Genomic DNA, 55,038 nt, shown 5'->3' with positions numbered 1-55,038 from the left:
TTCCAAGGCGCAGCAGGAACATATCGACAGCGTCTCTCGCCGCGAATATCGCCATATCCAGCTAATCCCCGAAGGAGAGCGAGAAGAAGTGCGCCAGATTTTCCGTGCAAAAGGCTTTGAAGGGGAATTGCTGGAGAGAGTTGTGGAGACCCTGACAGAAAATCACGATATCTGGGTGGATACCATGCTCAAGGAGGAGCATTCCCTGCAGCCGGTCGGATTGAACCCCCTGCGCGCTGCACTGACGACCTTCTTCGCCTTTATCATCGTAGGCGCCATGCCCCTGCTACCCTATGCGCTGCCGGGTCTGGATGCTGGCGCACAATTCCTGGCCAGCCTGCTTATCGCTGGTTCGATGTTCTTCGGCATCGGCATGCTCAAGAGTCTGGTCTATCATCGCCCGTTGCTGCGCTCCGGCTTGCGTACCCTGTTGATGGGGGGTGCTGCCGCCGGCCTTGCCTTCCTCAGCGGGCATCTGGCCCATGCGCTGTTCGGCCTGAGCTAGTTCACCTAGGCCAATAAGATCGCTAGTCTCGCGCCCTACCTCTCCATCTTTCCCAGCAGCTCCAGCTCGGCACCGTGCAGCGAAACGAGCAGGGGCTCGCCGCGCTCGTTCACGCGGAACTGGCCGTAGCGGGCAGGCTCGTAGCGTTCGGCATGTCCTTCCTGGAAGAAGAAGGCGTCGGTGGCGAAGCGCACCTGGCCGTTGCGCAGGCGGTAGCGCAGAGGCATCTCATCGTCACCCAGCGCTTCCTCTGCGGAGCCCAGCCGCTGGAAGTGAGCAATGCCTCGGTCGTCGAGGCGCACCACCACGTGCCCATTGGCAGCCTGCCGTTCGCCACTCTCGAGCCGCGCTGAGTAAAGGGCGTCTCGGATACGGTTGCCGACCTCGAAGTTGAGCGCCATGTAGTCGCCCTGCATCAGCGAGCGAGGGTCCACCGGTGCCAGCTCGAGATAGACCGCCTGGCCCTCAGCAAGGTGGCGCTCCTTGCCCCATATGGCCATGTTGACCAAGGCCAGGATCAGCGCCGTGGCGGCTACGACGACGAGCATGTTCAGCTTGGCAGTCGTTTTCATTGGTCGACCCCCGTGCCCGCTTCGGCAGTCGCACCGACTCGCCACCAGCGCCGCAGCAACCAGCGTGCCGCCAGAAGCGCGATACCGAGGCCAAATAGCGTCAAGGCCTTGGCCAGCAGCGTGACATCCAGCCAATAGTAGTAGTTGATAATGGAGAGCATTAGCAGCAGCCCACCGAACCCGATAATGGCACGATTGCCGATGGCGAAGCCTAGCGCGAGCACCACAAGACCATGACTCAGACCATGGGCGTGAAGGGAGAGCAGCGCCAGCACGAGCACGGCGACATAGGCCGCCACCCGCATGCCTGGAACGACAGCGCTGGCATGGCGCCGCAAGACATGCCGGATGAGCAATACCAGCGCCAGTATGCCGAGGACATCCCCAGCCCAGGGTTCCAGCCAATCCAGGCCGGTTCCCATGAAGTAGCGCCCCAACAGCAGCGACTGGCCGAAGTAGCCGAGCGCATGGATGGCTACCAGTCCCAACAGCAGGCCGTAGCCCAGCGCCTGCGATTGGCGTATGCGAGCCGGCCAGCGAAACTCATGGAGCCACAGCGCTGTGAGTGCCAGCAGCACCAGGCCACCTGACAGCGAAGGTGCGGAAGCGCCTTCCGTCAGCGCCAGATAGAACGCCATGCTCGCGGCAAAAGCCGAAAAGGTACGGTGGGTGAGGCTCGGCATGACAAGGGCGAGAGTGCACTGCAGCACCGTCAGCGCCCACCACACTCCGGCATTCACCCCCTCCAGGGCAGAGGCCAGCGCCCATGCCACCAGCAACTGCCCCGCCAGGCTGGCAGCCAGTGCCAGGTGCTCGATGAAGTCTCCTCGCGTCTTCCACAGCAACGCATAAGCGCCGCCCATCAACACTAGCCCCAGCGTGGCGGCTGCCGCACTGCTGTCGAGCACGAACACAGCAGCCATGCCTATGAATCCCAGCAGGAACAGGGCAGCAAGCCAGCCCGAAAACGCCTGGAGGGCACGCACGAACCAGGGCGCTTCGATTGGCGGCGCGCCATCGGCCGGAGCCACGCTCACGCCGCCACGAGCGAGCCTTTCCTCGAGCGAACGGGTCATGCCGACATCTCCAGATGAAGCCGCTTGAGCCAGAACACCGCCATGGCACCCAAGGCCAGCACCGTCATGGACAAGAACAGGAAGCTGCCCGCTCCGCCCTGCCAAAGCAGATGCCGGCCAAGAAACAGCGTAACCACGACAATGATCGAGAGGCAGCCACCCGCCAGCATGAACAGATCGGCTCGCCAGTGGCGATAGACGACGTAGAGCGCCATCAGCCACAGGAGGTACACCAGCAGCGACGTTGAAAAGGCCACCCGCTCATCGACGAGTCGCGTCATCACCAGCAGGGTGAGCGGTATGCCGCTGCCCAGCGCCAGCAGCCGCGTGGGCCAGCCCAGCGACAGCCAACGCCAGCGCCTTGCACCCAGCTCCCATACCGCAAGCGCCGCCGTGTTGAGAATGAAAAGCCCCCACAGGGCACCCGTATCGCCGACGAACAGGCCGAAAACACCGCCCCATGCATGAAAATAAAGCGACAGTGAGAGGTTGAGCAGGCCCAGCCACAGGACCCAAAGAAGATCGAAGCGCGCCACCAGGGTCCACGGCAGCATCAGGACCGCCCAGTAGAAGAACAGCTGCCAAGGGTCGGCGCCGGTCTGGTAGACCTGGCCGTACAGCGCGAGCAGCACGCCCAACAGCAGCGAAGCCGCCATCAAGGCGGCTCTTGCCACCACACCTCGCCCCTTGACCGATCCGTAAACGACGATGGCCGCCACCAGCGCCGCCTGAACGAGCCCGAAACGCAGCCAGCGACCCATCTCGGCCCAGTTGTAGGCCACCAGGAACAGCACGCCGAAGACCAGTGCCAGTGCACCCAGCCACAGCAGCAGCCGGTCCAGGAACACCCCCCAGGCCCGCCCGGAAGGGTGCAGCCCCGAAAGCGCAACTGCCCTAACCACCTGCTCACGCGGTATCGCGCCGCGCTCGATCAACGCCACCAGCTCACGGCGAATGGAGGCCATATGGTTTTGCCCTATGCTGCCAACCAGTAGCTCGACAATGTCTCAGCTTGCTTCAATACCAGCTCAACGGCCTCTGGCGCCTTGTCGGGCGGGTACTTGTATCGCTGCAGGGTGCGGCGTACCAAAATACGCAATCGAGCTCGAACACTCTCGCGCACTTGCCAGTCGACGGTAGTGGACTTACGCAACTTCTCGGTGACCTCGACCGCCAGCTTTTTCAGTGTTTCGTCCCCTAGCTCGCGAACGGCACTCTCGTTAGTGGCCAAAGCGTCGTAGAAAGCGACCTCATCCGGACTTAGCCCAAGATCCTGTTCGCGAGACATCTCGACCTTAAATTGCTTGGCCATCGCAATCAGCTCTTCGATTACCTGAGCGGTCTCAATCCCGCGGTTGTGGTATTTACGGAGCGTCTCCTGGAGACGATCGGAATATTTCTTCTCCTGCACCACATTGCTGCGGGTCTTAGCCTTGATATCGTCCTTGAGCAGCTTTTCCAGCAGCTCCACCGCCAGGTTGCGATAGGGCATCTGGCGCACATCCTCGAGAAACTCGTCGGAGAGCAGCCCAATGTTAGGCTTGTCGAGCCCACACAGGCCGAACACGTCGGTCACACCCTCCGCCACCAAGGCGTTGTCCAGGATCTGCTTGAGCGCCGAGTTCTTCTCTTCCTGACTCAGCTTGCGGTCTACGCTGGTCACCTTGGTGATGGCCGCCTTTATCGCGGAAAGGAAGGCAATCTCTTTGTGCAAGGCACGGGCCTCATCCAGGGTGCCGCATAAGGAGTAGGCCTTGTTCATCGCCAACACTGTATTCAGGAAGCGCTTCTTGCCATCCTCTAGACCGAGAATGTAGTTGGCGGCAGGTACCAGCAGCTTCTGCGGGGCTTCCTGAAAACCACTGTAATCGAAGCCTTCGCCCCCGGGCCCCTTGGCGAACATGCCATGGATCACATCGAGCCGCTCCAGCAATACCGCGTAGGCCTCCTCGGCGCTGTGGGTTGGCGCCCCCCGGCCCTGAGCCTCGGTATAGGTCTTCAGCGCCTGCTTCAGCTCGTTGGCGATCCCGATGTAATCCACCACCAGGCCGCCCGGCTTGTCCTTGAACACTCGGTTCACCCGCGCGATGGCCTGCATCAGGTTATGGCCCTTCATCGGCTTATCGACATACATGGTATGACAACAGGGTGCATCGAAGCCGGTCAGCCACATGTCTCGCACTATCACCAGCTTGAGAGGATCGTCGGGATTCTTGAAACGTGCCTCCAGGCGTTTCTTGGTCTTCTTGTTATAGATATGCGGCTGTAATAGTGCCTTGTCGGCAGCGGAGCCGGTCATCACGATCTTGATCACGCCCTTTTCCGGATCGGGATCATGCCACTCCGGGCGCAGAGCGGTAATCTCGTTGTAGAGGTGAGCGCAAATCTCGCGGCTCATCGCTACGATCATTGCCTTACCAGTGATGGTGGCATTGCGCGTCTCGAAATGCTCGATCAAATCGGCGGCCACCTGCTTGAGACGTGGCTTGGAGCCAACCAGCTTTTCCAGGCGACTCCACTCCCCCTTGGTGCGCTCGCGGTGGCCAATGTCTTCCTCGTCCTCGATGACCTCCTCGACCTGATCGGATAACTGTTCGATCTCGGCCTGGTTGATCTCGAGCTTGGCCAGCCGCGATTCATAGTAGATCGGAACCGTGGCGCCGTCCTCCACCGCATCCTGAATGTCGTAGATGGAAACGTAATCGCCGAAGACAGCGCGGGTATTCTTATCTTCACTATCAATCGGCGTGCCGGTGAAGCCAATGAAACACGCGTTGGGGAGCGCATCGCGCATATGCTTGGCGTAGCCGAAGGTGTAGCGGCCACTTTGTTTGAGGTTGGCCTTCAAGCCATATTGGCTACGGTGGGCTTCGTCTGAGATCACCACAAGATTATGGCGATCATTGAGTACCGGGTGTTTTGACTCCCCTTCCAGCAGGGTGAACTTCTGAACCGTGGTAAAGATGATCCCGCCCGCCTCGCGTTCGGCAAGCAGGCCGCGCAGGGTATCGCGGTCGTCGGCCTGCATCGGCTCCTGACGCAGTAGCTCGCGAGCAGCGCTGAAGGTAGCGAAGAGCTGGCCATCCAGGTCGTTGCGATCGGTCACCACGATCAGCGTCGGGTTATTCATCTCCGGCTGCTGGAGCAGCATACCCGCATAGCAGCACATGGAGATGCTCTTTCCTGAGCCCTGGGTGTGCCACACCACGCCGGCCTTTTTGCTGCCTGGCACTATCCTGTCGCCATAATTGGCACGGCGCTCCGCCACTTGCCGGGAATCGTCCGGTCTGGCGGCGATCACCGTGGCCCTCACCGCTTCGCGCACCGCATGAAATTGATGATAACCAGCGATCTTCTTTACCAGCTTCTCGGCGTCGCTCTCGAACAGCACGAAGTAGCGGATGAAGTCGAGTAGCAGCTCACGGTTGAAGAATCCCCTTACCAGGGTCTCGAGCTGCCACTCCAGCAGCGGCTTGTCGTCCTCGTGCTTGATGGTGCGCCAGGGCATGAAGCGCTCTTGACTCGCTGTCAGCGAACCCAGCCGCGCGTTGTAGCCATCACTGACCACAAGGGCTTCGTTGGTAACGAACAGCTCGGGCACTTCTTCCTTGTATGTCTGCACCTGGTGGAAGGCGTCCCAGATATCGACCTTCTCGTCGGTGGGACTTTTCAGCTCCAGCACTGCCAACGGCAGGCCATTGATGAAGGCGAGCAAATCAGGCCGGCGAAGTTGCTTGCCTCCAGCGATGGTGAACTGATTGATGATACGAAAGCGGTTGGCATCGACCTGGGCAAAGTCGATCAGGAAGGCGTGGTCATGTACTTGCCGGTCATCGCACTTGTAGGTAACCGGCACACCCACCAGCAGCAGACGCTGGAAGGCGCGGTTATTCACCACCAGATCAAGGCTCCCAGGATGTGCCACCTGGGCCAGCACCTGCTCCACGGCATCCTCCGGTAGCTGTGGATTCAGGCGTCGGACCGCCGCATCGAGATCGCCCAGCAGCAGCACCTGGCGGTAATCCTGGCGCTCCGGCGCATCGCCATCAGGAGCGATGTCCGGGCCATGGGAGATCTCCCAGCCATTGTCGGCGAACCACCCCAGGCAAAGCTGTTCCAGTTGGCTCTCACTGATCATCGCCTGGCTCCTCGGCCACATAGGCCTGGCTGGGGTGATTGGGCTTGGTGGGATAGAGCAGCTTGAGCCGCCGCGCCCTGACCAAGGGTTGCAGATAGTGCTTGCGCAACGACTCCGCCGAGCGATTCAGCAAGCGCGTCAGCTCATCCAGTCGTAATGGACGCCGCGAGCAGAGTGCCAGAATCACCCCTTCCACCTTGGCCTTCGGCGCCTTGCCCTTCGTGGCAACTGGCTCTGCCAGTACCCGCAGCTCCTCCCAAGGTCCGGAGCTAGGCCCCAAAGGTCCGGAGCTGGCACCCAAAGGTCCAGAGCTCGGCGCCAAAGGTCCGGAGCTTACGTCCAAAGGTTCAGAGCTGCTCTTGAAAGGTTCAGAGTTGGCATCCGCCTCCCCTTCCGACATCTCCAGTTCCGTGAAGATATCCTCCAGGTGCGCATTGGGAAGGAAGTACACCGTGCCCCGCCCGGTGCCATTCCTCAGCATCAGCTTCTTATCCACCAGACCCGCAAATAGCTGGCTAAGATCGCGAGGATGGATATCCAGAATGGACATCATGCGGCCATGGTCCACCGTCTTCTCGATAGCGGCCGTCACCAGGATCAGGCGCTCCTTGTCGGTCAGTCTGGAGAAAACCTGCTCCCCCAGAGAGTCGCGCAGCTCGGCTAGCACCGACTCCGGCACCAGGCTGAGCATGTGAAGCTCCAGCAAGGTCTGGTCGGAAGGCGAGTGAGCTTCGCGAAGAACCGGCTTGCGCCAGTGCTGGCTCGACCAACCCTGGAAGATCTTGGGCAGCCCCGAGCCTGCATTCTCACCCAGACCGATAAAGCGGAACATGTTCTGTAGCAAACGATTGCGGCAATCGCTGTTTCCCCCGGCCATTGCCTGATCCACCGGTACGCGCATCAGGCCAGGATTGCGAAAGCCGAACATGTCCGGTCGCTTGACCACCAGAATCGAGGCTCGCCCAGTGTAGTCGGCGTGCACCAGGGTATTGACCAGGGCTTCACGCAACGCCTTGTGCACCAGGGTATCGTCCTGGCGCTGGTCTCCCTCCAGGGTGAAAGGCACCTTGAGATCGGCAGTCAGCTTGCGAATCACCCGGCGATAGAAATCGAATACGTTACCCGACCAGCTACCATCCAAGGTCAACCGGTCGACCCAGCGCAGCTCGGCTTTGGGCTCGGGGCGCTCCTGGTAATCCAGCATGTAGTTGGGGAATGCTTCGATGATGGCGACCTGCTGTCCGAACATAAGCAGCCCGGCGCGGGTCAGTCCCGAGCGCTCGGTTTCACGGTCCTTGCGCCATCCACCGATCTGGTACAGGAACGCCTGGGCATCCAGTTGGTTCCAGGGGTGATCGGGCTGCAGGTTGGCATAGAGCTGGCGATACTGGTTGAAGCTGTCGAAGTCCAGATCGTCCAGGCCGAAGCCACGCAGGATCTCGTTGTCGCGGCTATCCTCGACCTGCTCGGCCAACATGCGCCGCACCTGCTCCTCATCCAGCAGATGGTCGGTGCTGTTGAAGCGCCGGTAGGTTCCGGTCAGGGGATTACCACGCAGATAAACCGGCCGTTGCTTGCGAGTCGCCGCCGGCACATGAATATGTACGACGGCCTTGCCCTCGATCTCCAGAACACGCACCCAGCGATCGCGTAGCAAGTTGGCACTGACCTTCTGGGTGTTATTGAGCCCAGTCCAAAGTTCATCGAGCACCTTCTGAGGATCGGCTACGCCCGCCAGCTCGAAACGGCCACCCGACTTCTCGCGCACCCCCAGGAAGATATTACCGCCTTGGGTATTGGCGAAGGCGCTATAGGTCGGCCAGAACTCCTTGGGCAGCGCCCCCTTGCCATCGCGCCCCTGGGCCAGCTTGCACTCCACATCCACGCTCTCGCGCAGGGCCGCGATATCCGCCAGGGAGTCGATTTCAAGCATCGGCTACCTCGGCCACTTGTTCCTCTGCTTCGGAAATCGTCAGCTCGCCTGATAGGAGCTTGGGGAGTAGAGTGTCGCGGAGTTGTGAGAGATTCTGCGCCTCCCGAACCTTTGACTCTATCAAACCATAGAGAGACTTAGCGCACTTCGAATAGGCCGCCACAAGACCTCGCGACGGTACAACCACGGGTATCAGCTTAAAACTTCTCTTGCTAATTTCTGCAAATGTCGTACCACTAGCACGCCCCTTAATTTCATCCATTTTGGCCTCACACCACTGGATAACAAACTCAGGCGAGAGCGCTTTTTCGCACTTCATGGCAATGTACCCCTGATTGACGGCAACAGGTACCTTTGCCAGAGCGAGGTAACCCACAGGGGCACGCGAAGACATTAAAACGGTATCAACGGGAAGAAGATCTGAGCTGATCTTGGCAAGTCCAGCAGCGGTGATCTTTCGCTCTGTCGCAACTAGCACCTTATCAGAAAGTCCCGAAAGATCCCTTGGTGTTGTCCAAGGAATATTTCCCCCATCCCAAAATTTTAATTCCTTTGTCGACGGTGTTCCACCACCGACGACACTTACCTCATTGCCAATTTGGCTGACATCCCACCCTTCCGGTATCTCACCCAGCTCACTCTCCTGCATGGCAGAGGGAAACAGTTCGGCAGTAACCTCAAGCTCGACATACTGCTCGGGGCTTTCGGCCTTTAGGCGATCCAATTGCTCATCACTCTTGCCAGAAATAGCCCTCATGGCAGCGAGCAGCGCGTCTTCTTCGCTGCCACCGGCGCTCAGTGCCGCCACCTTGGCCTTGACCGGATCGAAGTCGACAAACCAGCTTTTAAAGATGGCCTGCGCCATTTGTTCGAGAGTCCTGTTAACTTTACTATTGAATCTACACCTCCCATCCAGGCCGTCAAGCACAGAAGCTATATTTCTCTGAACTTCAAGAGGTGGGAGTTTTATCCTATGCCTTTTCAGCTGCCCTAGATTGAATCCTGGCACCGCTGCGCCAATACCATTAGCCAAGATCTCAGACTGCTTGCCCGGGCTGGAAAACACATAATAAATAAACTTAGGATCAGCCTTGGCCGGATCAACTGTCAACTTCATCTGCTTATTTGATATAACATATTCACCCCAGCGAGACCACTCATCTATCAAACCAACTTGATTAATAGTCCCCCAGCAAGTAAAAACAACATCTCCCTTACGAGCAATTGATCGAGAAAACTCTCTCGCTTTCTCATGACTTACAAATACCACCTCTTCGTCATTCAGCCTGACGCCAATATCAGCGCTTAGATTAGACCCTCTTATTACAGGAACCCCTTCCTTCAAAAAAAACCTGGAGCTGATTGCAGATCCAAAAGGTCCGGTTGCAAGAGCGTTCGACTGATTACTGGCAATCGCCGCCACGCTTACCTCAGGCCATTCAGAGCTCATACCCCAGCCTCCCAAGATTACGCTTGATCTCCGCCTCCAATCGGTCACTCTCCTCGAACTGAGCCTTGAGCTGCGTAGTTAGCCGCGCCATCTTCTCGTCGAAGGGTTCGCCATCGTCCTCCTGCTCCGGGGCGCCGACATAGCGGCCGGGAGTGAGCACGAAGTCGTGCTTTTTAATCTCCTCCAGGGTGGCGGCCTTACAGAAGCCGGGCAAGTCCTCGTAGGCAGTACCGAAGTCCTCCTCGCCGCGCTGCCAGGCGTGGAAGGTATCGGCGATCTTGCGGATATCCTCGGTGGTAAAGTCCCGCAGCACCCGGTCCTTCATATAGCCGAGCTGGCGGGCGTCAATAAACAGCACTTCCTTGCGGCGTGCACGCTTCTTCACCTTATTGGGCGAGAGGCCGCCGCTCTTGTCCTTGGTAAGCAGCCAGATACAGGCGGGGATCTGGGTGTTGGTGAACAGCTGTCCCGGCAGGGCCACCATACATTCCACCAAATCCTCCTCGACCAGCCGGCGGCGAATATCCCCCTCGCCGCTAGTGTTGGAGCTCATGGAACCGTTGGCCAGCAGCAGCGCCATGCTGCCGGCCGGTGCCAGGTGGTGCAGCATATGCTGCAACCAAGCGAAGTTGGCATTGCTCTGGGGCGGGGTACCGTACTTCCAGCGCGCGTCCTCGGCCAGTGACTCATGCCACCAGTCCTTGAAGTTGAAGGGCGGGTTGGCCATCACGAAGTCGGCACGCAGGTCCGGGTGCTGGTCATCGAGGAAGGTGTCGGCGTTCTTCTTGCCAAAGTTGAAGTCGATGCCCCGGATAGCCAGGTTCATCGCCGCCAGCTTCCAGGTGGTGGGGTTCGATTCCTGACCGTAGACGGAAATATGCTTCTTCTGCTCCACGGGGTCGTAATGTTGCTCGCTGGCGTGTTCTTCGATGAAGCGGTCACTGGAGACGAAGAAACCACCCGAACCCATCGCCGGGTCATAGACACGGCCCCGATAGGGCTCCAGCATCTCCACGATCAGGGTAACGATGCTCTTGGGGGTGTAGTACTGGCCGCCCTGCTTGCCTTCCGCCAGCGCGAACTGGCCGAGGAAATACTCGTAAACGTGGCCCAGGATATCCTTGCTGCGCAGATCGAGCTTCTGGCCCTGGTAGACCGGCTTAGAGAAGGTGGTATCAGAGAAAGAGTTGATCAACCCGATCAGCTTGTCGTTGTCGAGCTGGTATTGCCCGATGCGGTTGAGGATACCCTTGAGTTTCTCGTTGCTCTTCTCGATTTCGTCCAAGGCATTGTCGATCAGCCAGGAGACCGAGCGCAGCTTTACGTCCTTTCCTTGCGCGTCCTGCCACAGCACGGCGCCGATCGGCAGGGCCGCCTTCTCCTTGAGAGTGCTCCAGCGGGCGGCACGCGGCACCCAGAAGACGTTGGACTCACGATAGTAGTCCAGAACTTCCAGCTCCTCCTGTAGCGCTGCCTGGTACTCGGCATCGCTGTCGTAGTCATGACGGGGCAGGTAGTAGAGCTCATCGCTTTCGGTCTGGAACAGCTCACGCAGCTCATCCTGACGCGCCTCGAAGGCATCCGATACATACTTGAGGAAGATCAGCCCCAGCACAATGTGCTTGTAGTTGGCGGCATCCAGGTTGGAGCGTAGCTTGTCGGCGGCCTTCCAGAGCTTGTCGTCCAGCTCCTTGAGAAACTGCTGTTCCGTGGTATTCATCCAATCCCCCGCTACCGACCCCGGACTATCCGGATTCAGTGTTCAAATATGCCGCATTGTATCAGTGCCCGCCCCCGCCTGGCCGCACGATGGCTAACTCTGTTTCACGTCTAACTGAGCCTAGGGCCTGCTGCGCATCATCCAGCTAAACCCTAGTCTCGACCGAGATAGCGCGGCTTGGCGATCCCTTCCAGCTCCGCCAGGGGAATGCTCAGTTCCGGCTGGCCAAGGGCGTAGGGAGTGATCTCATAGACGTTGTATCTCACCACCCAGGCGGTTTCGAGCGGCGCCACGTTCTGGCTTGGGTAAAATGGCCAGCCGGCGGCGAATTCCTCGTCCAGTTCCTGATCTCTCAGCCAACGCTCATGGGCCCGGGCGAGAGCCTCCTGGAAGGCCGGAGCCAGGCCGTCGAGCAGCATGTCGTCGAGCGTTATCTCTCGCCCCAAACGCTCGTCGATGACCATGAACTCGGTTAGCGGCATGCCGTGGGCCTGCCCGGCGTGGTAGACATAGCTGCCGAGTTCGATGACCAGCAGATCGTGATGCCGGGCCAGCACCTTCGCTTCGAGCGAGGCCTGACTGGAAGCGTGTGGCGGAGCATAGCGGCGCTCCTCTCCGGCCAGCGCGAAGAAAGCCTCGGCATAGGCTTCCCATGAGTCCCGCGGCCACTCGGTCTCGCCATCGGTAATGCCCTGCCCCATCGCCAGCAGCCGTGTGCGCAGCGTTTCACTCAGCTCAGGCGAATCGGGAAAGTACAGTGCCCTCACCTCGACCTCGGCGCACTGCGCCGCCGGGCAGTCACGCTCCACGAAATGCGCCTCGACGGGTTCATACGTCATCCCGGCCATATCGGCCGGCTCCTGCTGTGCCTGACAACCGGCCAGGAGAGACAGGGGCAGGGCCATTACCCACACATTGCGACACGACATCCTGCTCCCTCCCTGAGAGACGACAGCTTGCTGCCTTGAACCAGCAACTCTCTGCTTACTTTAGCGGAAGCCAAAGACGAAAAAACCCGCCGTCAGGCGGGTTGGGAACAGTCGCTCATCATGTGGCTAAGCAGGAAAGTGCCGCTTCAGTTCAGCCACCTGCTCCTCATTGAGGGCGCGAGGATTTTCCCCGCGCAGCAGCAGGAAGAGCTTGGCGGTCTCCTCCAGCTCCTCGGTGGCGTACACCGCCGCTTCCAGGTCCTTGCCCGCCACCACCGGCCCATGATTGGCCAGCAGCACGGCGCTGTGCTGGCCCGCCAGGCCACGCACGGCATCGCCCAGCCTGGGGTCACCCGGTACGTGATAAGGCACCAGCGGCAGCTTGCCGACCCGCATCACGTAGTAGGCGGTGAGCGGCGGGATGCAGTCGCAGTGGTCGATCCCCGGAAGGCATGACACCGCCACCGAATGGGTGGAGTGCAGATGCACGATGGCGCCGGACTGGGAGCGCTCGGCGTACATCGCCATGTGCAGGAACTGCTCCTTGGTCGGCATATCGCCGTCGAGCCATTGGCCTTGGCCATCGAGCCGCGAGATACGCGCAGGGTCGAGACGCCCCAGACAGGCGTTGGTTGGCGTCATCAGCCAGCCGCCATCGTCCAGGCGCACGCTGATGTTGCCGCTGGAGCCCATGGTCAGGCCACGGTCGAACAACGACTTTCCCAAGGTGGATATCTGCTCGCGCAGCCTGTTTTCCTCTTGAGCGCTCATGGCAGCACCTCGAAGGCACGCGTGAAGAAGTCCACACCACCGAAGTTGCCCGACTTCAGCGCCAGCGACAGAGGGGCTTCGCGACTCTCGAGATGGGCCTGGGTCCAAGGCACGCCGGGGTCGATCTGCTCACCGATGCGCAGAGTCGTGAGGTTGAGTGCCGACACCACTGCCCCCGAGGTCTCGCCGCCGGCGACCACCAGCCGCCCCACGCCCTCATCGACCAGCTTGGCCGCCAGTTGCCCCAGCGCCCGCTCGACGAGCTGCCCCGCATGCTCGACACCGAGCCTGGCCTGGGCAGCTTTGACTTTCTCCGGATCGGCAGAGGCATAGAGCAATACCGGCCCGCCGCTCTCCAGGGCCTCGCGGGCGAAATCGAGCGCCGCTTCCATCTGCGCGTCCCCCTCGGCCAGTGCCAACGGGTCGAGAGCGAAGCCGGGGTGTCGCTCCAAGAAGTGCGCCACCTGAGCGAGTGTCGCTCTGGAACAGCTGCCGGAGAGCACCAAGGCACTGCCGCTGGCCGGCTGCAACCGGCCTGGCTCGGCGATCTCGTCCAGCCAGCCCAGGCGGCGATAACGGTCAGGCAGTGCCTGGCCCAGGCCCGAACCGCCGGTCACCAGCGGCATCGCCTCGCAGGCCTCTGCCAGCACGTCCAGGTCATGCTCGTCGAGGGTGTCACAGATCACGTGGCGCACGCCCTGCTCAGCCAATGTCGTCAGGTGCTGCCGGGTCGTCTCGGCCCCATGGTCGAGCACCGAGCGCGGCGCCAGTCCAACCGGATGGGGGGTCTGGGAAGCGAGTACACGCACCAGGTCGGCGTCCGTCATGGGTGTGAGCGGATGGTGCTGCATGCCGCTGTCGTTGAGCAGTCGGTCGCCGACGAACAGATGCCCCTGATAGACGGTGCGGCCATTAACCGGGAATGCCGGCACCATGACCGTCTGCGTCACCCCCAAGCGCTCCATCAGCGCATCGGCCACCGGACCGATATTGCCACGCGCGGTGGAGTCGAAGGTGGAGCAGTACTTGAAGAAAAACTGCCGGGCACCTTGTGCCTGCAGCCACGCCAGTGCCGCCAGCGAATCTGCCACGGCCTCGTCGGCCGGGCAGGAGCGCGACTTCAGTGCCACCACCACGGCATCGACCTCGCTCACATCGAGTTCCGGGCCGGGTACACCGATCACTTGCAGGCAGCGCATGCCGCTGCGCACCAGATTATTGGCAAGGTCCGTGGCACCGGTGAAGTCGTCGGCGATGGCGCCGAGTACGATGGTCATGAATGTCTCCGCTGTTCAGGTGACGAGTTGGAAGCGGCCCGGTTGCGCAGGCGCTTCATCAAGGGGGCGACGATGGCCATGGCAAGCAGCAGGAAGGCGATGGCCAGCAGCGTGGCGCTGATCGGCCGCGTAAAGAGAATCGACAGGTCGCCCTGGGACATGGAGAGCGTGCGGCGCAGTTCGCTCTCGGCAATGGGCCCGAGCACCAGGCCCAGAATGATCGACACCAGCGGAAAGCGGAGTTTTTCCAACAGATAGCCGAGCACACCGAAGCCGAGCATCAACCACACATCGAACATCGAGTTGCGCACCGAATAGGTTCCCACGATGCAGCACATGACGATCAGCGGGCCCAGCGCCGAATAGGGCACGTTGAGCAGCTTGGTAAACAGCGCGATGAACGGCTTGGAGAACAGCAGGATCATGAAGTTGACGATGAACAGCCCTGCAAATACGGCATAGATCAGGTCGCTGCTGGTGATCATGAACATCGGGCCGGGTTGCAACCCATGCATGATGAAGGCGCCGAGGATCACCGCCGTGGTGCCGCTGCCCGGAATGCCAAGGGCGAACAATGGCACCAGCGCTCCCATAGCGGCGGCATTGTTGGCCGACTCCGGCGCGGCCACCCCTTCAGGCGCCCCCTTGCCGAACTTCTCCGGGTGCTTGGACCAGCGCACCGCCTCGCTGTAACTGACCATGGCCGCGGTGCTGGCCCCGATACCGGGCAGAATGCCGGTGATCACGCCGATGAACGAAGAACGCGTCAGCGTACCGCCGATCTGGCGCAGAATGGGCAGATCGAAGATCTTCACCTTGACCTTCTTCAGCGGCTGATGGCTGTCCTGATCGAGGGCACGCTTCATTACCTCGGAGATGGCGAACAGCCCCACGATCATCGGGATCAGGCCGACACCCTCGGCAAGATTGAGATTGCCGAAGGTATAGCGGCTGGTACCGGTGAGCGGATCGGTGCCTACCGTGGCGATCAATAGGCCGAGAGTCGCCCCGATGAGTCCGTAGATCAGCCGGCCGCCCAGTGAGGCCACCACCGTCAGGCCGAGGATGGCGAGGGCAAAGTACTCCGGTGACGAGAAGCGCAGCGCCATGGTGGCCAGAATCGGCGTGAACACGATCAATGCCACGGTACCGGCGAGACCGCCGATGGCAGAGCTCAGCACGCCGATACCCAGCGCCTTGCCGGCCTGCCCCTGCTGGGTCATCGGATAGCCGTCGAAGGCGGTCATCACCGATTCCGGCGTACCGGGCGCACGGTACAGGATCGCCGTGATCAGCCCCGAGAACACCGTAGCGCCATAGATAGCGGTCAACAGCATGAAGGCCGTGGTGGGCTCCATGCCATAGGTGACCGGCAGCAGGATAACAACCAGGATCACGCCACTGATGCCCGGCAGCGCACCGCCGATGAAGCCGATGAATACCGCAGAGGTCAGCAATAGCAGGTTGAGTGGCTGCAGCACCACGGCCAACCCGCCGAGAAAATGTTCCATCGTCAACTCCCGGAGCAAGTCGATAGAGGTGTCATCGGGACGGACTCACGGCAGGGGGATGCCGAGCAGGGTCACGAAGACTCCCTGCATGAGCGCCACCGCCACCACCACGGTGATGCCGATGGCCAGCCACGAGCGCGCGCCCAGTAGCAGCGTGCATAACAAGGTGAAGATCGCACTGGCGGCGACGAAGCCGATGACTGACATCAGCAGGGTGTAACCCACGGTGGCCGCCATCAGCCACCAGTGCCGCGTGGCCGCGAGCGAGAGCGTCCACGCCGGTGCAGGGGCTTCCGCCGTATCGCTCACGCTTGACCCGGGCTGAGGGTCATCTGCCGAAACGGCGTACTGAGCGTTACCGTCCTGAAGCGGCTGCTGCGCTCGGCGGCGCCCATCGCGCCAGGTCATGACCAACAAGGCGCCACCAAAGAGCAGCAGCAGAACGGTAAGAAGAAGCGGCCAGACTCGCGGCCCGATAAAGGTAGAGACCTGCGCCGAGCTGGGGAACTGAAGCGTGAGCGGCAGGCTGGCCAGGGCGAGCAGAATGACCGCCACCGCAAAAATATAGATCCTGGCTTGCATAATGGCCCCCGCAGGGAACGTCGCGTGACCGGCCTAGGCTTTGTACGAAAAGTCGGCGAGCGCAGACAGTTTTCGTATAGAGCCTAAGACTGGCCCAAGCGGTGAATGAAAGTGGGAGCGGGTCACGCCCCCACTGGTGCCTTTTGGGAACGTATCAGTTGCCGTTCTGCAGCAGGCGCGAATAGAGCTCGTAGTTGTTCTCGAGCCGCTGGCGGTACTCTTCGCCGCCCATCCAACCCTCACGATAATCGAGGTTCACACGCTCGGCATAAGCCTGGTATTCCTCTGAAGCGAAGATCTCCTGGAACACACCTTCGAGGTGCTGGACGAGCTCAGCCGGGGTGGCTGCATGGACGAAAACCGCCCGGTCGTTGCCATCGGTCAGGTCCCAGCCGTGTTCCACGGTGGTGGGTACGTCCGGGTAGTGGTCCAGTCGCTCCTCGCTGAAGATCAGAATCGGCATCATCTGGCCCGCCTCGATATAACTCAGCAGCGGGCTGAGCGAGGTGGTGGTGGCGTCGATGTTACCGCCCAGCACGTTGGCCGTGGCGTTGCCGGTGCTGTCATAGGGAATGAAGTTCATGTCCAGGCCGGATGCGTCACGCAGCGACAGGAAAGCCACATGATCCGGGCTGGCCGTGTGCGTGCCACCGACCGTCACCTTGCCCGGGTTCTCTTAGGCGTACTCCAGGAACGACTCGAAATCGGGATAGCGCTCCGGATTGACGAACAGCGCCATGACATCCGACTGCATGCGTGCGACGGGCGTGAGCTGATCCAGGCCGATCGGATTCTGCCTGGCCGCCAGAGAGGTCACGTAGGTGGTCGAAGCGAAGTCCAGGGTGTGACCGTCCGGTGCCCCGTTGGCAGTCCGCTGGTGAGCCAGGGCTCCCGAGGCCGAGGGCAGGTTGACGACGGTGATGCGGGCCCCGCCTACCGCCTCCTCGAACATCGGCCGTACTACGCGTGCGAAGTTGTCGACGCCACCGCCGGCGCCGGCCGCCACCAGGAACTGGATCGGTTTGCTGGGATAGTCGGCCACTTCATTGGCGCTGGCGCCCATGGCTACGCCAACCAGGGCCAGGCCCAGAGTAGCGGTTTTCAGTGTTTTCTTGGTGAGCATGTCGTTCTCCTTTACATAATTGTTATGCGTGCGGTTCCGGTCGGATGAGCGAGTTCAGTCAAGCGTGCTGTCGACGCTTTCACGCAGCGTTGAGGTGGCATCCTGCCCATGGAACAACCGATCCTGCTCCTGACGCAGTTGGTGGAGTCGCGTATCGGGCAAGGCGATGTCCGCCAGCGTGATCGGCTGGTTGGGGGCGATGTCGCGAATGACCTCCGCCCCCGGAAGCAGATAGAAAGGCACCTTGGCCTCGGGCAAGAGCGGCGCGGCTGGATGAATCTCGGGTCGCAGGCCCTCGATATGGCGATGATGGCCGCGCATCTCCAACCGCTGACCGGCACGGATCGCATGGGTAGTGCGAGCGGTCAGATCGAACTTCGGGGTGGTCGCCTGGCCGCCGCCGGAGGTTCTGCCGTTGAGCACCGCATCGAGGAGCGAGATCGGCGCTTCCAGGCCAAGCAAATGGCGCGGCAGGTAGATCATCGCGCAGTTGCCGCTGCGGCTGAGAATGTGCCCCTTGTCACGCAACAGCGACCACACGTGAGTATCCTCGCAGCGCACGACGATGAACACACCTCCGGCGAAGCTGATCTCGTCCGGACGGCGCAGGCAGTTGAAGACCTCGAGGCGCTCGTTGCCACGTAGCACTCCGCCGTGCGCCTCGAGATCCAGCAGGGTCGGCACCTCACCGGTTCTCAGCACCATGGCATGGAACTCCGGGAGATCGGGACCGAGCCCGGTGGCATTGGCCACGTTGACCATCTCGCACAGGTCGGGGACGGAAATCTGCGGGATGGCGGCCAGGACCTTGCCACGGGCCTCGACAGCCTCGCGCTCTGCGCCCTCGGGCAGCTCCCACAGCTCGGCCAGACCGGGCGCCGGGTAGGAAACGCCATTGCAAAGTACGTTGCCGGCTGCCTCGTCCCAGACGAAGTCGTACTCGCTGCTCTTGCCCGCGGCAATGATCTCGAAGCCCAGCGTACGAGCCCAGGTGACGAGCCCGATCAGCAGGCTTGGCTGGTCCCCATCCATCGGCGTGAAGAGGCGATCATGGCGTTGCGCCAGGCGGGTCAGGTAGGGACCCACAACGGACTCGGTCTCCTTCGTGGCGATGCCTACATGCTTTCCCGCCAACAGCGCGGCTTCGGCATAGCGCTCCCCCACTTCGGGAATGCCCGTCGATTCCACCAGAATGTCAAAAGGCAGCGCCTGCACGTGCTCGAAGCTGCCTGCAGCGACGTACCCGCCTGATTGCCAAGCCTTTGCTGCCTCCTCGGAAGAATGGCATACCATTATTTCGGCGTCGGGCACCCCGGAGGAGCGCAAGGCTTCAGCGGCTCTCTCCGGCGTGACATCAATGGCAACCCTCGCTGCAAGCCCTTCCATACCCCGCGCCTGTCGCAAGACACCTCTTCCAAAATCGCCGGCGCCAGCCACGCAAGCCTCAACAACTCTTTTTTTTCAAAATGTTGTAGATAGTTCATAAGAGATTTGCTTTCCCGTTCCGGTCATCGTTGAAGGGCTTCGCCTTGGCGGTGCGGGTCCGGTTTCCTCCTCTGCCTGAAATCACATTGCCTGGCAGTGGACACTGCTCAGGCAGCGCCGGATCTGATCAAAATGTAATGGCATGCCATTTTGAGGGTCAACAATGCGCAGATACGACTTTAGTCAATGGCCGCCTTGTTACACCATTAACTACCTGAAAAATATGGGTAATGAATAGAGAGCTTTAGGCGCGTTACGATTTGAAAGGACAAAAATGGTATGCCATTCTTGTCACTCGACTCCGGAGTAAGCAACCCTATGGAAGAAGCCGTTCAGTCAAGCCATGCAGGTCTTGTCGAGAAAGTGGCCAACTACCTGCGTGAACACATCGTGATGGATCACTTCCAGCCCGGCCAGCGCCTGCCCGAGCGTACCCTGGCCGTGGAGCTTCAGGTGTCGCGCACCCCTTTGCGGGAAGCGCTCAAGATCCTGGCTACCGAGGGCCTGGTGGTCATCTCACCCCATCGTGGGGCGGTGGTTGCGGAGGTAAGTCCAACCGACATCAAGGAAAAGGCCTATGTATTGAGCGTGCTGGAGCAAGCCGCCGCAGAGCTCACATGCCTCAATGCCAGCGATGACGATATTGCCGAGTTGCAGGCTCTCCATTATGAGATGAAAGCCTGCTTTTTACGCCGCGATCGCCAGAGCTACTTCCGCCTGAACCAGGAGATCCACAACCGTATCGTTGCTCTGTCTGGAAACTTCGCGCTGATCGACATGCACACCAACCTGAGCCGGCAGCTATATCGCGTTCGCTATCTATCGAACCAGAAGAACGAGAAGTGGGCGACCGCCATGGAAGAGCACGAAGCCATCATGGCGGCGCTGGAGGCTCGAGACCCTGAGCGTGCAGGGCGCGAGCTACGCAACCACCTGGGCAAGACTTGGGTGAAATATGCCAATGGAGAGCCAGTGGCATGAGGGCCAGACCGAAGTGAAGCGAGGGTTGCCCCCTCACTCGGTCTCCTCATCACCACCTCTCTCCCCCCCGGCAGGTGCTCGTACGCGCGGTTTTTCAGGCTTGCCCCCCTTGGCGATATCCTGCTGGCTGAGCACCACGATATCGCGCGGCCACCACTCGGGGTGATTGTTGCGAATGAACGTCATCAGTCGCTCGCGGATCTGCATCTCCGCTATCCAACCGGCGAAGGGGTCGGAAGCCATGAGGTAACAAGTCACCGTCTGCGCCTTCTCGGTCTGTCCCGTCACGAAGCAGCACAGCTTGTGGTGTTCGACCACGTTCTCCTCTTCCTTGGCAAACTCCTCGAATTTCTCCCGGATGACTTGAACATCGGCGCTAAGGTGCAATATCAGCTCCAGCTGACGGTACATCTTGGCGTTCTTGATGGAGAGGTTCTCGAACGGCTGGGAAACGAAATAGGTCACCGGCACGATCAAGCGCCGCTCATCCCATATCCGCAGACGGATGAAGGTGTAGAAGATGCCTTCCACGTAGCACCACTGGCCTTCGAACATGACCAGGTCGCCGATACGAATCGGCTTGGCCAGCGAGACCTGAAACGAAGAGAGAATGTTGCCCAGTACCGCCTGACCCGCAATGCCCACCAGTACGGCCAGCACACTGGCCGAGGCCAATAGCGACATGCCCAGCGTCTCGAAGAGCTGAATCTGGCTCAGCACATAGACGCCCACCGCAATGACGGTGAGCAGGATGATGACTCGGCGCAGGGCATAAAGCGACGTGAGCAACCGCCGCTCATCCTTCGGCTTGGTATCGTCGATCTCGCCCACGAAGCGCCGGGTGACCTTGAGCAGCACCGTATCCACCAGGCGCAGAGCGATCGTGCCGACCCCCCAGGCGATGAGGATGATCAGCAACACCCGAATGAAGGTGGTGGCCACGGCCGTGAAGGAGACCACGTAGTCGAGCAGGACCTGAGCGACGAAGGCCATGACCAGCAGTGCCATTGGCCCACGAATTCTGCCGGCGAAGATACTGAGCACCCCATTGGGGGACCAGGACGACAGCAAGCCGACCAATCCGAAGATGCTCCAGCCCACCAGGCCGATCAGCAGCAGGAAGATCGGTATTGCGATCCACTCCCATACCTCCAGCATGCCGAGTGAGGTCTTGAAGCGCTCCGGAATGTACCTCTCCAGCAGCGAGGGGCCGAACTCCTCATAAAGCAGCGGAATCGACGCTACGCTATCCGCGGAGATCAGCCAGACGGGGTCCTCCTCTTCCACGCGATAGCGGCCGAGGCGAATCTCGTAGGCATCGCCGTTGACCGCCAACGATGCCAGCTCGAGGCTACGGCGCGGCTCCCCCGCCCGGGGGTTCTGGCCGGATGGGTCTTCGATGGCCGCATCCTGACGGCTGGGAAGGTTGGAGACGTTGATCCATTCGCCGCGCTTGAGCACGGAAGCCAATTGGCGAGCCAGTTCGGCACCTTGCTGCTGCTGCTCCGCTTCATCCAGCTCGGAAAGGTTGAGCAGATGGGCCGCAGCGGAGTATTCATGGTTAGCGGTAAGCTGCATGAAGCTGCGAATCGACTCGCGCGGCGTCTGTCGCCGAACCTCATCGGGAGCCTCATCGAGCCCGGTATTCAACGCCTCGAGGGGAAACCACTCCCTCTCTTCGCTTTCACTTTCGCTGTCGTCTCCGCCCACGCCCTCAGGCATTTGCGCCATGCTGGGGGCGGCCATGAGAATGGCCATGGCCATTACGACCCATACTGCCAGCAGCCGCCAAGCGCCCATTCCTTGCATACTCATCTTCCCGATCGAAGCGGACCCGCTGCCTTTTCCTTCAGGCAACGCTGTTCAGGTTGGGCCGACCTGCGGTAACAGGCCAACCACACCGATGGCTCAAGGTAGTACAGCTCACCGGCTAGCGCTTCGTCCAGTCGAAGGCGAGCCTCGCGACCGTAACCAGCGTTATCCTGTTTCGGTGGGGTTTAACTCGTAAGGATCAATTGACCGCCCGCTGCCAGGCGCGACGGGCCTCTTGGCCGAGCCCCCTGGGCAGAACGAGGCGGGTAGCGCCGAGGTAGGCAAGAAACTCTCTGGCGGCCCGCTCCAAGGCCTCGGGCAGGCCCGCCGGCAGCCTGGACGGCAGGATATCGGACTCCCAGTGCCAGGCCAGGAGGGTCAAGGTGCCCTGGTGGCACCTGGCATCGAAGCGAGCCACGAAGCGTTCGCCCCACAGCACCGGCAGCACCGGCAGCACATAGTACCCCCAGCGCCTAAGGGCTTGGGGCTTGTAGACTTCCCAGATGTAATCGAAATCGAAGACCCGGGCGACCCCGCCGCGGTCCCACATCAACGGATCCAGCGGGGCGAGGAAGCGCACATCCTGGCTCATGTAACCGGCCGAGTCGGATGCCTCGTCCAAAACCGAGAGCGCCCCAGGCGTGGTCCAGTAGCCCGTACCCTCCACGTCGAGTTCGACCAACTCTCCCGCGGCGATTGCCCGTGCGGCGATGCGGTTGCGCTCCGTACGCGAACAGGGCAGCAACCACACGGCGGCATCCGCGGTGGGCCGCAGCAGGCCGGCGGCCTGCACGCGACGGACCACCAGCCTTTGCAGGGCATCGTCTTGGGTGGCCACCGGCACGACCTCGGCCGGGGGCAGCACCCGTTCGGGTAAGTCGTAGGCATGGCGACCGTTCACTCGATGGTGCGTCATCAAGCGCCCGGCATCCCACAGCGCCTTGAGCAGATGGCGCGAGCGCTTTGGGCCGTACCAACTGCCACGCAATGCGGGGTCGGCGCGTTGATCGCCAAGCTCGAGGCTGGTGGCGGGGCCGTGGCGTTCGACCTGATCGAGCAAGGCGAGGGCCTCCGGAGACTCGACGTCCACGCCACGCTGCCGCCAGCGTCGCTCGAACCAGAGGTGGAACGGTGCCTGTGCCCACCACTCACCAGGCCGTATCAGGCTGGCCTGCTTGTCCCAGCCATCGACCAGCAGCCGCTGACCGTAGGCCGCATGCAGCCAGTCGCCCCGCCGGTATTCGGGTACCCGGGACTGCAGCACCAGATCCGGGTTGGTGCCGACCGGCGCCAAGGGATCGAACTGAACGGTCCCCAAGCGACGAACGACATTCTCCAGCGGCGCCATCCGGAAGTGATAGCGCACCAGCAGGCGGCGAGCGTCGGCACGCGTCAGGCTCAAACGCTGTTGGGCGTTCATCGGCAATGCTTGATGACACTATGCGTCCGGATTGCCCAGCGCCTTGAGCCGCTCGCCGCTCAGTGCGATATCGGCGTTCTTGTTGACCCCGATGCCTCGCTCGATGATGCCTTGCGCGATCTCCTGGGCCTCTTCCAGAGAGTGCATCACGAAGGTGCCGCACTGGTATTCATTCAGCTCCGGAATGTCCTCCATCCGTTTGACGCCCAGTACGTCCTGCATCGCCGCAAGCCATGCTTCGCTTACACGCTCCTCGCTGGGGTTGCCCAGCAGGCTCATGTAGAACCCCGTACGGCAGCCCATCGGTGAGATATCGATGATCTCGACATCCTTGCCATTCAGGTGATTGCGCATGAAGCCAGCGAAGAGGTGCTCAAGGGTGTGAATGCCTTTTTCACCCATCATCTCTTCGTTCGGCTTGTTGAAGCGCAGATCGAATACCGTGATGGTGTCGCCGGAGGGGGACTGCATGGTCTTGGCGACGCGTACGGCCGGGGCATTCATTATGGTGTGGTCAACGGTAAAGCTATCTAATAAAGGCATGCTCGATCCTTCTTGCCGGTCAGGTTCGCCGAAACCCCAATAGTAGCATGGGTTGCCCGCCGGCCCCGCACCGACGATGACAACCAGACATCATGGGCATCCGGCTGCGCTGCCGTCCCAGTTCCACTCGCTGCACGCCACGGCATCGTGGGCGTGCAGGCTCTCCGCATGCACAACGCGCAGCTTAAAGCCGCTGATGCCGGACTGCTTGCGCAGGACATGGTGCAGGCGGCGTGCGGCGTCTTCGCAGAACATCAGGTTCTGGCCGTTGGCCAGGGCGAATGCCTGCTCGTCGATACGCTTCACCGCCGTTTGCAGCGCGGTGCCCAGCGCCCGCTCCACCACGTTGACCAGAGCCAGCAGCGGCAACTCATCCTGGCCGTCCCCCAGGCGCACCGAGAGATGCGCCTGGCTGCGCTGGCTGTGAGGCGTGGCCAGAATGCTCTGCTCGCTGCCCAGCCACGTACGCACCGCCTCGCGACTGACCGGCATGTCGGTGAAATCCTCGTCGAAGGCCTGCTGGATCAACTGACGCGATAGTGCCGCCGAGCACGGGCAGGTGGAGGAGTAACCCACCGTGAGCTCGAGCGTGGCGTGAAAGCCCTGGTCATCAAGCCGACAGCGCAAGGCGAAGGGGTAGCGCTTCCAGCCCGACAACGGGCTGATCAAAGCCGGGCGCCTGAGCATCGCCTCGCCGCTCAGCTCGATGAAGGCTCTGCTGGAAAGCGTCGTGTGGCTCTCCAGAAACGCCGCCAACACCGAGGCGACTCGCACAAGCGATATCTCCCGCTCTTCGAGCTCGGCCAGCGCCAGATAGAGACGCGACATGTGAATGCCGCGTGCAGTGGGATCGTCCAGGCTGACACCGGCCGAGGCGAAGCCCGTCACCCCCTGCCCGGCAACCTGAAACGGCAGTGCGATTTGATCCATTCCGACCCAGCTCAGCGTGCCAAGCCGCGCAGCGGTCGAAGTGGCGATATCTTCCAGCGGTAACCTGTTCATCGAATCGGGACCTTTACGCTTTCCGGGGCAGGCATGTTATAACATAACACTTTAAGATTTTCGAACCGCAGGATCAGGCATGACACAACGCTTCAGCACGCCATTACCTTCGCTTCGCCACCCCGCCCACACCACTGCCCCCGGCCCCATCGCGAGGTCTCGTGGTCAGCTCTACCGCTATCGATGGATCCTGGGGGCGCTCGTGCTGGGTGCCGGTTTCCTCCTGCTACTCGTTCAGCAGGAGGTGCTGCAAGGCGTTAGCCTGCAGCTGCTGGCCTGGCAGCGCGACCTTCATCGCGCCCTGACGCTGGCGATTACCCAATGGTCGGCAGCTCCCTCGTGGTCGAGCGGTTGGTGGCTGATGGCGCTCAGCTTCGGTTATGGCATCTTCCACGCCGCTGGGCCCGGCCACGGCAAGGCGGTGCTCTCGACCTATCTGCTCTCCCAGGGCGGCGGCGTTCGGCGCGCCCTGGGGCTCTCTTTCAGTGCCGCCATGCTGCAAGGCCTGACCGCCATCGCCCTGGTGCTGGTGCTGGTGAAAGGGCTTGGCTGGCTGACCCGGCAGGCCATGGGGAGCGTAGCCGGTCTGGAACTGGCAAGTTTCTTGATGGTAGCCATCCTGGGCGTCTGGCTGTGCCTGCGTGCCCGCCGAATGCTGCGTGGTAATGCCAGCGCTAGCGTCGCAACCCCGCCGCATTCCGGCGCCTCACTCACACCGCCTCAGACACTCTCCCCGGCTACGCCGACCCCACGCTTAAAAGCGGTAAGTGCGGCTCACGGCCCTGCTGCCGAAGGCCAAGCGACCTTTCACTTCCACGCCCAAGCCTCACACCAGACCCAGGCGCCTCGGGCCCCTGGATCCCATCCTCATGGCTGCGGCTGCGGCGCACGCCATCACGTGGCACCCGAAGAGGTCGGCGACTGGCGCACGGCGCTGGCCACCGTGGCAGCCATCGGCATGCGGCCCTGCAGCGGCGCCGTGCTGATCATGGGCGCGGCAAGCCTGATGGGCCATATGGTGCTGGGAGCGGCTGCCGTAATGACCATGGCGCTGGGTACCGCGATGACCGTTTCCGCCCTGGCCCTGGCCAGCGTACTGGCGCGGGACTGGGTCACCAGGCTCTATCTCAAGTACGACCTCAAGCACGACCTCAAGCATGGCAACGGCGGTGTAGCACGGCTGAGCAAACTGGGGGGCTGTCTGGCCATGGCCGGCGGTGTGGCCCTGGTGTGGCTGGGCCTTTCGCTGGCCTGGTACGCCACCACGAGGCCGGCCGCCGGACCGTCGCTGTTTTCATGACCATGAGCACTATTACCCGAGGCAAGGAAAGCACACATGAAAAGATCGACCTTGAGCCTGAGCGTCTCCCTTCTGGCGGCAAGCCTTGCGGCCGGCGGCGCTCAGGCCCATGAGGAGGCGACGGCCTGGCGGCTGTTCGTCGCCGACCACAGCGAGCCGGTAGTGCACGCAATAGATGCCATTGAAGGCGAGCTGCTGGAAACCTTCGAGGTTAACGGCCCGGCATCGCTCTATCGCAGCCACAGCGGTGAAACCGTGTATGCGGTGCAGGGTACGGCCGATGTCGTTACTGTCATTGCCACGGGTATCGCCTTTCACGACCATGGCGACCACGCCGACATCGAGATCGAGGCACCACGACTGACCGGGACCGAGATCAGGGGGGAATACCCGGTGCACTTCGTGGAGCAACAGGGCCACTGGGCCGCGTTCTTCGACAAGGAAGGGGTGGCCAGGGTGTTCCGTGAGCGCGATGCGCTGATGGGAAGCGCCGAGCTTCGCGAAGTGGACGCGGGCGCGCCCCATCACGGCGTCGTGGTGCCCTACGGCAACCACGACATCGTTTCCGAGCCACACCCCGAGGGGCCCTCGAAACTGCCCATCGGCATTCGGGTGCAGGACCGCAACGGCACCCCGGTGGGAGAGCTGGCCGAATGCCCCGACCTGCACGGTGAGGCGACAACGGGCAACCTGATGGCCTTCGCCTGCGAAACCGGTCTGCTGATCGTTCGTTCGGCTGAAGGCACACCCAGCATCGAACACCTGCCCTATGCCGACACGTTGCCCGAGGGCAAGACCACCACGCTGATCGGCGGGCGCGGGCTGCAATACTTCTTGGGCAACTTTCTCGACCATCAGGGTCACAGCGCCGTGGTGTTGATCGACCCGAGCGAAGAGGATGCCTTCCGCCTGGTCGAGTTGCCCACTCGTCGCGTGCACTTCGCCGTCGATCCTATCCGGGCCCGCTACGCCTATGTGTTCACCGAAGATGGTCAACTTCACCAGCTCGACGTGCTTGCCGGCGAGATCCGCCAATCGCTGCGCCTCACCGCCCCCTACTCCATGGATGGCCATTGGCGGGACCCGCGCCCACGCGTGACGGTTGCCGGTGAGAATGTCGTCGTGACCGACCCGCTCGAGGGTAAGCTGCACCTGGTGAATGCGGTTAGCTTCGAAAAGGCTGGCGAAGTGGCAGTCGAAGGCACGCCGTTCAACATCGTCGCCGTAGGCGGTACCGGCGTGGCACATGGACATGACCACGGCCATTGAGGGAAGTCCCCCTCGACTCAGCAGGTACGCAAAGCAAGAGGGCGGGCCGGCGCATGTCGGCCCGCCCTCTTTTAGCCACTCCTGTTAGCCTCTGCCTCGTCGGTGGCTCCTCATCAGAACGTCATGCCTACCGTGGCGAACACGCTGCGCGGTGCACCGGGGAAGGTGGGCACGAAGGACCCGCCCGAATCGTAGTAGCGCGTGTCGCCCAGGTTTTGCACCATCATCTGCACCCGGTAGCGCTGCCCTTCACCGAAGCGGTAAATCGCATTGGCATCCCAGCGCGTGTAGGAAGGCAGCTCGAAGCTATTGGCGGTGTTGGCCTCGCGCGCGCCAACGTAAATGGCGCCGAGCCCCACGCTGAGCCCCGAGGCCTGGCCGGCGAAATCGTAAGTAGACCAGAAGCTCGCAGAGCTGCGCGGCGCATTGGCCACCAGATTGCCGACCAGCTCGGGGTTGCTGTCCTCGCTGATCTCCGCCTTGAGCTGCGTATAGCTGGCCAGCAGCCGCCACTGCGGTGTCACGGCATAGGGGATGTCCAACTCCCAGCCACGGCTGCGCTGCTCACCGACCTGGATCACGTAGTTGAAGTCGTCCGGGTCCGACACCACGCCATTACGACGGCGAATGTCGAACAACGCCAGCGTGGGCTCGAGGCGGCCGTCGAGCAAGCTGAACTTGGCTCCCACCTCGGTTTGCCGCCCCCGTGAGGGTGAAGGCAGGGTGCCTTCGCGCAGCATGCCGTTGAAGGGCTCGGTGAGGAAGGATTGCGCCCAGCTGGCATACAGCGAGACCTCCTCGTTGGGCGTCCAGGTCAGGCCGACGCGCGGCGAGAACGCCTCGTCGGTTCGCGTCAGGCGCCCCTCCACCGGCAGGTACTCGGCGCGGGCGCCGCTGCGCGAACGATCGAAGCGGCCCCCCAACAGCAACCGCCACTGGCTGCCGAGCTCCAGCTCGTCCTGCAGGTACAGCCCAACGCTGTGACTGTCGTAGCGCGAAGCGTCGTAAGGTTCCAGCGGGCCGCTGGGGGCCTGGCCATGCACCGGATCGTACAGGCTTATCGGCAGGTTGACCGGAAAGCCCCCGGGGCCAAGAAAAGCATGGGCCTCGAAGTCCCATTCGTCGTAGTTGTAATCGGCGCCCAGCAGCACGCGGTGCCCCACTGCCCCCGTATCGAAGCGGCGCGACATTTCCGCCATCACCGTAGCGTCGGTCTGCTCGTCGATACTGCGCTGTCGGCGGCGGTTGACCTGGGGATCGTCGGTGTCGGCCCCGCTGATCGGGCTGAAGCCATAGGGGTACCACAGCGCATCGGTTCGCGCCCACGACGCCTGCATCCCGCTGCGCAGCTCCCAGCCGTTCTCGAAGCCATGCTCCAGTACCACCGAAGCCAATACGCCTTCGTTCTCCAGGCGGGTATCCGGCTCGGCGTAGTTGTAGTGGATCGGCACCTCGAGAAACAGCGGGCTGTTGCCGAACCCCCTGTCGAACGCCGAGTCGCGCCGTCCCAGCTCCAGCTCGGCGGTCAGTGTGGTTTGCGGCGTGGGCTGCCACATCACCACCGGCGAGATGAACTGGCTTTCGGCTTCGACGAAGTCGCGGAAGCTGCCGCTATCCTGCCACGCTCCGGTAATTCGATAGCTGACGGTATCGCTCAGCGGCCCCGTAGTGTCGAAGGTGCCACGGTAGAAATCGTAGCGCCCGCCGGTCAGGTCGAAGCGAGTCTGCGCCTCGTCCAGCGGCTTGCGCGTGACCAGGTTGACCACCCCGCCCGGCTCGAAGCGGCCGTAGAGTGCCGAGGCCGGCCCCTTGAGCACCTCGATCTGCTCGATGTTCACCAGCTCATCCACCGGTGCGAACACGCTGCGGCGAAAGCCGTTCTTCAGGTTCACCGACGTGGCGAAGCCGCGCAGGCGGAAACGGTCGTTGCTGCCGCCCCAGCCCACCTGCGGCGTGACGCCGGGTACGGTACGCACGGCCTCACCGAAGGTGGTGACGCCACGATCCTCGATCAGCTCACGGGTCACCGTCTGGATGGAGAAAGGCGTTTCCTTGACCAAGGTGTCGCTCTTGTTGGCCGTGGGCGCCACCACGCTGCGATAGGCGCGCTCGCGTGTGCCCATCACGGTGATCGCCTCCAGCTCGTATTCCGAGCCGTTCGTCAGTTCCTGTGCCCTGGCCTCGGCCAGGGGCAGACCGATCAGAAGCAGGAGCGAAGCACTCAGGCACACGGGGCCGATGCGCGCGGCAACGGCCCCGGTGCAAAAGGGGGATGTCATTGTGTTCACCGTCGATCCTTGCGATGGAAGTGAGGTTAAACCGGGCCAGCAGTGGCCACGTCCGCCTTATCATTATGCAATGTAATAACATTGCAGTCAGGCAGAATACATCAAGACTCACCTTGCCTACACAAGGCTTCCTATCGGCTTCAGCTCGCCGGGGCCGGCTGGAAATAGTCGAACAGACGGGTAATGGACTCGGGCTCGACTCCGTTGGTGATGAACACGAAGCGCGAGATACCGTCACTGCACGCTTCGGCCGGCAGCGGCTCCGGGGGGTGGAAGATATGCTGCACGCCATGCAGGGCCAGCGGCTCCTCGCGCCCGGCAATCTTGACGATGGCCTTGACCCGCAGGATCTTCTCGCCCATCAGCGACATCAGCAGATCCAGCCAGTCTTCGAGAAGCTCCGCGACAATGGGTTGCTCCACGGTGAAACAGAAAGAGCGGATCTGCTCGCCGTGGCGGGTAAGAGACGGCTCCGACGAAGGCACCATCATCGAGACCAGGCTGCCGGCATTCATCGGCGCCGCACCGGCGGCGGGAGCCACCTGCGCATAGGAAGCGGCGCTGAGCCACTGCTCCGCGCGGCGCTGCTGCACCGGCAGGCTGCCGCCCGTCAGCTGCTCGGCCGCTATCTCTCCGTGACAAACGTGCAGCTGCTCGGCGGCAGGATTGATCCGGGTGAGGTGCTCGGCAAGCCGAGCCAGCCGCGCCTCGTCCACCAGGTCGCTCTTGGTGATCAATAACCGGTCGGCAATGGCGGCCTGGCGCTGCGACTCACGGTGGGCATTCAGCGTCGACACACCGCTGGCGGCATCTACCAGGCAGATCACGCTATCCAGCACCAGGCGGTGAGCCAGCCAATAGTCGGTCATCAGGGTATGCAGAATAGGCGCCGGGTCGGCCAGCCCGGTGGTTTCGATGATGACCCGCGAAAAGGGCTCGCCGCCTGCGCGCTCTATCGCATCGAAGGTTTTCTGCACGGTGCGGCTCAAGTCCCCGCGAATGGTGCAGCACAAACAGCCGCTGCTCATTTCCACCACGCTGTGCTCATCGCTCTCGGTGACGAGCCGGTGGTCCAGGCCGATATCACCGAACTCATTGATCACTACCAGCGCATCCTTCATCGTCGGCTGGCGCACCAGTTGGTTGAGCAGCGTCGTCTTGCCGCTGCCGAGAAAGCCGGTCAGCACGGTTACGGGGATCGAATCCTGGGTATCGAGGCTCATATGGGTCACCGTTCGGGGCAATGTGCGCAGCAGGCGCGGCGCTCATTGCAAGTTTTGTTACATCATAACACAAGCGGGGCGATGCAAGCCCAGCCGGCCGAACCGGTCATTCCGCAATATCTGTCGTCCATCAATAGGCTGGCAGGGGCAGAGCAACTTTTTTATTTTTTATTAACTTCAACGAAAACATGCTCTTCACGCAGAAGATAAAAAACGGCGGCGAAAGTCTTTGACCTTGAAGAGCAGGCATGACACCGTGGCTTCAGTTGGTAAGCAAGCGGTATAGTTTCAGTAGCGTTCGGATTCTTTCGGCAGCCCTGTTATTTTTCCTTGTTTTACCCGCTAAAACATCTGGGTAACACCAGGAATATTGTAAGGCGCTGTAGCGCGAAAGGAATACGATTATGACGACTGGAACAGTCAAGTGGTTCAATGACTCCAAAGGCTTCGGCTTCATTACTCCGGCCGATGGCGGTGATGACGTTTTTGCCCACTTCTCCGAAATCCAGGAAGAAGGCTTCAAATCCCTGCAAGAAGGTCAAAACGTCTCTTTTGACGTGACCCAGGGTAAGAAGGGCCTTCAAGCCTCGAATATCAAGCAAATCGCATAACCTAACGGTTAAACGATTTGTCGAACCTCAGGGTTCGATGACAAGGCCCGCTTCGGCGGGCCTTGTTGCGTTTTATACTATACCGATATCAATATCCCACGGTGAAACGCTGGCGCACATGAACAGGCCGCTCGAGTTCATCGACCAGGGCAATGGCGTAATCCTCGTACGAGATGCTGGAGCCATGCTCATTGGCCAGCAGCGCATCCTTGCCGAGGCGGAAGTTGCCGGTACGCTCACCCGGCACGAACAGCGCCGAGGGCGACAGAAAGGTCCATTCGAGGTCAGCTGCGCTTCTCAGGCGCTCCAGGAAGGCCACGCCTGCGCTGGCCTCGTCGAAGTATTCGGCTGGAAAGCTAGGCTGATCGATCAGGCGCTGTCCCGGCGCGACTTCCAGGCTGCCGGCCCCGCCCACCACCAGGTAGCGCTTCACACCTGAATCGCGCACCGCGCCGATCAGGGTCTCGGCATCGCTGGTGGCAAAATGCACCGAGCTGATTACGGCATCGTGACCTCGCAGGATATCGGCAAGCCCGGCCCAGTCGTGGACGTCCCCCCGGCGGGTCATGACCCCCGGCAAGCGCTCGATACGCTCAGGATGCCGGGCAATGGCCGTCACCAGGTGGTTGCGATCGGAAAGCTCCTTGAGAATACGCGAACCGGCATTGCCGGAAGCACCGATGAGAGCGACGTTGGACATGGCTAAGATTCCTTTAGTTTGCTTTATAGACCTGGTCTACAAAGTAGACCCAAGCAGCAAACTATGGTACTTCTTGCCCACCCGCAAGAAGTCACCGCCATGCGACCCGGTCACACCACCATGACCCATGGGCGCTACGGGAGTTTCCATGCCGCACCAGGAACGAAAAAAATTCGAGCTCGACCACCCTTGCCCCATTCGCGACGTGCTTGACCGCATCGGCGACCAGTGGAGCGTGCTCGTGCTCATTACCCTGCAGCCCAGTACCAAGCGCTTCAACGTACTGATGCGCGAGATTGGCGACATCTCCAAACAGATGCTCTCACGCACGCTCAAAAGCCTGGAACAGGATGGCTTCATTACCCGCACGGTCTATCCGGAAGTGCCGCCACGAGTGGAATACAGCCTCACCGAACTCGGCCACTCCTTACTCGTGCCGATGCGCGCGCTGGTCACTTGGGCCGACGAGCACCATCACACGGTCGCCAAGGCGAGAGAGCGTTACCGGGGTGGGAATTGAATCAGCGCATGACACCCGCTACGTACACTCGCTATCGCCGGCTCAATTGGTAGCGCTCGTCGCAATCAGTGTGCCTCCGGCTCCCAGGAAAAGTCCGCCCGTGGTGCGGTGAAACGCCCGCAACCTGCCGGGGCTATCGAACCAGCGGCCGACCCCTTCACCCAAGGTGGCGTAAAGCGTCATCAAAGTGGTATCGATGACCAGCCAGGTCAGCGCCAGAATGACGAACTGCAGCATTTGCGGTTCGCCAATGGTAATGAAGTTGGGGAACAGCGCCGCAAAGAACAGCAGATCCTTCGGGTTACCGATGCCTACCAGGAACCCCTGGCGGAACAGGGCCGTGACGGACTGAGTGCCGTTCGGCGCCGACACGGCGGCCTGAGTTGCAGGTGCATGCGGCACGGTCAGCCACGCCTGAAGCCCCAAGTAGATGAGATACGCCCCGCCCAATAGTTTCAGCACGAAGAAGGCCGTTTCCGATGTGGCCAGGATGGCCCCGAGGCCCAGCGCGGAAAGCGCCATCAGCACCAGGGAGTCCAGCCCGCCGCCCAACACGGTGGCGAAAGCGCGGTGGCGACCGAAACGCAGCCCATGGGTAGTGCACAGCAGCGCTACCGGCCCGGGAAAGATGATCAGAGCTGTGATCACGCCCACGTAGGTTATCCAGGTCCACCACTCCATTACCAAGCCTCCCTTGGCTCAAGCATGCCCCACCGAACGGGCGAAGACCGAGCATAACGCATTTGACTACTGCGGTGCCCTAGGCCGATGCCCTCTTGCTGGCGTGGCAGGCCAGCGACGAAACCATGCAGGAAGCGGTACTGGGTGAAAAGCTGGAGATGGAACGCGAGGAGTTGATCCGCCAGTTGTTGCCTTGAACCGCACCCCAGCAGTCGAGCTAAAGCCTATCGCATTGTCCTGATGGTGGCGCTTTTCGGAATTACAGCGCAGCACCTTCGGGGGCGTTCCAGCTCATGACCTGAGCGTCCTCGACCCCTTTCCCATTCCACAGCCGGAAGCGCAGCCCCGGCTCGGCCTGCTCGGCCGTGAGTCGCCAGCCGTGGGCCAAAGCGATCTCCTGGCAGATGGCCAGGCCAAGCCCCGCACCGTGGTCGCGCCGATGCGCAGCGCGCCAGAATCGGTCGAATAGAAGAGGCAGTTGCTCTGCATCGACGCCGGGGCCTCTGTCCCGCACGGTCACCGTATCGCCCTGGATCTCCACGCTGACGGACGTCTGCGCAGGGGCATGCTGGATGGCGTTCTCCAGCAGATTCTTCAGCAAGGTGAAACAGGCCGCGCGGTCCCCTTTCCACTTCACGTCGCCAACAGTGCGCACCGCCAAGTGCACGTCGGCGGTTTCCGCCATACGCTGCAGGTAGGAGGCAACTTCGTGGGCAACCTCCTGCATCCGAACGATGCCGAAGTGGTAATTGTGCGCCTCGCTGGCTTCCGCCAGCAGCAGAATCTGCTGCACCTGGCGCGTCATGTATTCAACGTCGCTCAACAACGCGTCGCGGTCACTGCCATCCTCGATGAGCTCTATCTGGGCGCGGATCAGTGCAAGCGGCGTCTTCAACTCATGCGCTGCATTACCGAGAAACTCCTGCTGTACGCGATAGCCTAATTCGAGGCGCTCCAAGGCCCGATTGAAACTGTCCACGAGAGGCGCAATCTCCGCCGGCACCGCCTCGGCCTTCAACCTGGCATCAAGGGAGCGAGGCGAGATGGCCGCGGCGGAATCCGATACGTCTCGCAGCGGCTTGAGGGTGTAGCGCAGGGTGATGTAGGCACAAAGGCCGAAGGCGACGAACAGAACAATGCCGAACACCATGATGCCAGCAACCACCAGCGGCAAAGCGACCTTGTGCAGGATATCCATGAATCTTGCGCTGGCAGCGAACTGCAAGTACCACGTGCGCCCATCGTGAACGAGGGGCTCTGTGGCGCCGTGAAAGGTGTGTCCCTCGTGCTCGAAGATGAAGTTTCTGCGAGCCAATCGAAGAAGCTCGACATTGACTGGCCAGAACGCCTCCCCGGCGCTCGAAAAAACCACTACGTTCCCGGCGTCATCCAGAATCCGATAGGCCGCCTCGCGCTCCGGGCCTTCGTACAGCCAGGCACGGTCGTCCATGCTCGCGTCGAAACCGACGGGCCTGCCGCTGCTGTCGAATGCGATGTTGTCCGCCATTCTCTTCGCGGCATCGGTAAGGTCCATCCGGGCCAGCACATCGCTCTGGAGCAATGCGACGGCGGCGATAGCGAGCAGCGTAATGCTGAGCACCATCCCCGCCACATAGGCCAACAGTACCTTTGAGCTGATGCTATTCAGCGGCATCGGCTTCACGAAGCGCATAGCCCAGCCTCCTGACGTTGGCGATCGTACACATGACGGCACTCAATGACACCGGCGGAGGCGCTAGTACCAGGAGTCACTTCGCATTGAGTAGAGGGAGCGTCAACTATCACCTGTCACCTCGCGGATACTGTCAAGGAGATCGCGGAAGTAGGGATTCCAGGTCAGTCGGGCATGGTATCTTTCCGCCGCGATCTGACCCCATGCACCGAACCATATGGCTTCGGAATCCTCAGGGATGGGGATACCGCCCTGGCCGTTGTCCAAGATGATATGGCTGCCTTTTTCACCGTAATAGAAGTTCTCGGGCGCAAACAGCACATTTATATGAGAAAAAGTGCTGATGCGGCGATCAGGTAAGTTGCTGGCAAGAGCGGTGACACGTGAATCGCCAAGTTGCTGCGGGGTGTCGCCGTACCAGACGAAGCGTGACTGTTGATTGGGGAAGCGGGTTTGAAAGGCATCGAGCGTCGCGCTGGGATCAAGAACGCTGTCATGCTGGCTCATGGTAATCAGGACGGGTTTATCAAAGCGTGCAGTTCTGAGGCTTTTTTGTACGGCCCTGACCGAGCGGTAATAGAGGGCGGCTCCACGCGTAGGCAGGGACTGATAGGTGACGATATTATCCTCCTCATCGATATCCACCCAGTCCCACAGGTAGGAAATGGCCGGGGCGAGAAAGAGATAATCGTTATCGGGATAAAACCCAGGGGAAAACAGCAGCAGCCCGGCAACATTCTCGTCATTCAACGCATGGGAGGTAACCAGATTACCCCCGGTCGAGAAGCCACCAAGCCAAAGCTCATCGACCTCGGCTGCCAGCAGGTTTGCATGGTGGGCAACGGCTTTTTCCCAATCATCGTTATCGGGCAGCATTAAATCAGCGGGGCGGGTGCCATGGCCAGGCAGCAGGATGGAGCGAACCAGCCAGCCATCATTCGCCATAGCGGTGGCAACATCGCTGAAATACCATGGACTTGCGCCCAGCCCATGAACGAACAGGATGCCTCGTCCGGCCGGTTTATCGGGACGTCGTTCAAACGGCGTATTGAGCTGGATTTCGAGGTTGCGGTCGTCACTGAGGAAGACGCGATTTTCGGCAATCCATGCGCGAGTGTCGCTCACATAGTGATCGAAACTCTCCTGATCATAGGGCGGCAGGCTGTCGGAAGGTTGAAAATGGGGGGAATCCGGCGGCATGGCGCAGGATGTCAGAAATACCAGCGTGGAAAGCAGTAAGGCAAGACGGGAAAGCATAAACCCTCCATCAAAGTGTGCCTGCCGACTAACAAAGAGCCACATAGGCAGCAGGACTTTCAGTCGCAGGCTATTCAGCGGCCTCGGCTTCACGAAGCGCATAGCCCAGCCCCCTGACGTTGACGATCCGCTGGCACGAGCCGATGGCAAGCAGCTTGCGACGCAGCCGGTGCAGGGCCACGTCCAGGGCGTTCGGTGTCACCGCCTCGCTCAGCCCCCAGGCCGCCGCTTCCAGCGCGCTGCGGCGCACGACCTCTTTGGGCTTGTGCAAGAGCAGCTGCATGATGTGCAGCTCCGCCGGGGCGAGAGTGACGCTCTGGTCACCGCGGCACAGCACGCCGGCTGCGGGGCGCAGGGTGAGATCGCCATGGCTGGGATCGAGCTGTTGGAACGCCATGGGGCGACGCAGCAGAGCGCGAACACGCGCCACCATCTCGTCCATGGCGAAGGGTTTGGGCAGGTAGTCATCGGCCCCCGCGTCGAGCCCCTGTACGCGGTCGTGAAGCGCATCGCGTGCCGTCAACACGAGGCAAGGCACGCCAAGACCGGCCTTGCGAAGTTTGTGCAACAAACTCAGGCCATCGCCATCCGGCAACCCCCGATCGAGTACCAAGGCCTGGTAGGGAATCTGCTGAACAGCCGTCCAGGCGCTGTCGATGCGGCCAGCCACGTCTACGGCAATACCTGCGGCCTCCAGCCCCTTGCACATCAGCCGGGCCAGTCGGTCGTGGTCCTCGACCAGAAGTATGCGGCTCATCAGAAGCGGTAAATGTAGCCAAGAAACACACTATTGGTGGTCGAGCTATCCACCAACGGGCTGTCCTTGATCTCATCGGGTAGGCTCGTTACTTCGACACCCATGAGCACCGAGTGGTGCTTGTCGAACATATAGACGCCCCGCACCCCCGTCTCAATGCTCATAGCGGAATCGCCTATATAGGTGGGGCGGTCGATGCGCGCCTCGCTGTCGCTAACGCCGAAGTAGTAATCGACGGTTTTATCGTCCTGCCAGCTCGCCCCCACATGCGGGGTGATCAGAACATGATTGCCGATACGCCACGTTCTTTCCAGGCCGAGATTGACGACCTGGCCGCTGCTGTTGCCTGAAGCGTCGGCAAGCCATTCAGCGCTGACGTCAACCAGATCGCTGCTCCACTCCACCTTGCCGCCTGCCCAGAAGCCGCCCTTGCGCTCGCTCATACCGTCGAGGAGCGGGGCGTCGTCCTCCTTGTAGCCGCTGCCGTCGTACTTGCCGACGATGCCGAAGTTGAGCTGCTGAGAGTCGCTGATGTAGAGACTTGGCAGCTTGAATTCGATTCGGGGGCCAAAGAGGTGAATGTATCGGTTCTCCACCTGAAGCAGCGGCAGGGGCGTGTTGTCCCGGTCGATACCGGCGTAGGGCCCCTGTTCGCTGATTACGCCGAGGCCCAGTCCCCAGGTCGTGGAAGACGACTCCGAGGTCGGCTCCTGAGCCATGGCTGCCACCGGGATGCAAAGCCCAGCGGCAAGCGCTGATGCAGCCACCATGCGTGAGACAGAGGCAGGGGAGATCGAATCTAGCGAATACGGTAGAGGCATGAGCGTTCCTCGAGTGCTGTTAAAAGAAGCTCACTTTCGCCGCTGCGCACTTACGGAAAACTTACCGAAAACACTCGATCGTTCCGAACCATCAGTAAGAGTTCTGAAAGACGCCAGGCCGGACAGTCTCGTCCCATGAGAGACGAGGACACCGTATGCTCCCATCCACCAATGACATTGCCGTAGCCTTCCTGCCCCACCGACAACGTACGGCAGCCATCAATGCGCTGCCCGACAGCAAGCCGCGGTTGCTTGCGACCTGGCTCGTCACGTCAGCCGCCGCACTGCTCACCGGCTGCGCGTCGATCATGCCCCAGGCTCTACCCGAAACCCAGCCCGGCAGCTCCGCGGCCCCCGTTGCCGGGCAGTGGCATGCACCGCTGCCCCACGGCGGGCAGCTGACGGACCTGAGCCAATGGTGGGCCCAGTTCGACGATCCCCTGCTGCTGCATCTCATCGAGGCCGGACAGCGAGTCAGCCCGACAGTGGCGCAGGCATCCGCGCGCCTCGCCGATGCGCAAGCCGCACGCGTTGAGTCAAGGGCCGCCCTGCTGCCTTCGCTGGATGCCAGCGTCGGCGCAAGCCGGGGGCGGCCGGGCCTGGATGCACCGGTCGCCACCGAAACGTCGGCAGGCTTGCAGCTCGGCTGGGAGCTGGACCTGTTCGGCGCAGGCCGCGCCGCTGCCAACGCCGCGCAAGCTCGGCTCGAGTCCAGTCAGTCCGGTTGGCACGACGCCCGGGTCTCGGTCGCGGCAGAAATTGCAACGACCTATGTCGAGCTACGCGCCTGCGAGGCCCTGGTCCAGCAGGCCGAGATCGATGCCCAGTCGCGGGCGCGGACGGCGCAGATCACCCGCCTGGTGGCAGACAAGGGCTTCCGCCCCCCGGCCGAAGCGGAGCTGGCGAATGCCAGCGCGGCGCAAGGCAACGTAACGCTGATCGAGCAGCGGACGCAGTGCGATCTGCTGGTCAAGGCATTGAGTGCCCTGGCGGCGCAGGACGAAGCGGCGCTACGGCGCGACCTCAGTGCCGCAACCGGCCTGCTGCCAAGGCCTGCCGAACTCGCCATCACCGCCATGCCGGCCGAGGTGCTGGCACAACGCCCCGATATCCACGCGGCAGCGCGTGACGTGGTGGCGGCGAGCGCCGATTCGGATCAGGCGCGGGCGCAGCGCTGGCCTCGCATCACCTTGGCCGGAAACATCGGCACGACGCGCATCGCCAGCGGGGGCATCAGCACCAATGGCAGCGTATGGAGTATCGGGCCGGTGACAGTAACGCTACCGCTGTTCGACGGCGGAATGCGACGCGCCAATGCACAAGCGGCACGCGTTCGCTACCAGGCCGCCACCACCATCTATGCCGCGCGACTGCGTGAAGCGATCCGCGACGTCGAGGACGCGCTGGTCATGCTGGACAGCACGGCCAAGCGCAGCGAGGACGCGGCCAGCGCCGCCGATGGATTCGCGCGCTCCTTCGAGGCCACTGACGCCAGCTACCACGCCGGTATCGCCAGTATGTTCGAACTCGAGGATACGCGCCGCAGCATGGTGGCCGCACAGAGCGCCGTAATCGAACTGCAGCGTGAGCGAATCACCGCCTGGATCCGGCTGTATCGCGCGCTAGGCGGTGGCTGGCCTGCAACCGAAGTGCATGCCGCACGCAGCGAAGCAGCGGTTCAATGAACGAATCAAGGAACACCACGATGAGCAAACCACGTTCATTCGCGGACGTCGCGGTCGTTGCGATGGGCTTAACCGCGACACTCGCCTGGGTCAGGTATGACGCCAGGGTCGCGGAGGATGAAACCATAACGGTCGCGCAATCCGCACTGACCGTGGCAGTCACCACGCCTCGGCCCGCCATGCTGCCCACCATACTATCCGCAAACGGAGACATCATGGCCTGGCAGGAAGCCAGCATCGGCACCGAGGCAAACGGCCTGCGCCTGGCCAGCGTCGAGGTCAACGTCGGCGATGTCGTCCAGCGTGGCCAGGTGCTCGCGACGTTCGCTTCCGATACGGTGAACGCCGAACTCGCGCAGAGCCACGCCGCCGTCGCCGAGGCCGAGGCGGCGCTCGCCGAGGCCGCGGACAACGCCCAGCGCGCCCGAGAGCTACAGGCAACAGGCGCGATGTCGGCACAGCAGATATTTCAGTACATCACGGCAGAGCGTACTGCGCAGGCCAGGCTGGAATCGACGCGAGCCGTCGAGAACACCCAGCAACTCCGCCTGGCCCAGACTCAGGTGCTCGCCCCCGACGATGGCGTGATCTCGGCCCGCAGTGCCACGGTCGGCGCAGTACTGCCCACAGGTCAGGAACTGTTTCGCCTGATCCGGCTCGGTCGGCTGGAATGGCGGGCCGAGGTTGCCGCTTCCGAGCTGGAGAGGCTGCAGCCCGGCCAGAACGTCTGGGTCACCCTGCCGGGAGGTGGCAAGCTGGAGGGTCGCGTGCGTACGATCGCGCCGCTCGTGGATACCGCCACCCGTAATGGCCTGGTCTATGTCGATCTACCGACAAGCGAAGCCGCCCGGGCGGGCATGTTTGCGCGCGGCGAGTTCGCGCTGGGAACACGCCAGGCCCTTACCCTACCGCGATCCGCGGTCCAGATCCGCGACGGCTTCGGCTATGTGCACCGCGTCGATGGAGACGGTCGGGTGGCGGAGTCGAAAGTTGCCCTGGGCCAGCACACGGGGGACCGGATCGAAATTCTCTCGGGGCTTGAACCCGACACCCCGGTCGTCGCGTCGGGTGGGGCCTTCCTCGGCGACGGCGATCGCGTAGAGGTGGTCGAGAGGCTTGGCGAGGAGTTGATAGAGAGCACGGAGAGTGTGGCGATCTCGCTGTCGGAGTGGCAGCCATGACGCTCAATACCTCCTCCTGGGCGATTCGCAATCCCATCCCGGTCGCCCTGCTCTTCGTACTGTTGACCTCGTTGGGGCTGATGTCCTTCAGGGGCATGGTTATCCAGGACTTGCCGGATGTGGATATCCCCCGGGTGGTCGTCTCCGCCTCGCTGCCGGGGGCAGCCCCCGCCCTGATGGAAACCGAAGTCGCCCGCAAGATCGAGAACGCCATTGCCACGGTGGACGGCGTCAAGCACATCACCACCACGCTGACCGATGGACACGCCGAGATCGGCATCGAGTTTCTGCTGGAAAAAACCATACAGGAGGCGGTCGATGACGTACGCGACGCCGTCTCTCGCATACGCTCGGACCTGCCTGCCGAGCTGCGAGACCCGATAATCCAGAATCGGGAGTTCTCCAACGATCCGCTTCTGCTCTACACGGTGACCTCATCCCAGCTGGACGAGGAGGCGCTCTCCTGGTTCGTGGATGACCGGGTCACCAGGGCGGTGTTGACCGTTGCCGGTGTGGGCTCGGTAAGGCGGATCGGCGGCGTCGATCGCGAAGTCCGCGTGGAGCTGCACCCGGATCGACTGCTGGCATTGAACACGACGGCACTCGATATCTCGCGCCAGTTGCGCCAGGCACAGCTGGAAGCCCCCGGTGGGCGCGCGAATATCGGCGGCGCCGAACAGGCCGTGCGTATCGTCGCCAACGTCGCCTCGGCGGCCGAACTGGCGGCGATGGAGTTGGCGCTCGGCGATGGCCGCCGCATCCGCCTCGACCAGGTCGCAAGCGTCACCGATACCGTGGCCGAGCGGCGTACGGCGGCGCTTCTCGATGGGGTGCCCGTCGTCGGCTTCGAGATGACGCGAGCCCGAGGCTACGGCGAGGTTGACGTGGCCGAAGGCGTGCAGTCCGCCATCGCGGCATTGCAGGCGCAATACCCCCATGTCGAGATCCACCAAGCCTTCGACTTCGTCGAGCCCGTACGGGAGAATTACCAGGGCTCCATGCGCCTGCTGTATGAAGGCATGCTGCTGGCCGTGCTGGTGGTGTTTTTGTTCCTGCGCGACTGGCGCGCGACGCTGATTGCCGCCGTGACACTGCCGCTGTCGATCATCCCCACCTTCGGCCTCATGCACCTGATGGGCTTCTCGCTCAACGTCGTGACGCTGCTGGCACTCTCGCTGGTGATCGGGGTGCTGGTGGACGATGCCATCGTCGAGATCGAGAACATCGAACGGCACCTGCTGATGGGCAAGCCCCCGCGTCGGGCCGCTATGGATGCGGCAGCGGAAATTGGCCTGGCGGTGGTCGCCACCACCTTCACGCTGATTGCCGTTTTCCTACCCACGGCCTTCATGAGCGGCACGGTGGGACGCTTCTTCTTCCAGTTCGGCTGGACGTCCTCGGTGGCGGTGCTGTTTTCGCTGATAGTGGCACGCCTTCTCACGCCGATGATGGCCGCTTACCTGCTGCGCAAACCCCGCCAAGCTCATCACCAGCCAAAGTGGATTGCCTACTATCTGGTCGGTGCCGCCTGGTGCCTGCGCCACCGCAAGACAACCCTCGTCGCGGCGGCAGCATGCTTCGCCGGCGGCCTATGGCTGGCATCGACCCTGCCAGGCGCCTTCATACCGCCCGACGACAATTCCCAGACCCAGGCGACACTCACCTTGCCGCCCGGAAGCACCCTGCCGGAAGCGATGCTGCTTGCCGAGCAAGCGCGCGCAAGGCTTGAGGAGAATCCCTATGTCACGCGCGTTTTCGCCGCCGTCGGGGGGACATCAAACAGCAGCGATGCCGAGGTGACCAGCCTGGTGCTGACCGTGGGCCTGACGGACCGTGCCAGCCGCGCGGGCATCAAGCTGCAGGCGATCGAGCAGCAGCTGCGCGGTGCGCTCGCCACGCTTCCCGGTGTACGAACCCGCGTGGGAGCCGACGACTCGGGGGATACCTATGAGCTGGCGCTGGCCGGAGAGGACAGCCGGGTGCTCGCAGAGCATGCCCGGCAGGTCGAACGGGAGCTACGCGCCGTTCCCGGCCTCGGCGCCGTGAGTTCGACGGCCAGCCTGGTCAGACCCGAACTCATCGTACGCCCCGATTTTGCCCGCGCCGCCGACCTTGGCGTATCGGCCCTGGCCATCGCCGACACGCTGCGCATCGCCACGGTGGGCGACAACGCCGAGGATCTGCCCAAGCTGAACCTCAGCGAGCGGCAGGTTCCGATGATGGTGCGCCTGGCGGATGCCGCCCGGCAGGACATCGCGACCCTCAGGCGTCTACCCGTCCCCGGTGCGAGGGGGATGGTGCCGCTCGAAAACGTGGCGACTCTCGAATGGAGCAGTGGGCCAGCGGAAATCACCCGGTACGACCGCCTGCGCAACGTCAATTTCGAGGTAGTGCTGCAGGGTCGGCCCCTGGGAGAGATAGAGCAGATCGTTCAGGCGCTGCCCAGCGTGCGCCAGCTACCGCCAGGCATTCACCAGGCGGCGGCGGGCGATGCAGAGGAAATGGCCGAAGTGGCAGCCGGTTTCGGTGTTGTCATGCTGACCGGCGTCCTGTGTATCTACATGGTGCTGGTGCTGCTGTTCGGGAGTTTCATGCAGCCAATCACCATCCTCGTGGCATTGGTGCTCTCCGTCCCGGGGGCTTTCCTGGCCCTGTTCCTCACCAATTCGGCCCTGTCGCTTCCCGCAATGATCGGCATGATCATGCTGATGGGCATTGCCACCAAGAACTCGATCCTACTGATCGACTACATCATCATCGCGCGCCGGGATCACGGCCTGAGTCGCTGGGACGCGATCATCGATGCCTGCCGCAAGCGTGTCCGGCCGATCGTGATGACCACCCTCGCCATGGGAGCGGGTATGGCGCCAATCGCCCTCGGGTGGGCGGGCGACCCCAGCTTCCGGGCCCCTATGGCCTTCGTCGTGATCGGGGGCTTGATTACCTCCACGCTGCTGAGTCTGCTCGTCATCCCGGTGGTGTACAGCTGCCTGGACGATGCCGTGCGATGGATCGCCAGGCGCTTCGGGCGGTCGACTCCTACGCCCGAGTCTCCCTATCCAGCGGATTAGAATAGCCGTACGACCAAGCGTGGCCGCCCGGGATTTCTCACATGCTCCGGATATCCTGGGTGGGCAACAACAGCAGGAGCCCCAGGCAGAGTACGGCGGTTACTTGGAAAACGCCTGACATGTCCCAGTGCTTGGCACCAACCCCAGCGAGGGTGGGCGATATCAGTTGTCCAGCGGAAATGAGAAAGAAGGTCAAACCAAAACCTGCGGAAGGTGCCTCAGGAAAACAGCTGACACTCCAGATACCGTATAGCGCGGTGATGAGAATAAACATGGCACCGAACACCACTGCCGATAGTGTGAGCACCAGCATGTCTCCACTCGCCATGGTAAGCATTGCGATCGAGATCGCAATGGCCAGCGACGCCCATTGCAACACCTTGGCCAGCCCGAAGCGAGTCACCAGCTCGCCGGCCAACCCACCCGCGACACCGGCGATACCGACCACCATCCAGAACATCACGCGCCCTGCATCAGACAGGTCATTCTCCCCCGCTATCAAATCAACGGAAAACGTCCAATAAACGGAAGTTACCAGCCCGAACAACAACGCGCCCAGCAGTAAACGGCGAACCGCCCTGTCTTTCAACTTGCGCCTCAGCAATACCCGCATGGGATCAGCGCGAGCATTATCCGCACATGCTTTGTCAGCACGTTCCTTATCATCGGCTTCGCTCGCATTGCCCGGCATTATCAGCAGGTTCCATAGCGTGGCAAACAGCGCGATAAAGGCAAAACACAGCCAAGCCAGCTGCCAACGAGGACCCGCGATAAGTGCCAAGGGGCCAGATACCATCACCCCAAAGCTGGTACCCGTATTGATCATGGCATAGTAGCGACTCCGTTTTTCCGCACGACACAGCTGCTTGATGGCATCGGAAAGCGGTGGATAAGCCAGGCCTGGGCTACAGCCGGCAAGCGTGACACCCAGTGCCAACCACAGCGGATTATTCGCCAGTCCTATCAATGTCATGCCCAGCGTTGCCGTCGCGCCACCCAACAAGATCGGCAGGCGGACACTGAAGCGGCGCACCAGCAACGGACTGACGAGCGTTGCCAGCATATATCCCAGGTAGGAAGCACTACCGATGGCACCCACAGTCGCCTGATCCAACGTGAAATCCTGCCTGATGGCAGGTACGAACAGGCCATAGGTATAGCGCGACAGTCCGTAAGTGGAAGCCACTATCAAGAGGCCGGCGCCGACCACATTGAAAGGTGAGTTCCGCTTCAACAGGATGGGTAGGCACCTATTCATAGGCCTAAGAAATTTCGCCGCGTTCATGAGAGAGCATGTTGATGGAAGCCTTCAGCGCAGCCTCAATAGGCCAGTCTTGCATGAAATTCTGCGCTTGAACGATGGCGCCGTCGAAAAGCGAGTAGACCGCATCGACCAGCTCATCGTATCCGTCAGGTGTCATCGTATCCCGGTGCTGATCCAGAACATGGTTGGCAACAAACTGCCTGACTCGGTTCTTATGATCGCGCACGCAGGCCCTGACTGGGCTCTCCTCACTGCTGAACTCCCCGGCCATATTAATGAATCCGCAGCCACGGTAGCCTTCCTCGCGGATCTGGTCGTACCACATGGTGAACATGGCGGCGATACGTTTCTCGGCCGATTGGTGCTGGCCAACACGCTCCCTCAGCTGCTGCATCCAGTTCTCTTCGCGCTGCCTCAGCCAAGCAATGGCGAGGTCTTCCTTGCTCGGGAAATGGGCATAAAAACTGGCCTTGGCGACACCGGACTCGCTAATGATCTGGTTGATACCCGTCGAACAATAGCCCTGGCGGAAAAACAGCCGACTGGCGGTCTCGATGATACGTTCGCGAGGCCGGGAAACCGGCGATGGATTCATCGTCATAATGGAACGCCCCGAACAGACAAGTCTGTCTATACGGTGGTCACCATCTTCCGATATGTCAAGGTCGGGCGCGTACTGGGATCAGCGCAAACCTCAAGCCGCAGAATCTTAGCCGAGCTCCGGGTTGCGATAGGCACTTGGGCTGATGCCGACTTGACGGCGGAATACCTGCGAGAAGTGACCGGGGCTCGAATAGCCGACCTCCATCCCGACGTCGATGATGCTGCGGTCGGTGTCCAGCAGTAGCTGACGGGCTCGGTCCATGCGCAGCCGAATGAAGTATTGCAACGGTGGCAGCCCTGTCGCTCGCTTGAACAGCCGGCTGAAGTGGTACTCGCTCAATTGCGCTGCTTCAGCCAAGTCCGCGAGGGAAAAGGATTCGGCAAGGCGCTGCTCCATCAAGTCGATGACGCGACGCAATTTATAGGCTTGCAGCGCGTTGCTGCGCCTGCCCTGGACCTCTGGGTCGCGGTAAGTGCGGACCAGGTGAACGGTCAATGCCTGAGCCAGGCTGTGGACGAACAGTGAACTTGGCTCAGGTCTTTTGACCAGCTCCAGCCGCATCTGCTCGACCAGCATCCGCACCAGGTCGTCTCGGGCGCCGGAAACGTCGAGGAAGCGGATCGGGCCGGCCTGGCTACCCAGCAGGTTGCGGGCTGCTCGATCTACCAGCGTATGAGTGAGATATAGATGCATCACCTCGAAAGTGTCGCCCCTTCGGGTTTGCCAGCGCATCTCGTAAGGCAGCGCAGTGCTGGTCAGGAAAAAGTCCCCCACCTGCACCTGCGCTGATTTCCACTCGCCGCCCAGCGCGCGCTCCTCGACCATAGCCGATCCGGACAGCACCATGACGAGCAGCGGTTCGGCCACGGCCGGAACCAGTATGGGTTCAGCGATGCTGCGATGCGTGAATAGCTGCAGCACCACATCTTGCACCCCAAAGCGTTGCGGCAGGGCCAGGTGCTCGCTCGGCAAGCTTCGCAACATGGACTCGGCCGGGACTCGCAAGATGTCCTGAGGAGGAACGATAGGCTCGTGTTCCTTCACGACGTTCGACCCATCGGCGCTGCTCCTCGGCGCAAAACCACGATAGCCGGCGCAAGCCACCAAAAGCCGCTCCCGCCTTGCTGCACGATAGTGAAACCGTCATCACCCACCGCACCCGATAGGTGCCGGCCGGCGAATGTCTCGCCTGGTCCCGACTCTGGAGGTAGACATGACTGACATCATAGACACTGTTTCACAGGAAGTTGAAGGCAAGGTCGCACTGGTAACGGGCGCTGCCAGCGGCATCGGTAAAGCCATTGCATTACTGCTCAACGCCCGTGGCGCGAAGGTCGTCGCAGAAGACCTCAACCCCTCCGTCGAGGAACTGGCCCGGCCGGGGCTGGTGCCTCTCGTGGCAGACATCACCCAGGACGGCGCCGCCGAACATGCGGTTGCCCTGGCGGTCGAGGAGTTCGGTCGGCTCGACATCCTGGTGAACTGCGCAGGAATCATCATCAACAAGCTGGTCGAGGATATGACGCGGGCGGACTGGGAGCGCATACAGGCCGTGAACGCGACTGCGGCGTTTCTGCATTGCCGCGAAGCGGTGAAGGCGATGAAGCCGAACAAGTCAGGCGCGATCGTCAATATCGCCTCTTATGCTTCTTACTTTGCCTTCCCGACCATTGCGGCGTACACCGCATCGAAGGGCGCCCTGGCCCAGTTGACACGCACCCTCGCGCTTGAAGTCATCAAGCATGGGATCCGCGTAAATGCAGTCGGGGTAGGCGATGTCGTGACCAATATCCTGAACGATGTCATGGAGGATGGCCCTGGCTTTCTGGCCCAACACGGTGAGGGCGCGCCCATTGGTCGCGCGGCGCAGCCGGAAGAGATCGCTGAAGTGGTCGCCTTCCTGGCGTCGGAACGCGCGAGCTTCATGGTCGGCTCCGTCGTCATGGCCGACGGCGGCATGACCGTCGCTGCAGGCTGAGCCAGGGAGTCGCACTGGGCCTCTCCTGCCCCTCGGGGCAGGAGAGGCCCAGCGTTGTGCTCGATCTCGATTGGCGTCGTTGATAACAGCCCATCGAGCTGCCCTGCCAGGGCGCGCGAGTCGACGCGAGACGATTTAACGCTATGTTATAACGTACACTTGAAATTAATTCGTTCACGACCTGGAGCCCCACCATGGCAAAAGTCCCGGTTACCGTCCTGACAGGCTATCTGGGGGCGGGCAAGACGACGCTGCTCAATCGCATTCTTTCCGAGGACCATGGCAAACGCTACGCCGTCATCGTCAACGAATTCGGCGAGCTGGGCATCGACAACGACCTGGTGGTCGGGGCCGACGAAGAAGTCTTCGAAATGAACAACGGCTGTATCTGCTGCACCGTACGCGGCGACCTGATACGCATCATTTCAGGCCTGATGAAGCGCATCGACCGCTTCGACGCCATCATCATCGAAACCACAGGACTGGCCGACCCCGCCCCCGTGGCCCAGACCTTCTTCGTCGACGACGACGTGCGCAGCAAGACCGAGCTGGACGCCGTGGTGACCCTCGTCGATGCCAAGCACCTTCCGGCCAGGCTCGACGATAGCCCGGAAGCCGCCGAGCAGGTCGCCTTTGCCGATGTCGTGGTGCTCAACAAGATCGACCTCGTCGACGACGACGAACGCCAGGCGCTGGAGCGACGCATCCGCGCGATCAACCCCTATACGCGAATCGTCGCCGCCAGCCACTGCGACATCCCCCTGGAACAGGTGATCGGGCTGGGCGCGTTCGACCTGGAGAGAATCATCTCCCTCGAACCGGAGTTCCTCTCCGAGGAGCACGCCCATGAACATGACGAGCAAGTGACGAGCATCTCGCTGACGGCGACCCGCCCGCTGCTGCCCGAGCGATTCGACACCTGGATTGCCGAGGTGCTGCGCACCGACGGCGTCAACATCCTGCGCTGCAAGGGAATTCTCGACCTGCTGGGTCAGGAGCGACGCTACGTTTTCCAGAGCGTGCACATGTTGGCAAACGGCACCTCGACCCAGCCCTGGCAGAGCGATGAAGCGCGTCACAGCCGTCTGGTGTTCATCGGCCGCGATCTCGATGCCGCCAAGCTTCAGGCGGGCTTCGATGCCTGCGTGTTCGACCCCCAACTTGCCCGGGAGCGAACATGAGCCAACCCGCCTCGATCCTCGAGCAGCTGGGTCACCAGTGGCAGTGGCCGGCCTACGTGCTCTCGGCATGCTTCGATGCGTCGAACAACCTCGCTTTCGCCCTGGGCGACGGCAGCCTGCACCTGCTGCCCGCCGGGAGCCAGCAAGCGCCCGAGCGCATCGAGGTGCACGACGGAGTGACGCTAAGCCTCGCCGGCGCACCCGGCGAGGGCTTCCTGAGCGGGGGTGACGACGGGCGCTTCGTGCGCATCGCCGTGGATGGCACGATACGCGAGCTCGCCGCCTTCCCGGGGCGCTGGGTCGACCACGTCGCAAGCCATGCCAACGGGGTGCTCGCCTGCTCCGAGGGCAAGCGCCTGCACCTATACGCGGATGGGCGCGACGAGATCATGCGCCAATTTCCCAGTACAGTGGGGGGTATCTGCTTCTCGCCGGACGGCCACCGGATCGCGGTAGCGCACTATGGCGGCGTCACCTTGTGCTCCACGCGCTCCGCCGACGCCAACCCGGTGCCGCTGAAATGCCCTGGCTCGCACCTGTCGGTGACGTGGAGCCCCAACGCACGCTTCGTGCTCTCGGCCATGCAGGAGGATTGCATTCACGGCTGGCGGCTGGAAGACAAGGACGATCTCTTCATGAGCGGCTACGCCACCAAGGTAAAATCCTGGTCGTGGTTCCATGGCGGCCACTACCTGGCCACCAGCGGGTCGAACTGCGCCCCCTGCTGGCCCTTCAAGGGTCGCAAGGGCCCCCAGGGGCGCGCCCCGGCGACGCCCGGCGACTCCACCAGCGCCATGGTCACGGCCGTAGCGGGAGACCCGAAGCGACCCGTTCTCGGAATCGGCTACGACGACGGCCAGGTTACCGTGGCTGACGTGCAGAACGGCCAGGAAGCGATCGTCAAACCGCCGGGAGACGGCGCCATCACTACCATGGCCTGGTCGCCCAATGGCGCATGGTTAGCCTTCGGCACCGACAAGGGCTTAGTGGGACTGCTTCCCGTGGCAGGCTAAGGAAACACTGCACAAATGACTGTGCGAGCGAATCGCTGCGTTGCACGGTGCTCGGAATTCTCACATATACCTCATATGCTCCGGTTCCTGTGCTCCGTGCGCCTTGCGCTTCATCTCGCTCGTCGATTCGTGCAGCACTTCCCTAAACAGTTTGGAGAGTGAATGATTGCCAAGAAAGAACGCGGCAAGATGGAGCGACGGCTGACCGCTGCGCTGACCCATGCCTGCGAGCAGGCCAAACCCCTGCTGCCCGGCTTTTGCTGGCTCACCCACGAGGTCGATTACCAGCGCTTTCCCGAGAGCCTGGTGGTCACCTGGGTGTTCGATACCCACCCCAACCTGGCGAATGCGCTAAAGGGCGATGCCCGACGCCAGATCGACGACCTGACCGCCGAGGCACTGGCCGAGGCCGGCCTGAATATCGGCGACGCCTCGCGGCATCTCGATTTCGACAGCGAAGAAGCATGCCAGCGGGAGCACGGTGGCGACTGGCAGCGCAGGTTACGCACCAAGGCAACGAGGCATTGAATGGCGAAGAAGATCGAAAGCCCGTGCGTCTCGATATGCCAGCTGAAAGGCGATCTCTGCATCGGCTGCGGCCGCACGATTGACGAGATACGCCACTGGAAAGCGATGAAGCGACCGGAGAAGATGAAAACGGTGAAGCGCGCCGAGGAGCGCATGAAGAAGATTCCGCGCGATTGATGCCCACTAGCGAGCGCACCTACCAGGGCGTACCTGCCAGGGCGCACCGCTCGAGGCCGAGGAATACCAGGCATCATATTGGGGAAGAGAAAGCAGTGGGAGCTTCCATAGCCAGACCCTGGCAGCCCTCAGTACAGCGCCTACACTATCCGGTAATGGCGCAAAGCAGGCCCAAGAGCCATCTGCAAACAAAAATCCCATTCAAGCCCATTATCGCGGGCAAATATTCTGCCCGAGAATGGAAATATGGTGCCTTTATCTTAATTTTCAGCAGGTAGCCGATTTTCTGAGAAGTGCTGATACACTCCGCCCATAACAGGCTCTGCCCCGCGGCGGAGCTTTCTGTATCCAGCGGCAGGGAGACCTTCATGGCCCGCAATATCATCGTTCTTGGTGCCGGCATGGTCGGCGTATCCGTGGCCTGGCATCTGGTGCGTCGCGGTCATGACGTCACGCTGGTGGACCGCCGCGAGCCGGGGCTCGAGACCTCCTTCGGCAATGCCGGCATCATCCAGCGCGAGGCGGTGCGTCCCTACGCCTTTCCCCGGGATATCGGCACCCTGCTGCGGGTAGTGCCCAACCGCCAGGTGGACATCCGCTATCGCCCCACCGGCATGCTGAGCGCGGCGGGCCCGCTGCTGAACTACTGGCTGAACTCGAGTGGCAAGCGCTACGAGCGCATCGTAGGCGAGTGGGCGTCGCTGATCATGCGCTGCCAGGACGCCCACGCACCGATGATCGAAGCCGCCGGCGCCGAGGCATTGGTGCGCAAGGGCGGCTGGCTGGAGCTTTACCGCACCCGCAAGGAGTTCGAGGAGCGCCAGGAAGAAGCTCGGGAAAACCACGAGCGCTTCGGGGTCGAGTTCGAGGTGCTCGAGGCCGAGGCGCTCTACGCCAAGGAGCCGCATCTGGGCAAAGGGCTGATCGGGGCGATCCACTGGACGCAGCCCTGGATGGTCTCGGACCCGGGCGGCCTGGTACAGGCCTACGCCCGCAGCTTTGCCGAACAGGGCGGCCGTGTGATGCAGGCCAGCGTCGAGGACGTGCTCCAGAGTGAGGGAGGTTGGCGGGTCAAGACCAGCGAGGGGACCCTGGAAGCAGATGAGGTCGTGGTGGCCCTGGGGCCCTGGGCCGGAGAACTGCTGGCAAGGCTAGGCATGAAAGTGCCGCTGTTCGTGAAGCGCGGCTACCACATGCACTACTCCGCGGAAGAGGGAGCCAAGCTCAACCACTGGGTGATGGACGCCGAGAAGGGCTTCCTGCTGGAACCCATGCGCGCCGGAATTCGCCTGACCACCGGCGCCGAGCTTGCCGACCTGGACTCGCCGCCCCAGTACAAGCAGCTGGCCGCCGCCGAGAAGGTAGCACGCAAGCTGTTCCCGCTGGGCAAGCGTCGCGACGGCCAGCCCTGGAAAGGCGCCCGTCCCTGCCTGCCCGACATGAAGCCGGTGATCGGCCCGGCCCCCGACAAGGCAGGCTTATGGCTCGCCTTCGGCCACGGCCACCAGGGCTTTACCCTCGGCCCGGCCACCGGCGAACTGCTCGCCCAGATGATGGATGGAGAAGAACCTGCGGTGGATATGACCCCGTTCCGCGTCGACCGCTTCTGAAGGCGAAGCCACTACTCCACTACGAAAGCGGGTGCCCTTGAGGCGCCCGCTTTAATATCCCGCCCAACCTCATAGTTACCGAGCGGTAATTTTTACCTCTAATCAAGCCTTAATAGCCTTCATAATTACCGAACGGTAATCACACGCAGGTTCCAATGCCTACCAACGACTCCCCTGCCCCCTTGGCCACTCCCGTTCGCCACAGCGAAGACCTCGGCAAGCTGGTGCGCCAGCTACGCACCGAGCAAGGGCTATTGCAAATCGACCTGGCCGGCCTCGCCGGCACCGGTAACCGCTTCATTGTCGATCTCGAGCGCGGCAAGCCGACCCTGCAGCTCCAAAAGGTATTGGACGTGCTGGACCTGATGGGGCTCGAGGTCGTGGTGCAGCGCAAGGGTGGCACCAGGCATTCAGCCTAGGAGCGCCTCACTCCTACTCAATCGTCGCGGGGGGCTTGCTACTGACGTCGTAGGTCACGCGCGATACGCCGCGGATCTCGTTGATGATGCGGTTGGAGACTTTTTCCAGCAGCTCATACGGCAGGTGGGCCCAGCGTGCGGTCATGAAGTCGATGGTTTCCACGGCGCGTAGGGCGATGACCCATTCGTAGCGGCGGCCGTCGCCGACGGATTTGGGCGGCAGGGACACGGCGAAGGCCTGGCAGGCCGTGCGACACTGGCCAGCCCCTTCGCTTGGCTGATAGTATCCATGGCGCCGTTAGGCCATTCCAGAGAGGCACACACGCATGGACTCTAAGAAGTCAGACCGCTAAGCCGCAACAACCCTGTTTGCTCGTTGTTGCGGCAGCCTGCTTGGCCCACCTCATCCATCACATGTAGGCCGCCGCCAAATACCTCTATTTGCGCGGAGATTTCATCGTGCCTGTTCAAAATTCCCGGCTGTGGACGTACAGCCTGCCTGCGGCCCTGCTGCTGCTGGCTCCCTTCAACATTCTCGCTTCCCTCGGCATGGACATATACCTGCCGATCGTTCCCGCTATGCCGGACATTCTCGCAACTACGCCCGATGTGGTTCAGCTAACCCTTACCCTCTACATGATCATGCTTGGCGTAGGGCAGATTCTCTTCGGGCCACTGTCAGACCGCTTCGGCCGGCGCCCGATTCTGTTTGGCGGCGCACTGGTATTTGCTGCGGCCTCCTTCGCACTCGCGACCACGACCTCGGCCTGGCTTTTCGTTCTGCTACGGCTGGTGCAGGCAACCGGGGCGGCCGCCATGCTGGTAGCGGTCTTCGCCACGGTGCGCGATGTCTATGCCGAGAGACCCGAAAGTGCGGTTATCTATAGTTTGCTGAACGCTATGCTCGCCTTCGTACCGGCACTTGGCCCTATCGCCGGAGCCTTGATTGCTAGCGCTCTCGGCTGGCGTGCCATCTTCCTTGCGCTCGGCATACCGGTGTTTATCTTGCTCGCCTTCGTACTGCCCAAGTGGCATGAGACACGGAAAGTGCAGACACAAACCAGCAAATCCGGCTTCGGAACGGTGCTGAGGAGTCCATACTTCTGGACCTATACACTGGCCTTCGGCACGGCGATGGGTTCGTTCTTCGTGTTCTTTTCCACCGCTCCACGTGTCTTGATCGACAGGGCAGGCTTCTCCGAACTGGGCTTTAGCTTCGCCTTTGCCACGGTTGCCCTCGCCATGATCGCCACGACGCGTTTCGCCAAGGCCTTCGTTGCACGCTGGGGTATTCCAGGAAGCGCGTTACGCGGCATGCTGACGCTGTTTCTCAGTGCCGGCTTGCTAGGGTTGGGCGAGATACTCCTGCCGCCATCATTTTGGTCCTTCGTCTTGCCAATGTGGCTAGCTGCAGTCGGTATCGTGTTCACTACTTCCGTTACTGCCAATGGTGCACTTCAGGAATTCAGTGAAGTGGCGGGCACCGCCGTCGCCCTGCACTTCTGCGTTCAGAGCCTCATCGTCGGTGTGATAGGAACGGGCGTCGTGATAGGGCTGGGTGGCAACACCGCTTGGCCCCTCACCGCCTATACGGCGGGCATGGCGACGTTTACCTTGGCTTCGCTCTTCTGGCTGAAGAATCGTCACCAACGGCGCTAGAAGAAGCGCGGCGCCAAAAAACCGATCCGGCCTAGTAAGGCCGGATGCACACACCTAGGCCCGGCCCCCGACAAGGCAGGCCTGTGGCTCGCCTTCGGCCACGGCCACCAAGACTTTACCCTGGGGCCGGCCACCGGCGAACTGCTCGCGCAGATGCCCTCTAACTATTTCCGGCCAGAATCTAGAGCGAGGGGGCATTTCCGCTTGGCCTGATGACGACTTCCACCCCATCGGCCATGCTACCTTCGCGCTACCTATGCCACCCCGCCGCCTGACGCTGCACCTTACCGGTGGCTATTACTTTTCCAGTGGCACAGGTAACTTGGCCTCCCGCACGGCAAGCATCACTTTCGAGATCGAGGTCGAACCACGTTGAAGAAAATCCTGCTTATTACGATGATCGCTATGCTGCTCACCGCCTGCTCATCGGCCAAAGGTGAGCCCCCGGCGCACTTCCTAGAGCGTGCCAACGCAGCACTCATCGAAGCACGTGGCGATGCCAACCAACTCAAGGATGTGCTCGCGATCTACGATGAGGGGCTCGAACAGCACCCAAACGACACCGACCTTCTCACTAGCCGCGCTCAGCTAAACGCCAGCCTTGGCCATTACGAAGCGGCCAAGGCCGATCTGGATGTTCTGAAAGAAGGAGAGTTACACAAGGAAGGGAGGCTGATGCGCTGCATGCTGCAAGAACGTTTGGAGGGAGCCACGGACGAAGCCTTGGCGTGCTATGCAG

48 protein-coding genes and 1 pseudogene are annotated in these 55,038 nt (G+C 61.8%); 18 read left to right on the top strand and 31 right to left on the bottom strand.

From position 1 onward, the window contains the following. On the top strand, nt 1-505 hold a 505-nt coding region (locus tag AC2VNO_RS00585), incomplete at its 5' end, for a VIT1/CCC1 transporter family protein (protein ID WP_486932320.1). A gap of 35 nt (nt 506-540) precedes the next feature. Here the strand turns inward: AC2VNO_RS00585 and AC2VNO_RS00580 are convergent. From AC2VNO_RS00580 to AC2VNO_RS00510, 15 genes are all read right to left on the bottom strand, one after another. After that, nucleotides 541-1,077 (bottom strand): GDYXXLXY domain-containing protein, encoded by a 537-nt coding sequence (locus AC2VNO_RS00580; protein ID WP_486932319.1) that lies wholly within the window; start codon nt 1,075-1,077, stop codon nt 541-543. Then, nucleotides 1,074-2,153, bottom strand: a complete 1,080-nt coding sequence (locus AC2VNO_RS00575; RefSeq protein ID WP_486932318.1) for a DUF4401 domain-containing protein — start codon at nt 2,151-2,153, stop codon at nt 1,074-1,076. The genes AC2VNO_RS00580 and AC2VNO_RS00575 overlap by 4 nt, the downstream gene beginning before the upstream one ends. Then, entirely contained in the window at nt 2,150-3,118 is a 969-nt protein-coding gene (locus AC2VNO_RS00570; protein ID WP_486932317.1) for a DUF2157 domain-containing protein, read from the bottom strand. The genes AC2VNO_RS00575 and AC2VNO_RS00570 overlap by 4 nt, the downstream gene beginning before the upstream one ends. 11 nt (nt 3,119-3,129) lie before the next feature. After that, nucleotides 3,130-6,288 (bottom strand): type I restriction endonuclease subunit R, encoded by a 3,159-nt coding sequence (locus AC2VNO_RS00565; RefSeq protein ID WP_486932324.1) that lies wholly within the window; start codon nt 6,286-6,288, stop codon nt 3,130-3,132. Beyond that, nucleotides 6,281-8,224: an ATP-binding protein gene (locus AC2VNO_RS00560; protein WP_486932316.1), complete on the bottom strand. Its 1,944-nt coding sequence runs from the start codon at nt 8,222-8,224 to the stop codon at nt 6,281-6,283. Before AC2VNO_RS00560 ends, AC2VNO_RS00565 begins: the two co-directional genes overlap by 8 nt. Beyond that, nucleotides 8,217-9,674, bottom strand: a complete 1,458-nt coding sequence (locus AC2VNO_RS00555; RefSeq protein ID WP_486932315.1) for a restriction endonuclease subunit S — start codon at nt 9,672-9,674, stop codon at nt 8,217-8,219. Before AC2VNO_RS00555 ends, AC2VNO_RS00560 begins: the two co-directional genes overlap by 8 nt. Further along, nucleotides 9,664-11,394 carry a class I SAM-dependent DNA methyltransferase gene (locus AC2VNO_RS00550; RefSeq protein WP_486932314.1) on the bottom strand — a complete coding sequence of 577 codons (1,731 nt, stop codon included), beginning with the start codon at nt 11,392-11,394 and terminating at the stop codon, nt 9,664-9,666. Before AC2VNO_RS00550 ends, AC2VNO_RS00555 begins: the two co-directional genes overlap by 11 nt. Nucleotides 11,395-11,546: 152 nt before the next feature. Further along, complete coding sequence (locus AC2VNO_RS00545) at nt 11,547-12,323, bottom strand: RsiV family protein (protein WP_486932313.1); 777 nt, start codon at nt 12,321-12,323, stop codon at nt 11,547-11,549. A gap of 126 nt (nt 12,324-12,449) precedes the next feature. Then, nucleotides 12,450-13,094, bottom strand: coding sequence for a 3-oxo-tetronate 4-phosphate decarboxylase (gene otnC / locus AC2VNO_RS00540; RefSeq protein ID WP_486932312.1), 645 nt, complete (start codon nt 13,092-13,094; stop codon nt 12,450-12,452). After that, on the bottom strand, nt 13,091-14,371 hold the full coding sequence (gene otnK, locus AC2VNO_RS00535) for a 3-oxo-tetronate kinase (protein ID WP_486932311.1): 1,281 nt from the start codon (nt 14,369-14,371) through the stop codon (nt 13,091-13,093). Before otnK ends, otnC begins: the two co-directional genes overlap by 4 nt. Then, on the bottom strand, nt 14,368-15,882 hold the full coding sequence (locus AC2VNO_RS00530; RefSeq protein ID WP_486932310.1) for a tripartite tricarboxylate transporter permease: 1,515 nt from the start codon (nt 15,880-15,882) through the stop codon (nt 14,368-14,370). Before AC2VNO_RS00530 ends, otnK begins: the two co-directional genes overlap by 4 nt. A 45-nt stretch (nt 15,883-15,927) precedes the next feature. Beyond that, on the bottom strand, nt 15,928-16,464 hold the full coding sequence (locus tag AC2VNO_RS00525) for a tripartite tricarboxylate transporter TctB family protein (RefSeq protein ID WP_486932309.1): 537 nt from the start codon (nt 16,462-16,464) through the stop codon (nt 15,928-15,930). Between the two features lie 154 nt (nt 16,465-16,618). Then, complete coding sequence (locus AC2VNO_RS00520; protein ID WP_486932308.1) at nt 16,619-17,125, bottom strand: tripartite tricarboxylate transporter substrate-binding protein; 507 nt, start codon at nt 17,123-17,125, stop codon at nt 16,619-16,621. 15 nt (nt 17,126-17,140) lie between these two features. Next, entirely contained in the window at nt 17,141-17,587 is a 447-nt protein-coding gene (locus tag AC2VNO_RS00515) for a hypothetical protein (RefSeq protein ID WP_486932307.1), read from the bottom strand. Between the two features lie 54 nt (nt 17,588-17,641). Beyond that, nucleotides 17,642-18,973, bottom strand: coding sequence for a flagellar biosynthesis protein FlgA (locus tag AC2VNO_RS00510; protein WP_486932306.1), 1,332 nt, complete (start codon nt 18,971-18,973; stop codon nt 17,642-17,644). Nucleotides 18,974-19,390: 417 nt separating this feature from the next. On the opposite strand from AC2VNO_RS00510, the gene AC2VNO_RS00505 reads away from it, so the two are divergent. Next, nucleotides 19,391-20,053 carry a GntR family transcriptional regulator gene (locus tag AC2VNO_RS00505; protein ID WP_486932305.1) on the top strand — a complete coding sequence of 221 codons (663 nt, stop codon included), beginning with the start codon at nt 19,391-19,393 and terminating at the stop codon, nt 20,051-20,053. 33 nt (nt 20,054-20,086) lie between these two features. Here AC2VNO_RS00505 and AC2VNO_RS00500 read toward each other — a convergent pair whose 3' ends face one another. The 4 genes from AC2VNO_RS00500 to folE2 all read right to left on the bottom strand — a co-directional run bounded on the left by AC2VNO_RS00500 (nt 20,087) and on the right by folE2 (nt 24,830). Continuing rightward, the gene (locus AC2VNO_RS00500) at nt 20,087-21,862 is read right to left on the bottom strand and encodes a mechanosensitive ion channel family protein (protein ID WP_486932323.1); all 1,776 of its coding nucleotides are present in this window, start codon (nt 21,860-21,862) and stop codon (nt 20,087-20,089) included. Between the two features lie 202 nt (nt 21,863-22,064). Next, nucleotides 22,065-23,285: a DNA glycosylase AlkZ-like family protein gene (locus AC2VNO_RS00495; RefSeq protein WP_486932304.1), complete on the bottom strand. Its 1,221-nt coding sequence runs from the start codon at nt 23,283-23,285 to the stop codon at nt 22,065-22,067. 18 nt (nt 23,286-23,303) lie between these two features. Then, the gene (luxS, locus tag AC2VNO_RS00490) at nt 23,304-23,828 is read right to left on the bottom strand and encodes an S-ribosylhomocysteine lyase (protein ID WP_228578908.1); all 525 of its coding nucleotides are present in this window, start codon (nt 23,826-23,828) and stop codon (nt 23,304-23,306) included. Nucleotides 23,829-23,918: 90 nt separating this feature from the next. Next, nucleotides 23,919-24,830 (bottom strand): GTP cyclohydrolase FolE2, encoded by a 912-nt coding sequence (gene folE2, locus AC2VNO_RS00485; protein WP_486932303.1) that lies wholly within the window; start codon nt 24,828-24,830, stop codon nt 23,919-23,921. Between the two features lie 79 nt (nt 24,831-24,909). On the opposite strand from folE2, the gene AC2VNO_RS00480 reads away from it, so the two are divergent. Both AC2VNO_RS00480 and aztD read left to right on the top strand, forming a co-directional pair. Continuing rightward, nucleotides 24,910-26,130, top strand: a complete 1,221-nt coding sequence (locus AC2VNO_RS00480) for a nickel/cobalt transporter (protein WP_486932302.1) — start codon at nt 24,910-24,912, stop codon at nt 26,128-26,130. A 36-nt stretch (nt 26,131-26,166) separates the two neighbouring features. Continuing rightward, on the top strand, nt 26,167-27,399 hold the full coding sequence (aztD, locus tag AC2VNO_RS00475; RefSeq protein WP_486932301.1) for a zinc metallochaperone AztD: 1,233 nt from the start codon (nt 26,167-26,169) through the stop codon (nt 27,397-27,399). 113 nt (nt 27,400-27,512) lie between these two features. Here aztD and AC2VNO_RS00470 read toward each other — a convergent pair whose 3' ends face one another. Further along, a complete protein-coding gene (locus AC2VNO_RS00470; RefSeq protein WP_486932300.1) occupies nt 27,513-29,678 on the bottom strand; it encodes a TonB-dependent siderophore receptor in 2,166 nt (721 codons plus the stop codon). Nucleotides 29,679-29,827: 149 nt separating this feature from the next. Next, nucleotides 29,828-30,910 (bottom strand): CobW family GTP-binding protein, encoded by a 1,083-nt coding sequence (locus AC2VNO_RS00465; protein ID WP_486932299.1) that lies wholly within the window; start codon nt 30,908-30,910, stop codon nt 29,828-29,830. 404 nt (nt 30,911-31,314) lie between these two features. Between AC2VNO_RS00465 and AC2VNO_RS00460 the strand changes: the two genes are divergently transcribed. Further along, a complete protein-coding gene (locus AC2VNO_RS00460; protein WP_228578901.1) occupies nt 31,315-31,521 on the top strand; it encodes a cold-shock protein in 207 nt (68 codons plus the stop codon). A gap of 88 nt (nt 31,522-31,609) precedes the next feature. On the opposite strand, the gene AC2VNO_RS00455 is transcribed toward AC2VNO_RS00460, so the two are convergent. Next, entirely contained in the window at nt 31,610-32,221 is a 612-nt protein-coding gene (locus AC2VNO_RS00455) for an NAD(P)-dependent oxidoreductase (RefSeq protein ID WP_486932298.1), read from the bottom strand. A 148-nt stretch (nt 32,222-32,369) separates the two neighbouring features. Between AC2VNO_RS00455 and AC2VNO_RS00450 the strand changes: the two genes are divergently transcribed. Next, nucleotides 32,370-32,741: a winged helix-turn-helix transcriptional regulator gene (locus tag AC2VNO_RS00450; protein WP_486932297.1), complete on the top strand. Its 372-nt coding sequence runs from the start codon at nt 32,370-32,372 to the stop codon at nt 32,739-32,741. A gap of 42 nt (nt 32,742-32,783) precedes the next feature. Here the strand turns inward: AC2VNO_RS00450 and AC2VNO_RS00445 are convergent, their stop codons facing one another. From AC2VNO_RS00445 to AC2VNO_RS00425, 5 genes are all read right to left on the bottom strand, one after another. After that, the gene (locus AC2VNO_RS00445) at nt 32,784-33,422 is read right to left on the bottom strand and encodes a LysE family translocator (RefSeq protein ID WP_486932296.1); all 639 of its coding nucleotides are present in this window, start codon (nt 33,420-33,422) and stop codon (nt 32,784-32,786) included. Nucleotides 33,423-33,681: 259 nt separating this feature from the next. After that, nucleotides 33,682-35,034 carry an ATP-binding protein gene (locus AC2VNO_RS00440; RefSeq protein WP_486932322.1) on the bottom strand — a complete coding sequence of 451 codons (1,353 nt, stop codon included), beginning with the start codon at nt 35,032-35,034 and terminating at the stop codon, nt 33,682-33,684. A 162-nt stretch (nt 35,035-35,196) separates the two neighbouring features. Continuing rightward, the gene (locus AC2VNO_RS00435; protein WP_486932295.1) at nt 35,197-36,453 is read right to left on the bottom strand and encodes an alpha/beta hydrolase; all 1,257 of its coding nucleotides are present in this window, start codon (nt 36,451-36,453) and stop codon (nt 35,197-35,199) included. Continuing rightward, entirely contained in the window at nt 36,422-37,108 is a 687-nt protein-coding gene (locus AC2VNO_RS00430; RefSeq protein ID WP_486932294.1) for a response regulator transcription factor, read from the bottom strand. Before AC2VNO_RS00430 ends, AC2VNO_RS00435 begins: the two co-directional genes overlap by 32 nt. After that, on the bottom strand, nt 37,108-37,929 hold the full coding sequence (locus tag AC2VNO_RS00425) for a MipA/OmpV family protein (protein ID WP_486932293.1): 822 nt from the start codon (nt 37,927-37,929) through the stop codon (nt 37,108-37,110). The genes AC2VNO_RS00430 and AC2VNO_RS00425 overlap by 1 nt, the downstream gene beginning before the upstream one ends. Before the next feature lie 155 nt (nt 37,930-38,084). Here AC2VNO_RS00425 and AC2VNO_RS00420 point away from each other — a divergent pair, with 155 nt between their 5' ends. The 3 genes from AC2VNO_RS00420 to AC2VNO_RS00410 are packed head-to-tail and all read left to right on the top strand — an operon-like array spanning nt 38,085 to nt 43,866. Next, nucleotides 38,085-39,614, top strand: a complete 1,530-nt coding sequence (locus AC2VNO_RS00420) for an efflux transporter outer membrane subunit (protein WP_486932292.1) — start codon at nt 38,085-38,087, stop codon at nt 39,612-39,614. A gap of 20 nt (nt 39,615-39,634) precedes the next feature. After that, nucleotides 39,635-40,795: an efflux RND transporter periplasmic adaptor subunit gene (locus AC2VNO_RS00415; RefSeq protein ID WP_486932291.1), complete on the top strand. Its 1,161-nt coding sequence runs from the start codon at nt 39,635-39,637 to the stop codon at nt 40,793-40,795. Next, nucleotides 40,792-43,866 (top strand): efflux RND transporter permease subunit, encoded by a 3,075-nt coding sequence (locus AC2VNO_RS00410; RefSeq protein ID WP_486932290.1) that lies wholly within the window; start codon nt 40,792-40,794, stop codon nt 43,864-43,866. The genes AC2VNO_RS00415 and AC2VNO_RS00410 overlap by 4 nt, the downstream gene beginning before the upstream one ends. 37 nt (nt 43,867-43,903) lie before the next feature. Here AC2VNO_RS00410 and AC2VNO_RS00405 read toward each other — a convergent pair whose 3' ends face one another. From AC2VNO_RS00405 to AC2VNO_RS00395, 3 genes are all read right to left on the bottom strand, one after another. Then, a complete protein-coding gene (locus AC2VNO_RS00405) occupies nt 43,904-45,100 on the bottom strand; it encodes an MFS transporter (RefSeq protein ID WP_486932289.1) in 1,197 nt (398 codons plus the stop codon). Between the two features lie 28 nt (nt 45,101-45,128). Further along, on the bottom strand, nt 45,129-45,731 hold the full coding sequence (locus AC2VNO_RS00400; RefSeq protein WP_486932288.1) for a TetR/AcrR family transcriptional regulator: 603 nt from the start codon (nt 45,729-45,731) through the stop codon (nt 45,129-45,131). A 108-nt stretch (nt 45,732-45,839) separates the two neighbouring features. Further along, the gene (locus AC2VNO_RS00395) at nt 45,840-46,838 is read right to left on the bottom strand and encodes a helix-turn-helix domain-containing protein (protein ID WP_486932287.1); all 999 of its coding nucleotides are present in this window, start codon (nt 46,836-46,838) and stop codon (nt 45,840-45,842) included. Nucleotides 46,839-46,947: 109 nt separating this feature from the next. Between AC2VNO_RS00395 and AC2VNO_RS00390 the strand changes: the two genes are divergently transcribed. The 7 genes from AC2VNO_RS00390 to AC2VNO_RS00360 all read left to right on the top strand — a co-directional run bounded on the left by AC2VNO_RS00390 (nt 46,948) and on the right by AC2VNO_RS00360 (nt 52,640). Further along, entirely contained in the window at nt 46,948-47,712 is a 765-nt protein-coding gene (locus AC2VNO_RS00390; protein ID WP_486932286.1) for an SDR family NAD(P)-dependent oxidoreductase, read from the top strand. 194 nt (nt 47,713-47,906) lie between these two features. Next, nucleotides 47,907-48,893, top strand: a complete 987-nt coding sequence (locus AC2VNO_RS00385) for a CobW family GTP-binding protein (RefSeq protein ID WP_486932285.1) — start codon at nt 47,907-47,909, stop codon at nt 48,891-48,893. After that, nucleotides 48,890-49,906 carry a WD40 repeat domain-containing protein gene (locus tag AC2VNO_RS00380; RefSeq protein ID WP_486932284.1) on the top strand — a complete coding sequence of 339 codons (1,017 nt, stop codon included), beginning with the start codon at nt 48,890-48,892 and terminating at the stop codon, nt 49,904-49,906. Before AC2VNO_RS00385 ends, AC2VNO_RS00380 begins: the two co-directional genes overlap by 4 nt. A 162-nt stretch (nt 49,907-50,068) precedes the next feature. Next, nucleotides 50,069-50,434, top strand: a complete 366-nt coding sequence (locus AC2VNO_RS00375; protein WP_486932283.1) for a hypothetical protein — start codon at nt 50,069-50,071, stop codon at nt 50,432-50,434. Beyond that, nucleotides 50,435-50,611 carry a DUF1289 domain-containing protein gene (locus tag AC2VNO_RS00370; protein WP_486932282.1) on the top strand — a complete coding sequence of 59 codons (177 nt, stop codon included), beginning with the start codon at nt 50,435-50,437 and terminating at the stop codon, nt 50,609-50,611. 368 nt (nt 50,612-50,979) lie between these two features. After that, nucleotides 50,980-52,221: an NAD(P)/FAD-dependent oxidoreductase gene (locus tag AC2VNO_RS00365; RefSeq protein ID WP_486932281.1), complete on the top strand. Its 1,242-nt coding sequence runs from the start codon at nt 50,980-50,982 to the stop codon at nt 52,219-52,221. Between the two features lie 155 nt (nt 52,222-52,376). Beyond that, complete coding sequence (locus tag AC2VNO_RS00360; protein WP_411793395.1) at nt 52,377-52,640, top strand: helix-turn-helix transcriptional regulator; 264 nt, start codon at nt 52,377-52,379, stop codon at nt 52,638-52,640. 13 nt (nt 52,641-52,653) lie between these two features. Here AC2VNO_RS00360 and AC2VNO_RS00355 read toward each other — a convergent pair. Further along, nucleotides 52,654-52,890, bottom strand: a pseudogene (locus AC2VNO_RS00355) (GMP synthase (glutamine-hydrolyzing)); the annotation flags it as partial. A 230-nt stretch (nt 52,891-53,120) separates the two neighbouring features. On the opposite strand from AC2VNO_RS00355, the gene cml reads away from it, so the two are divergent. Beyond that, nucleotides 53,121-54,299 (top strand): CmlA/FloR family chloramphenicol efflux MFS transporter, encoded by a 1,179-nt coding sequence (gene cml / locus AC2VNO_RS00350; protein WP_486932321.1) that lies wholly within the window; start codon nt 53,121-53,123, stop codon nt 54,297-54,299. Between the two features lie 372 nt (nt 54,300-54,671). Further along, nucleotides 54,672-55,038, top strand: a 367-nt coding sequence (locus AC2VNO_RS00345; protein ID WP_486932280.1) for a hypothetical protein, incomplete at its 3' end; no start/stop codon positions are given.

It is taken from the genome of Halomonas sp. TH-94 (assembly GCF_057473365.1).
Note: the sequence above shows the minus strand (reverse complement) of the source record. Positions and strands in the feature narration are given on the sequence as shown.

Coding starts and splice junctions, on each gene's coding strand:
- AC2VNO_RS00560 (WP_486932316.1), bottom strand. CDS start 8,224: ATGCTTGAAATCGACTCCCTGGCGGATATCGCGGCCCTGCGCGAGAGC.
- AC2VNO_RS00380 (WP_486932284.1), top strand. CDS start 48,890: ATGAGCCAACCCGCCTCGATCCTCGAGCAGCTGGGTCACCAGTGGCAG.
- AC2VNO_RS00460 (WP_228578901.1), top strand. CDS start 31,315: ATGACGACTGGAACAGTCAAGTGGTTCAATGACTCCAAAGGCTTCGGC.
- AC2VNO_RS00580 (WP_486932319.1), bottom strand. CDS start 1,077: ATGAAAACGACTGCCAAGCTGAACATGCTCGTCGTCGTAGCCGCCACG.
- AC2VNO_RS00360 (WP_411793395.1), top strand. CDS start 52,377: ATGCCTACCAACGACTCCCCTGCCCCCTTGGCCACTCCCGTTCGCCAC.
- AC2VNO_RS00525 (WP_486932309.1), bottom strand. CDS start 16,464: ATGCAAGCCAGGATCTATATTTTTGCGGTGGCGGTCATTCTGCTCGCC.
- AC2VNO_RS00415 (WP_486932291.1), top strand. CDS start 39,635: ATGAGCAAACCACGTTCATTCGCGGACGTCGCGGTCGTTGCGATGGGC.
- AC2VNO_RS00550 (WP_486932314.1), bottom strand. CDS start 11,394: ATGAATACCACGGAACAGCAGTTTCTCAAGGAGCTGGACGACAAGCTC.
- AC2VNO_RS00515 (WP_486932307.1), bottom strand. CDS start 17,587: ATGCTCACCAAGAAAACACTGAAAACCGCTACTCTGGGCCTGGCCCTG.
- aztD (WP_486932301.1), top strand. CDS start 26,167: ATGAAAAGATCGACCTTGAGCCTGAGCGTCTCCCTTCTGGCGGCAAGC.
- AC2VNO_RS00450 (WP_486932297.1), top strand. CDS start 32,370: ATGCCGCACCAGGAACGAAAAAAATTCGAGCTCGACCACCCTTGCCCC.
- AC2VNO_RS00365 (WP_486932281.1), top strand. CDS start 50,980: ATGGCCCGCAATATCATCGTTCTTGGTGCCGGCATGGTCGGCGTATCC.
- AC2VNO_RS00510 (WP_486932306.1), bottom strand. CDS start 18,973: ATGGAAGGGCTTGCAGCGAGGGTTGCCATTGATGTCACGCCGGAGAGA.
- AC2VNO_RS00455 (WP_486932298.1), bottom strand. CDS start 32,221: ATGTCCAACGTCGCTCTCATCGGTGCTTCCGGCAATGCCGGTTCGCGT.
- AC2VNO_RS00370 (WP_486932282.1), top strand. CDS start 50,435: ATGGCGAAGAAGATCGAAAGCCCGTGCGTCTCGATATGCCAGCTGAAA.
- AC2VNO_RS00555 (WP_486932315.1), bottom strand. CDS start 9,674: ATGAGCTCTGAATGGCCTGAGGTAAGCGTGGCGGCGATTGCCAGTAAT.
- otnC (WP_486932312.1), bottom strand. CDS start 13,094: ATGAGCGCTCAAGAGGAAAACAGGCTGCGCGAGCAGATATCCACCTTG.
- AC2VNO_RS00400 (WP_486932288.1), bottom strand. CDS start 45,731: ATGACGATGAATCCATCGCCGGTTTCCCGGCCTCGCGAACGTATCATC.
- AC2VNO_RS00495 (WP_486932304.1), bottom strand. CDS start 23,285: ATGAACGCCCAACAGCGTTTGAGCCTGACGCGTGCCGACGCTCGCCGC.
- AC2VNO_RS00480 (WP_486932302.1), top strand. CDS start 24,910: ATGACACAACGCTTCAGCACGCCATTACCTTCGCTTCGCCACCCCGCC.
- AC2VNO_RS00390 (WP_486932286.1), top strand. CDS start 46,948: ATGACTGACATCATAGACACTGTTTCACAGGAAGTTGAAGGCAAGGTC.
- AC2VNO_RS00445 (WP_486932296.1), bottom strand. CDS start 33,422: ATGGAGTGGTGGACCTGGATAACCTACGTGGGCGTGATCACAGCTCTG.
- luxS (WP_228578908.1), bottom strand. CDS start 23,828: ATGCCTTTATTAGATAGCTTTACCGTTGACCACACCATAATGAATGCC.
- AC2VNO_RS00570 (WP_486932317.1), bottom strand. CDS start 3,118: ATGGCCTCCATTCGCCGTGAGCTGGTGGCGTTGATCGAGCGCGGCGCG.
- AC2VNO_RS00420 (WP_486932292.1), top strand. CDS start 38,085: ATGCTCCCATCCACCAATGACATTGCCGTAGCCTTCCTGCCCCACCGA.
- AC2VNO_RS00375 (WP_486932283.1), top strand. CDS start 50,069: ATGATTGCCAAGAAAGAACGCGGCAAGATGGAGCGACGGCTGACCGCT.
- folE2 (WP_486932303.1), bottom strand. CDS start 24,830: ATGAACAGGTTACCGCTGGAAGATATCGCCACTTCGACCGCTGCGCGG.
- AC2VNO_RS00575 (WP_486932318.1), bottom strand. CDS start 2,153: ATGACCCGTTCGCTCGAGGAAAGGCTCGCTCGTGGCGGCGTGAGCGTG.
- AC2VNO_RS00435 (WP_486932295.1), bottom strand. CDS start 36,453: ATGCGCTTCGTGAAGCCGAGGCCGCTGAATAGCCTGCGACTGAAAGTC.
- AC2VNO_RS00530 (WP_486932310.1), bottom strand. CDS start 15,882: ATGGAACATTTTCTCGGCGGGTTGGCCGTGGTGCTGCAGCCACTCAAC.
- AC2VNO_RS00465 (WP_486932299.1), bottom strand. CDS start 30,910: ATGAGCCTCGATACCCAGGATTCGATCCCCGTAACCGTGCTGACCGGC.
- AC2VNO_RS00410 (WP_486932290.1), top strand. CDS start 40,792: ATGACGCTCAATACCTCCTCCTGGGCGATTCGCAATCCCATCCCGGTC.
- AC2VNO_RS00505 (WP_486932305.1), top strand. CDS start 19,391: ATGGAAGAAGCCGTTCAGTCAAGCCATGCAGGTCTTGTCGAGAAAGTG.
- AC2VNO_RS00425 (WP_486932293.1), bottom strand. CDS start 37,929: ATGCCTCTACCGTATTCGCTAGATTCGATCTCCCCTGCCTCTGTCTCA.
- AC2VNO_RS00500 (WP_486932323.1), bottom strand. CDS start 21,862: ATGCAAGGAATGGGCGCTTGGCGGCTGCTGGCAGTATGGGTCGTAATG.
- AC2VNO_RS00470 (WP_486932300.1), bottom strand. CDS start 29,678: ATGACATCCCCCTTTTGCACCGGGGCCGTTGCCGCGCGCATCGGCCCC.
- AC2VNO_RS00545 (WP_486932313.1), bottom strand. CDS start 12,323: ATGTCGTGTCGCAATGTGTGGGTAATGGCCCTGCCCCTGTCTCTCCTG.
- otnK (WP_486932311.1), bottom strand. CDS start 14,371: ATGACCATCGTACTCGGCGCCATCGCCGACGACTTCACCGGTGCCACG.
- AC2VNO_RS00385 (WP_486932285.1), top strand. CDS start 47,907: ATGGCAAAAGTCCCGGTTACCGTCCTGACAGGCTATCTGGGGGCGGGC.
- AC2VNO_RS00430 (WP_486932294.1), bottom strand. CDS start 37,108: ATGAGCCGCATACTTCTGGTCGAGGACCACGACCGACTGGCCCGGCTG.